The organism is Candidatus Paceibacterota bacterium (genome assembly GCA_041661265.1).
Taxonomy (GTDB): Bacteria; Patescibacteriota; Minisyncoccia; order JAHIHE01; family JAGLIN01; genus JBAZUT01.
In genome coordinates, this window is the sequence record JBAZUT010000005.1 from 57,672 (window position 1) to 115,342 (window position 57,671).

Below are 57,671 nucleotides of genomic sequence, written 5' to 3' on the forward strand. Positions count from 1 at the left end.
CCCGGCAATTTTCAATTTTTCTTTGGACCTTGTCGCGACATTCACCGCCGCATCGACTCCTTTTTCATAGGTATATCTCCCGAGATATGCAAGATATCCTTCGTGATCGCCCCTGAATTTGAATCTGCCAAGATCAAGGCCGTTATAGACCGTTCTAACGTAATTCAGGTCCGGCATGCCCTTTCTCTGATTGTCGCTTATGGAAACATAATATGCCCTGTTCCTCCACGCGCAATAGCCGATCGCATTGTTCCAGGCGGAATCCATCGGATCATGAAGCGTAAAAACCGTCGGAGTCTTTGTCTGATTCACGAACGGAAGAAGCTTCGGCACAAGATGGAAAGCATGGATTATATCATATTTCCCGCTCCCCGCATCTTCATACATCTTCGAGGCAAGGAGCTGTTCATAGACCGAAAGCTGAAGCTGATCATGAAATCCTCCATTCATCGGCTTGTCTTTCAGTTTGTAGAATGAAACCATGTCATTGGATATTTTTTTTGCCTCGATCCCGGAATCCGAAGAACAATAAAAAGTGACGTCGTGTCCGCGTTTTGACAATTCCCTAACCAAAATTTCCGCGAGGTCCATCGGAGCATAGATTATCTCTTTCGGAAGCGGACAGGAAAATTCATTCGTACAATAGATCGCTATCCTAAGTTTTGACATTTATTATTTATTTGACATATTAAACTTTCTCGACCATATCCTGAGGAAATCTTCAGCTCCCGACCATGGAAACCGAATTTATGCATTATTAATATTATTTTCCTTTTAACTTTTTTTGTTCTTGTATTTTTCTAAAACTTAGCCTGCTGATCACTGGTTTCCCCGTTTTCACTTCAATCTGTTTTCTGGCGTTTCCTGCTATACTTCCGCCTTCACGCGCCACCTTTCTATTTTCCGGAAAAGTTTTGGGCTCCCGCTTCTTGGAAATTTCAGTGGTCGCCGTTTCTGCCAGCATGTTCAAGACCAATTCTAAATTCGTCATATTATCCCGCAAATTTTCTTTTTTCAAATCTTTATGCTTTTTATAGTCTTTTGTTTTCAATCCTGCCCAGGCAAAAGAAATATCATCGGTTAAAACAGCGAATTCATCGCTTGTTTTTACGCCCCGCTCATTCCACTCATTAGTCAGATCTTTTCTGATTTCAATGCTTTTCAGACGCAAGTCAACCCAGTTTTTAGAATAACCCATTTTAAGATAGGTTGCCAGTGCGCGGTGAATGGCTTTTTCAGGATCCTCAGTTTCTTCGATTCTTTCATAGCCCACCCGCGCCAGCCAAAGCTTGAACGGCTCCGCCTTCGGCGAAGGAATAGACTGAATTATCCTGAACATTGTTTCTGTATCCGCCGCATCAGTTAGATAAAACTTGCCATCTGCAGCTTGCATTTTCAGTTGGTTACATTTTGTAACCACCTCGCTTCCTTCTTGTTTTAAGCGGTTTTTTAGCACTTTCCAATAATTCCTCGGATCAACGCTCGCATTTAACGCATCGACTATATCCACTACCGAAAAATACCATAGTTCTTTTTCATCATCCCAAATCCGACGGATTTTCTTACCTTCAAAAATCGCTAATTGCTTATCTTTTTTCATTAAATATTTTAATGATTGAATAATTTGTAACTTGTTTTTCCGTATACGCTTCCGCCAAATCCATTGGAGCATAGATTATCTATTTCGGAAGCGGACAAGAAAATTCATTCGTGCAATATATGGCTATTTTAAGTTTTGACATTTGATTTTTAATTTATCCGATCATAAGAATCGGATCTCTATTGAAATACTATATACTGCAGTAATTTTATGCCATCATTAGAAAAATCAGATGACAAATTTCTTCTTGAATTTACATTTAGGATAATTAGAACAACCAAAGAATTTACCAAACCTGCCATTTATCTCTCTTAGTTTGCCGCCGCATGTCGGGCAAATATCGTTTGTCTTATTTTCTACGACTTCATCGTCTTTATTTACCAGTTTTATCAACCTGAGCAATTCATCACCATCGACCAATTCAATCTGTTTATCTTCTGCGTATTTCTCAGCCTCTGTTGTAAAGATGTTTGTTGTTATAAAGATTCCCTTTCCTTGCGAAAGCTTATCCATCAATGTACCAACAAATTCTCTAACATTACTAACCGATACTTTCGAAGTTATATATTTCTTGCACTGAATGTAATGTTTTATTCCGTTTTTCGTTACGACTACATCCACTCCTCCGTCATGAGAACCACCAACTTTTTCCGTTTGATATCCAAGTCGAAAATACATGTCTGCAATATAATTTTCAAAGTCATTAGGTCGCAATTTTCTTAATTTTCCAATTAAATCCTTATCTATGGTCCACTCGTTGACTTGATTGATTTTTTTCTCAATCTTCTTGTTTTTTAAATAACGTGGTATCCATACTTCGACAGCTATTTTCATCAATGCAATAATAATTAGCAAAACCCATACTTGCCACAGAGAAAGAAACATTGTCAACAAACTTTTAAAAAATTCCCATTGATCGAAAGCAAAATGATTTATATTGTTTTTAATTAATAATTATTAATTCCCTATTCGCCTATTCGCGCGAATTAGAGAACCGATAAGATAGCGCAAATCAAGATAATTGATATTAGAGGTATTTACAAATAACTCACCTTCACGCTATTCAATCTCTTTTCAATTTCGCTTCGATCCAAAATCCCATTCTGCGCGCCATATTCGCTGACCACGTTCCCGCTGTTCAAAATTCCGAATTTCAATGCATCTTCCAGTTTACCAGTGATCAGATATCCCCCAAGCATGGCCGCACCAAACGCATCTCCGGCGCCTGTCGCATCCACTCCCCGATTGTCCGTTCCCGGCGCAAAAATAACCTGATCCCCTCCGCCATAAACATATGCGCCATTTTTTCCATCAGTTACGACCACAATTTTCGGACCCCATTTTTTCATGAATTTTGCCAGGACCGAAGGATCGTTCATCTGATTATAATCCAATTTAATGTTCTTATCTCCCTGGACCAGCTCTATTGCTTCATCCTTGTTCACGATTAGCATTTCGGTTATCCTGAAATATTCTTTCAGATTATCAGTTCCGCCGGCCAGCTGAGCTCCGCCCGGATTCCAGGCAAGCTTTATCTTGCCCTCAACCACGGCTTCCTTTATCTCATCCAGGCTATTCTTCCACTGGTTCGCAAGAGAAGTGAGATATATCCATTTGCTTTTTCCGATCAGATTTTCTTTCTTCAGCTCAAGAAAGTCGCTTGCGCCCTTATAAACAAAGATAACCCGGTCGCCGCCTTTTTTATCCAACACGATCAAAGAGAATCCCGTTCTCCTTGCCTCATCGTTCTGGATCAATCCAGTGTCTATCCCAAGTTTTTTCAAATTATTGACTATCGCTTTTCCGTCATCATCGTTTCCCACTTTGCAGTTCACGGCGACTTTGAGCCCGAGCTTTTGGAAAGTGGCCGCTGTGTTGCAGGCTCCTCCTCCGAAATTGAATATCACCTCTTCGCTTTTTATCTTTGCGCCATATTCAAATCCCAGGATCACCTGCTCCGTCAGATTCTCAGGAGTTTCAATGATCTTTCCCTTGTCGGTAATGAACGTTATGTCGCGAGTCGCCCCGCCGATCGTAATTATGTCGAACATAATTTTAGTATTTAGTATTTAGTATTTAGTATTTAGCTGGATGCCAAATACCACATACCACATGCCATATACCTCATGCCAGTTCATTTCGATCATTGATACATTAAAACACTTGGCATACCATAAACAGTTTACTGTATAACAACACTTAGGCTTTGCATCTTATCTTTTTTTCTATCAAGCTTCCAAGAACCATATCCTTGGGCTTTTCCGTGCCCAAAACATCAAGAAGCGTCGGCGCAACATTTCCAAGAACCCCGTTGTCATGCAATTTCAGGCTTTCCCTCTTCAGTCCCTTTTTTGCGATAATGAACGGAACGGGATTTTTGCTGTGCATGGTCATTATCTCTCCCGTTTTCAGATCAACCATTTCATCGGCATTGCCGTGATCCGCAGTCACTATCACCATTCCTCCGCCCTCCACGGCTTTTTCGATCACCATTGCCATGCACTTATCCAGAAATTCAACCGCGGAAATGGTCGCCTTCATGTTTCCCGTATGCCCTACCATATCGGCATTGGCATAATTAACAGCAATAAAATCATATACGCTGTATTCGATATTCGAGACAAGAACTTTCGTGATGTCCATTGCGGACATTTCCGGCTTCTGGTCATAGGAAAAAACGTTCGGAGACATGATCTGCTCCCTATCCTCTCCGCCAACCGGATCCTTATGTCCGCCATTTATAAAATATGTTATATGAGGATATTTCTCGGCTTCAGCTATATAGAGCTGTTTTTTCTCTCTCAAAACATGGGGTATGGTATTCTCCACCGATTGGGAATAATAAGCGACCTGCACAGGAAGGTCCGGACCGAAATCCGTCAGTGTACACGCAAATATATCTTTTAACTTATGAGATCTGTTCTCATAACCGATAACTTTATTCGTCACAAATAATTTCGTGAATTGCCTCGCCCTGTCCCCCCGGATATTGAAATGAATGATCGCATCATTGCTTTTTATTTTCGCAATAGGTTTGTTCTTGCTGTCTACTATTACCGTCGGAATGATAAATTCATCCGTAAGGCCCTGTGAATAGGAATATTTTATGGCCTCTTCGGGAGATTTGCTTTTCCATCCCTCCCCCATGACCATGGCATCATAAGCTTTCTGAAGCCGCTCCCAATGTTTGACGCGGTCCATGCCATAATATCTTCCGCCTATCGTGGCGATCTTTCCTATTCCTATCTCTTCTATTTTTTCGTTCAGATCCTGCAGAAAGATCAGCGCTCTTTTCATAAAAGTATCCCTTCCGTCAGTGAAAAGATGCAGATAAACCTGCTTCACCTTCTTCGTTTTCGCCAGCCTCAAAAGAGCGTAAAGATGGTCCGGATCGCTATGAGGACTGTCTATTTCGGAAAGAAGTCCGATGAAATGAAGATTTGTTTTCTCGACTATTGCATGATTCATAGTTCGAAGTATTCTCGGATTTTTGAAGAATTTACCCGACTCGATGTCTTCCCTGATTATCTGCGAATCCTGTTTGACGATCCTTCCCGCGCCGATGTTTATATGTCCCGCTTCGCTCCCACTCCTTTCATTCTCGGAGAGTCCCACTGCAAGACCGGTGGCATTCAGGGTCGTATAGGGATACTTTCGGACCAAGCTGTCAAAAAAAGGTTTTTTGGCAAGTTCAATCGCATTAGCCCTGCTTTTTGGCGCAACACCCCATCCATCAAGGATTATAAGAATATTTGTCGGTTTTTTTGGCATAAATAGTTTGTGAATTTCTAATTTTTAATTTCTAATTTATATTGAATTTCTAATTTTACAATTTCTCAATGTTTAAAACTTTTAGTCATCTTCCTATAGTCCATGCACTTATTATTTTCAATATTTTATTCAGAATTGATAATTCAGTCATTGAAAATTCAATGAAAATTGTAAATTGATAATTGAAAATTATGCTCCGATCTCTTCTTCTATCTTCATCAGCCTGTTGTATTTTGCAAGCCTCTCTCCCCGGGAAAGCGATCCGGCCTTCAGGAAATCCGCGCCCGTCGCAACTGCCAGGTCGGCGATGAAATGATCGCATGTTTCTCCCGATCTGTGCGAAACGATGACCTTCCAGCCTTCTTTTTTTGCAAACTTGATGCAATCGATCGTTTCCGTGAGAGTTCCTATCTGATTGAATTTTATTATTATCGCGTTTGCGCACTTGTTCTTATCCGCCTTTTTTCCCCTTTTTATATTCGTTACCGTGAGATCATCCCCGACGATCATAATCTTTTTGTTGAATTGGTCTATCCTCTCCTTCATCCGCGCCCAGCCCTCCCAGTCATTCTCATTCAGACCATCTTCGATCGAAATAAGCGGATATTTTTTCAGCCACTCAAGATACAGAGCGGTAAGCCTGTCGCGGTCCAAGGAAATATTCTCAGGCCTGAGCCTGTATTGGTTGTTCCCTGCTTCATAGAAGGAGCTGGATGCCGCGTCTATTCCGATAAAAATCTCTTCGCCCGGCTTGTATTTGGCGTCTTCGATCGCCTTTATGATCAACTCGAATGATTTTGTCGTACTGTCCAACTTTGGAGAAAAACCGCCTTCGTCTCCGACTCCGGTTGATTGTCCAAGTCCTGACAGTATTTTCTTCAGCGCCTGAAAGATCTCGCTTCCGGCCCGGATCCTTTCCGGAGAACCTTTTATCCCCACGGGAAGTATCATGAATTCCTGGATCGAAAGTCCGCTATCGGCATGCTTTCCGCCATTTATTATATTGAACATAGGGACCGGTATCCTGAAATCTTCTTCTTCAAGACCATAGGCGGATGCTATATATCTATACAGACGCTTATTTCTTGCCCTTGCTCCCGCTCTCGCACAAGCAAGAGACACTCCCAAAATGGCATTCGCACCCAGATTCGATTTATTCTCTGTTCCATCCAGATCGATCATCATCTTATCTATCTTCTTCTGGTTGGTTACGACTTGTCCCTTCAGCTTTGCCGCGATCCTGACATTAACATTCTCACAAGCTTTCAAAACACCCTTCCCGCCATATCTGGCGTTGTCCTGGTCCCGCAATTCCAATGCCTCAAATTCGCCCGTAGAAGCGCCGGATGGAACCGCCGCTATTCCCCTGACCTTGCTTTCAAGAACAACCTCAACCTCCACTGTCGGATTTCCCCTCGAATCCAAAATTTCTCTCGCCTGGATCTTTTTGATCTTATTCGACATATTAGTATGCGTTTAATTTGATTAATTGCTTGATACTTTCTGAAAAGCAGATCCCTCCACCTTGAATTCATTTGAATAAAAATCAATGGCGCCGATGCAATTTTCAGGTTCCTGGCATCCATGATACACCTTCACCACGAATCTATAAACACCTTCTCCCTCCTTCTCGGGAAGAGACAAGGCGCATTTTGTAGTTTTCTTGCTGAGATTAAAACCGGATCTGTCATATCCGACATTCTCATGCCTGATCCCAAGATTGACCCACTTGCCATTGATATATTTTTCAAAATTATCGAGGTATTCGCAAGGCTGTGAATATATCGACCGGTCGGTATAGTTTTCTATGGCAAGAATTATCCTGTCTCCCATCTGATAGACGCTCTTGTCGGTCTTCACGAATATCCTGTCAACATTCTCGACAAGATAGGCATTGTCCGTCATTCTATCTATTCTTTCATATTGTACGTAAAAAGCGGCGATAAAAACGGGAAGTATGGCCATGATAAAGAAATAGAACAGTATCTCGGCATCAAACCTTAGCCCTTTCTTGCTGTTTTTTGTTTGTTTTTTTACTTTTCTCATATTTTTTGGCTAATAATTAAATTTTATCGATCAATCCAAAATACTGATATCTATTGCACCGATGCTTTCTTCGATCGGAAATTCTTTGGAATTCCTCATCCTTTTATACCCATAAACCTCGACATTTTTTCCGTCATATTCAACAAGGCTCTGCGGCATTGCTCCGTCTTTTATAAACCCGGAAACAACGGCATAGGCGCCCCCGTCCTGCAGATCAAGCACGACATGATAGAACTCATCCGTCTTTTCAGCTTTTAAAACGCCCTTTATCCTGGTAACCGCCTCCATTGAATATCCCGTTTCGAAAACTATTACGATCTTTTCATTGTTCCATGGATTCTTTGAATACTTGAAAGTTCCCGTTATGTCATTTTTTTCAATATCCACCAGATCCGCAATATCAACGACCGGAATCTTTCTGTTCAATTCGGCAATGATGCTGTTCGTGTCCGGACTTCCGCTCAATACCAAATTATTCTGCGACAGATCTTCGGATGTGACTTCTCCGGCTTTTTTCACCTTTACATTTTCCGGAGGTTGAACCTGCGAGATAATGGCACGCTCTTCGCCTCCAACCATATCGCTCGTGATCATGATAATGTTCTTGTCACTATCAAGAACTTTCAATTTTTCAAAAAATACATCTACCGTTTCTCCGGGCGTGACAACTCTCTGTTTTTCATATTTTCTTTGGCTGATATTCCCGAGAGAATCTATTTTATATATACATATCGATCCTCCGATCATTTCACAGCTTCCATCCTCAATGTTTTCAAGCCTCGCAGAAAGTTCGAAACCGAACCCGCTTGAACCGTAGCCGTAATAATATTCGGGCTGATTCGGATCCGATAAAAATTCTTCTTTCGTATATTTCAGCAAATCCAAATAAACATCTGAATTTTTGTCATTCAGTCTGATCAAACCATTGCTTTCGGGAAATTTCCGGCCATTTTCCGGGGAATATGCCCCTAGCGCCTTCTTGATCTCAGACAGATCATCCTTTCTCTCTCTGTCATTTTCTTTTTGGACTTCGCTACGTATGAAATCATCATAAAAATCATCAGCGATCTCAAATTCAACGGAATATGAGTTTTTCATGCCGGGATCCGTTTCGCTCCTGATATCATTCTTATTTATGATCTCATCGGAATAATAGAACACGATCCTATACTTTCCCGGTCCGGCATAACGGCCCTCGGCACCTTCCGAATACAATTTCTGATCCCACACGCCATTAACACTTTCATTGAAACCCAAGTTCTTTATTTCAATAAAATCATAATCTTCTTTCACGATCTCGCATTTGGGATGTTTATAAACGGCACTCCAAGACCCTTCTTCTTCAAAAAAAAGATCCCACTGAAGATCATTTTTACATTTTCCCGGAGGAACAATATACCAGACAGGCCTCGTTCCCTTGTTCGTTACGATAAATTTCACCTGTTCGCCCCGAACATATACACCTTTCTCAGCTGTAATTTCCACCGCATATGCCGGCTTTTCGTCTTTCGAAAAATAATACTTTTGAAAATAAAAAACTCCCGCTGACGCGAAGACCATGAGGATCAAAAAAATGACAAGTTTTATTTTATTTCCGCCTGCAGAAGGGATTATCATGCTTCGTGAAAATTATTAATGGATCAAAGCAAAAAAGTCGCTAATTAGCGGAAGATTTGCTTATTTTATATATACAGAATCCGTCGTCAGAGATCTTGCATTCAGGGTCCTTGATATTCTCAAGCCTCGCCGTAATTTCATAACTTTTTCCGTCCGATCTGTAGAGATAAAAGAACTCCGGATCTTTCGAATCTTTCAAATTGCTCGAGTTGACATATTTTATAAGGTCCTGATATGCAGCGGAATTTTCATCATTCAGTTTTGTTCCGCCAAGACTGACCGGATAACTGCCATTTTGCAAAAAAAACATTTCGAGCGCATTCCCTATTTGCGCGATATTTGATTTTCTCATCACGTCATCCGCCCTATAGGGCTGATTTAAATATGTGTCCTTTATGAAATTATTCTCTTCCTTTATGGGCGTTTCCGTCTTTCTAGCCGAAAACAGCTTGCTATATTCGGAATAGATTATATCCTTGCCGGCGAACAGTATCACCGCCAAAATTATCAATATTATTGTCATTACCGGCGCTTTTTTGCTTCCACCTACCGGCATATTTCCCCCTACCCCTCCATCCATATCATTTGTAGATTTTATCTCTTCCATGATCCATATCGTTAATATTTAATTAAGAGCTTCAATCCCCGGAAGTTTTTCCCCGGACATGAATTCCAGCATCGCACCTCCTCCGGTTGAAACATAACTTGCCTTTTCGAGATATCCGAATTTATCCAGCGCTGTTATCGTATCCCCTCCTCCTATGATCGAATATCCTTTTGAACTTGTGATGGCCTTTGCGATCTCTTTCGTGCCTTGCGAAAAAGCATCTTTCTCGAAAAGCCCCATCGGGCCGTTCCAGATTATCATTTTGGATTCTGATATTATTTTTGCATAGAGCTCCGCCGTGTCGGGACCGATATCCAATATCCTCTCGTCACCGATCTTTCCGATGGCGGAAAGCGCCGCTGTCTTCACTTCGGAGTTGCAGATAATGACGTCTACCGGAATATGGAGCTTGGTGTTATCGAGATCTATTTTTTTGGCCTCTTCGGGATCCATGTCTCCGAGCAGGGATTTCCCGGTATCGATGCCTTTCGCCTTCAGGATGACATTGGCCACAACCCCTCCGACAAGGATATTATCGAATTTATCCATCAAAAATTTAATTACGGGAAGTTTCGTTTCCGCCTTTGCTCCTCCGATCACGATCGTCGCGGGTTTTTTGGGATTGTTTATCGCATCGGTCAAAATATCCACCTCTTTTTCCATCAGAAGTCCCGCATAAGAAGGCAAATATTTCGTGATCCCGTGAACAGAAGCATGCGCACGATGCGAAGCGGAAAATGCGTCGTTCACATAGACATCTCCAAGGCTCGCCAATTCCTTCGCAAAAGCTTCGCCATTTTCCTCCTCTTCCTTATGGAATCTAAGATTTTCAAGGAGTACGATCTCTCCCATTTTCATTTCAGCTATGGTCTCTTTCACAACATCCCCGATACAATCCGGAGTCTTTGTGATGGAAAGCCCCAAAAGCTCCGAAAGACGGTCCTGAACCGGACCAAGCCTGAACTCCTCGACAACTTTCCCGTCCGGCCTCCCAAGATGCGAAAGAAGGATTATTTTTGCGCCCTTTTTGACAAGATATTCGATCGTGGGAAGGGTCGCCCTAATCCTCCAGTCCTCGCCCTTGTCTACGACCCCGTCTTTTCCGATCGGCACATTGAAATCTACCCGGAGAATCACTTTTTTATCTTTCAGTTTTTTGATTTCTTTTAGGGACTTCATTGTTTTATATTAGGATTTGACAATACATATTTTGTAACTATAATATCTGCATGGGAGGAAAACACTTTGAGTAACACAACCTACGCACTGAAAATAATTGAATATAAGCTGGTTCCGATGATCATCACATGGGCCGCCGCATTGGCACTGCTCGTTTACACGAATTCGATCATCATCCGAGAAAACTTTTGGGATGCGACAACTACAGTAGGAGGATTAATAATAATCATAGTTGCGGCATATATAACAATGAAAATATTGGATCATGTGGTCAAAGAATAATCAACTTTAAGCGATAAAATCGCTTTTTTTTATTTGAAGAAAATTATAATTTCCCACCCATGAATTCCGCCATTTCCACCAACCTGTTCGTATAACCGAACTCATTGTCATACCAGGAAGAAACCTTTACCAGATTCTCATTCACTTTCGTAAGAGGAAGATCAACGATGGATGAAAGCGGATTGCCTTTGTAGTCAATGGATACAAGCGGTTCGTCCGTCACTCCAAGTATGTTTTTCATTCCTTCTTTACTCGCCTTCTTGAACAGCTCATTCACTTCTTCAACTGATGTGTTTCTTTTTACGATCGCGATAAAGTCCGCGATGGAAACCGTCGGGGTCGGGACTCTCATGGCCGATCCGTCGAGCTTTCCCTTGAGCGACGGAATGGCTTCCGCAACGGCAACAGCTGCGCCGGTCGATGTCGGAATGATGGACATGGCCGCAGCTCTCGCTCTTCGAAGGTCCGGATGCGGAAGGTCCAGGATCCTCTGGTCGTTCGTATAGCTGTGCACTGTCACCATGAAACCTTTGTCCACTCCGATATTGTCATTCAGGATCTTCACAACGGGCGCAAGGCAATTTGTCGTACATGAACCGTTGGAAACAATATTATCTTCTTTCGTATCATAGTCATTTTCGTTGACGCCCAATATAAGGGTCTTTATATCCGCACCTTTGCATGGCGCGCTTATGACGACTTTTTTTGCTCCGGCCTCCAGGTGCTTTCCCGCTCCGGCCTTGTCCGTAAAAAATCCGGTGCATTCAAGAACAACATCGACTCCGAGGTCTTTCCATGGGAGAGCCAACGGATCTTTCTGGGCAAAGACTTTGACCTTTTTTCCGTCGACTATGATATGGTCATTGTCATAATCAACTTTTCCTTTGTATATTCCATAGTTCGAATCGTATTTCAGAAGATACGCAAGAGTTTTTGTGTCGGTGAGATCGTTCACGGCCACGACTTCAATATTAGGATTTCCGATCATTAATTTTAGAGCCGGCCTTCCGATCCTTCCAAATCCATTGATCGCGATTTTTATTGACATAGGTTTTGATTGATTAATTAAATTAGTTTAACTTAGTTCTTGATTTTTCTCCCCTGACAAGGGGAGATCAAGAGGGGTTTGCATTTCGAACTGCATCCCTTTTATATACTTTATTTTTTAAATCCATATAAACGCCATCGATATTTTCAATTATTTCTTTATTCGTAAATCTGATTACTGCAATTCCATATTCGGATAATTTTTGTGTTCTGGTTTTATCATAATCCTCTTGTTCGGCATGAGAATCGCCATCTATCTCAATCGCAAGCAATAGTTTCGCGCAATAAAAATCAACTATGTAGTTCAGTAAAGGTTTTTGCCGTAAAAATTTATATTTTTCAAATTGCTTGTTGCAAAGCACCTTGTACCATAGTTTCTTTTCTGCAAATGTCGGATTTTTTCTGTTTTGACGGGCTTTTTCTGTAAGCTTTTTGTCATATGAGATATGTTTTTTTGATTTGAACATACTTGCATTAATACAACCCCCTTAATCCCCCTTATCAGGGGGAAATAATCTTTTTCTACTCCGGTTCTGTGAATTTAAAAGTGGAGAGAATTTTATCGAAATAATCCAAAGCTAAGTCATCTCTCTTTGAGTCACGCGCTATATTATAAGAATAGTCATTATATAATCTTATATTGTATATTTTTTCACCCTCTAGGAATATATTGGGCTCCCCGTAAAATAACCCGTTTAATTCCGTAACTCTTATTCCTTGCAGTCCTTCATATTGATAACTTTCATATTTCTCCACTACAGAAAAATTACTTTTAAGCCAGCTGCTCCAATTAAAATTAATCGGCTTAGAATAGACATCAATCTGTACCCCTATCCAGTCGTTTGTATATTTTGGATTCATCTCTCTGCCATCAGATGAAAAAAAGTCATCCGGCGCTGCTCCGCCAATCACAATCTCTCTATCACTGTTTAATAGTAAAATACCGGCGTTATTATCCGGACTATCTTTTTTACTCCAGTCTTTCGGATATTTTGCCTCAAAACCATATTCTTCATTTCTGTAAGTTTGCCAATCCAATACATCATTCTTTGCAGGCCTTATATCTAAAATCTCCCCCGTCGCAGAATCTATCATTCGGGTTTCCGTCATTCCGGATAATCCCAGGTCTGCTTCATAGGTGATGGTTTTGTCGTCTTGCGACCATACGAAATTTCTGCCGCTGCCGCCAATGAGAAAATAGAAACTCGGCTGACTAATGCAAGCGCGCACGGACGATATTAAACCAAAATTACTCGATTTATCGTTATTTTTACAAAATGTGTCAGAGGGTCCTTTCGACTCAAGTTTATATATTCCGATCCACGCTTGCGGGAGATCCCCCGCCAGGCATCCGCTGGAAAAAACGATTCTGTCTCCACTACTCGATAGATTAGCGCTCAGAAAACAATCTCCTGCATATTTGGCATTCGTATCCTGGAAAGTTTCGGAATCATATGCATAACCCGAATCTTTCATATATTTATTCGAATCGTCTATTGTAAATATTGCCTGTTTTGTATCAGCACTTAAAATCGATCTCGCATCGGAAGAAATTTCGATCCCCCTTATCTCCGCAACGTCAGATGACATATTATCCGTACCGAAACTTCGGGTGAAAACATATAAAGCAACGCTTGAAACAACAATAAAGCCCGCCACCGCAGACAGTCCGAGCACAGTCTTCGCAAACATGACGAACATAGGTTCTTTCTTTGTTTTATTCTTAGCCATAGTTTTGTATTATTTTTTTCATAAACCAAACAAACAAGTCTTTGACTTATATGGCTATATTCTATCATTTTTTTCAATAATTATCAAAAAAAGAAATACCTGATGCGCAATGCACGGGTATTTCAAAGAATATTCCGCAGGATCTATCTGTCGTATCCGGAATATGACAAATTGAAGCTTTTATTTATAAGCGGAAAATCAGGAACAACATTCCCCTTTACCGCATATGGGAATGCCGCCCAGTTCAAGAATGAAGCGTCTCTTGCCTGGACACGACTGATCTCGCCATTCCTGTCCGTTGAGACAAAATATACTATATTACCCCGCCATCCTTCGGTCACAGAAACGGAATATGAGCTATTTTTGAACTTTATTGCATCTTTTGACCTTATTTCACCTGGAGGAAGAACATACAAAGCCTTTTTCAGGATATTCATCGAAACGTATACCTCTCTCACCTTTACCATGAATCTCGCATAAACATCCCTGGTGCTTTCCGTCGGAACGTCCACTTCGAATTTATCATATGCGGCATATGGATAATCAACTCTCACGTCAAGATCAAGCCCCATTGCTCGCGCCGCAACGCCGCATAGATCGTGATCGATAGCGGCTTGAGCGTCCATGAATCCGGTTCCTTTCAACCGATTCATAAGAGAGTTGCTATCGAAACATATTTCCATAACTTGCCTGAAATCCGATTCAATTGCCTCAAGGTTCGTCCGCAGCTTATTTGCGGCTTCCTCTGAAACATCTTTTTCAACTCCGCCTATTGAATTTACGCCCCTGAGGAATCTGCTTCCCGTGAGCTTTTCATTCCATTGCATGATCATCTCGCGAAGCCTTGATCCGTTTGCGCCTCCGAAGTTGAAACCCGTATCCAGCATGATGAATCCTATGTCATTGAAATGATTTGCGAGACGCTCAAGTTCCGCATAAACCACTCTCAGATACTTTGCGCGCTCGGGAACATTGACCCCGCCTAAATTTTCCAATGCCTGACAGAATGCAAGCGAATGGCTGAACGAGCTGTCGCCGGATACCCCCTCTGAAAGCGCAACTTTTTTCGCAAGCGGCAGCACCTCAAACAGCTTTTCGACGCCCTTATGTTTATATCCCAAAAGAGGTTCGAGGGAAATGATCTCTTCTCCCGCGACCGAAAATCTGAAATGCCCGGGCTCTATGATCCCGGCATGGACCGGTCCGACCGGGATCTCATATATTCCCTCTCCTTCAACCTTTCTGAACTGGTGCGGCTCACCTTTGGCGTTCTCGGGCCTGGTATCCCACTTGAAATCTTTTCTGAGCGGATAAACTCCCAAGGGCCAGTTTTCATGCAAAATAACACGCTTTTGATAGTAATGATCCGTCGGAATCAGTCCGAAGAAGGTCATAATCTCCCTTTCGTACCAGCTTGATCCGTGTATTTTCACAACCAATGACGGAAATTCCTCGGTATTCTTCAAAGTTATATAAGGAACCAGGAACATCTTTTCTTTCGGTATCCCAAAAACATAGAATATTTTGAATGCGCCGTTTTCGCTCCGTTCATCCGTCGCTGTTATGGTCATAAGCTGCAACTTCTGTTCATTGTGAAAGCCGACACAGACATTTTCAATGTCCCGAGCCGGGACTTCGAACATCAGAAGGTTATTCTGTTCTTCTGTCCTATAATTTGAAGGTATATATTTTTTTATTATCTCTTCTTTGTTCATGTCTTTATCTCGTTATAAAAATAATTTAGATGCGCTCTCGATCAATCTCACGATAAAAGGCGGAAAGAATAATCCGAAGCCCACAAGAATGACAGCGACAACCGCAAGCGGAGCTGTCGTTAGAAATCCGAATTCGCCTTTCTTTATCCCGGCAGGAACTTCCCCGAATACCATTGATGTCGCATGCCTCAGGAAACCCACAAATACGATGATTATGCCGGCCATTGCAAGCGCGACTATTCCGGGATAACTTGATATTCCCGCGGATAATATATAGAATTCCGTGAAAAAGAGGCCGAATGGAGGGACTCCGGTTATCGCAAAAACCCCAAAAAGGAACAAAATACCTGTAAATGGAAGTGCGGACAAAACCCCTCTGACATTCGATATTTTGGTTGAGCTGTATTTCAGAAAGATGTTTCCGCTGCAAAGAAAGAGCAGTGATTTTGCAAGTGAATGGAAGACCATATGAAGAAGTCCCGCCAAGACTCCCATCCCTCCGAATCCGAAACCCAAAGCTATTATGCCCATATGTTCGATCGATGAATAAGCAAGCAGGCGCTTATAGTTTACCTGGACCAAAATGATAAAAGCTGCGATGATGATCGATACGATTCCGAAAAGAACCAGAAGTCCGCTTGAAAAATCCGAACCTATCATATTGTCAACTACGATCTTGTTCCTCAAAATTGCAAAAAATGAAACGTTCAGTAGCACTCCGGAAAGAAGCGCGGAAAGAGGTACTGGCGCTTTGGAATGAGCATCGGGAAGCCAGGTATGCATCGGAACAAGTCCGGTCTTGGTGCCGAATCCCACCATAATGAAAATGAAAGCTACCTTTATGGCCAGCGGATCCTGGATCGCACCGATACTTATCAGGTCTTTCCAGCTCACTATCAGCTCAGTTCCCTCAAGATGCGACGAAGACACTGCAAGCAATATTAGCGTTCCAAGAAAACCCAGAAGCAATCCGACCGAATTTATGATCAGATATTTCCATGCCGCCTCCATTGCTGATGGTTTGTTGTAAAAACTGATCAGGAACGCCGTGGACAGCGTCGTAGCTTCAATTGCGATCCACATCAGTGCCGGATTAGAAACCATCACGGCAAAAAACATTGTAAAAATAAAAAGATTCAGAAGGATGAAGAACTGCTTGATCCTGCTGAAACCTACTATATCCTTCTTGTTCTCTTCGTGAAGATATCCCATAGAATAGATGCCTGCCGAAAAACTGCCCACCGTGATGATAAAGATCAGCAGCGCGCTGAGCGAATCTACATAATAATATGTCGAGGAATATATTCCGCTGGCGATCGTTTGCGATATAACGCTTGCCGAAAAGAATATTTCCAGGGCCGAAGCCGCGAACATTATATGTTTTATATATATTTTTTGCTCCCTTTTGACGAACGATACGGATATTGCCGCAAGGATGGGAACCAGAAGAAGAAATGTTAATAGCATAGAAGTGTATTATTAATCTTTCAAATGTGTTATTTGCGTGATATTAAGAGAACCGAAATGCTTATACATCATAGAAATGAAAACCGTTGCTATTACGCTCCAAACAAAGATATCGAAAATTATCCCCAGTTCCAGGACCAGAGTCTGTTTCAAGCCTATGATCGAAGCGAAAGAAACAATGCAATTTTCCAGCGTAAGAATGCCTATGATCTGTGATAGCGCTCCTCTTTTGTTTATTGTGAGAAAAAGCGAGGCCAATATGCCGCTGAGCGCGATCGGGATCGCACTTGAATATTCCGTAGGCATGGATGTCAGCGATCGGAACACGGAAGAATTCGCAAGAACGACGATGAGCATGATGACTATGAGCGTCATCGGAACACTGAGATATGACGTAGTTGCAAATTTCAACTTTTGCCTGTCGATCAATTTGAAAAAGAAGATTGGCATGATGACAACTTTGACGGCAAGCATCGCCAGGGCGCTGATGAAAAGTCCCGATGAGTTTTCCTGAAAAGAAAAGATGATCAGCATCAGGCTCACGATAAAAGATTGCGCCGCATAAATCATAACACTTGTCCTGCTTTCATTCATCAGCTGCAAAACTATCACCGTGATAAACAGCAGAGTCTCCAGAAAATATAGCGAATTTACGATCATTTCCTGCATAATTTTATATTATCGTTAAAACGATTGATATCATTCCAAGCACAAGAGAGGTCATCAGAAGATCCGGCAGTCTGAAAAATCGCAGTTTTGCGATAGTTGATTCCAGAACCGCCACGCTCGCGGACAAAACAAAGACCTTCACGGCAAACAGCAGCAGCGAAACGATCACGGGAACAACCTCGGAAGTATTCGCGACCTGCCAGGGAAAGAATATATTCGCTGCAAGTGATATGAAGATGAGAAGCTTATTTGCCGCCGCCCATTCGATCAGAGCCAGCCTTTTTCCGGAATATTCGAGTATCATGGCCTCATGGATCATGGTCAGCTCAAGATGCGTTGCCGGATTGTCAAAAGGATATCTTGCGCATTCAGCGAGAAGCACTATATAGAAAGCGATGAATGCGATGAGGACCGGAGCAATGATATCGGAAACGGGCATCGACGAAAGCGCGCCTATCATATTCGGGAAATCGGACTTGCCGGTCAATAACGAAACTGAAAACAGCGAAAAAATAAATCCGCCTTCTGTAAGCGCCGCCACGGTCATTTCCCTGCTCGATCCCATTCCGCCAAAAGCACTGGAAGTGTCAAGTCCCGAAAGTGCCAGAAAAAAAGCTCCAAAAGCGATCAAATAGACAAATACCAGAAAATCTCCAAGATACGAAAGCGACGCATCGGTGCTTATGGTCGGCACCCCAAACGAGATCGCTACCGTCAATGCAAAAAGAAAATAGGGCGTGTATCTGAATATCCAGGATGCATTTTCCGAGATAACTTCGTCCTTATTGAAAAGCTTCATGAGGTCGCGATATGGCTGGAATACGCTCGCCCCTTGCCTGTTCTGAAACTTCGCCTTGATCTTCCTAATCACACCGACGATCAATGGAGAAAATGCCGGAATGAGAAGCGACTGTATGATTAATAAAGCTATATTCATAATTTTATTTCGTTACCCAAATAAGAAGGATTATGATCGTCATAAAAATATACAAAAGATACAGATTGATATTTCCGCATTGGATCCTCTTTGCTATGTCCGAGATCCCTATGATCATGCGGGATACGGGTCCATAGATATAGCTTTTATATATATTTCCGATCCCAAGCGTGACAGTGCTGGATTTGGTGAAATATCTTATATTCGCATCATGATATTCGATATCGATCTGTTTTGTCGGCTTTAATATTCCGCTGAACATGGAAATTATCGAACGGGAAAAACTGGTAGCCGTAATTTCCATCCGCGGATTTAGATTTGCTCCGCAATCCCATGTTCCATAGATCCTTTCCTTGCAAGATCCGGAGATCTTTTTTACCGCAAAATAGGCAATGGCCGCAAAAAGAACTATTAAAATAAATATCTGCATCATTGCAAGAGAAGCATGGTCGCTCCTGACACTGATGACTCCATTGCCGGCAGGCATAAACGGAATCTCATTTGAGAAAATCAGAAGACTATTCGTAATATTTCCGAGATAAATAACTACCCGATCGGAAAACACACCGAGAGCCAGGCACAGAAATGCAAGAACGGACATTCCGAAAAGCAGAGTCCTGTCGGATTCCTTGGCGTTTTCGCTTTCATGGCTCCGGGATTTTGCAAGAAAAGTCACGCCGAACGCCTTCACAAAACATGCGGCTGCAAGCCCTCCCGTAAATGCGAGAGAAACTATGGCAAAGATGAATACGCTTTTCTCAAATATTCCGAAAGTTCCGACTCCAGCAAAAAGCGCCTGATAGGTCAGCCATTCGCTCGCAAATCCGTTGAAGGGAGGCAGCGCTGATATTGCCACTGATCCTACAAGAAAGAAAAGCGCAGTATATGGCATTTTCTTGATCAATCCTCCATATTCTTCGATGTTGCGCGTGTGAGTTGCAGAAACGACTGATCCGGCTCCCAAAAAGAGAAGGGCTTTGAAAATAGCATGATTCATGGTATGGAAAAGAGCCGCAGCAAATGCGAGCGCAGCCAGCGTCATATTTTGCGCAGATATGAAAATCAGAGAGCTTCCAAGGCCCATCAGGATTATACCGATATTTTCAACGCTATGGTATGCGAGCAATCGCTTGATATCGTGCTCGGTTATGGCATATAAAACGCCCAGGAGCGATGACACTGCACCAAGCACCAAGACCAGCATCCCGAACCACATCGCATTGGAAGGGATAACATCGAAGAATAGCCGTATGATCATGAATATTCCAGTTTTTATCATTACTCCGGACATCAGCGCGGAAACCTGGCTTGGGGCCGCAGGATGCGCCTCCGGAAGCCAGATATGCAACGGTATAATTCCCGCTTTTGTTCCGAATCCCACCAGCATCAGAAGCGATATTATTGCAAAATAGAACGGGGAAATATTCGCCGAAGCAAGTCGGATCGCATCGAAATCAAAAGAACCGGTCGCTGAATATATGAGCATGAACGCCAGGATTATTCCCCCGGTCGCAATATGCGTCATTATGAAATATAAAAACCCTGCCTTAATATTCTCCTTATGGTCATGCTCAAAGATTACGAGAAAATACGAGACCAGAGACATCAGCTCCCAGACAACCAAAAAATATAAAGCGTCATTCGAGGTCACCACCAGCATCATGCTCGCGATGAATATATTATAGAAAAATCCGAACAGCCCTATATTGTACTTTCCATAGAATTGGCGCATATATCCGATCGAATAGACGGAGCTGAGAAGCGCGACCAATGAGATTATAAAAACGAAAAAAGCTGACAGAAGGTCAACTTTCATATTTATCGGAAAAAGGAAAAATGTTTCGGTAGCTTTGAATGAAAAATTTGAATTGGATAGGATGACAGATACAGCATATAAAAGTCCCATGAAGGACCCGAAGATCGCGAAGCTATTGCCCCAAATATTCTCCAAATTATCATCTTTTTTTAGTACGGATATGAGGAGCGCTCCGATTGCGCCAAGAGCGAATATACCGAGTGAAATAAATAAACCTTCCTGAATAAAAAAAGCTGGAAACATAGTTATGATTTACTGTTATTTTTATCAATTATCTTCAAAATTTGAAGCAAAGCGCAAAGGATCCTCTTTGGTGAAGGTGGATCTCCGGGAATCTTGAAATCGACCGGTATCACTTTTTCCACGCCATCCATTACGGCATATGAACCCTTGAAAATTCCGCCGTCGATCGCATCATCCCCCACCGCAACGACTATCTTCGGTTCAGGAGTCGCTTCATAGGTCTTTTTCAGGGCTGCGGCCATATTCCTGGAAACAGGGCCTGTGACCATCAGCATATCGGCATGCCTCGGAGATGCGACAAAATGCACGCCGAACCGCTCCACGTCATAAAAGGAATTGCCCAAAGCAGTCAGTTCCTGCTCGCAGGCATTGGTGGACCCGGCATCAACTTCTCTTATGGCAAGCGAACCTTTGAATATTTTCCTGATCTCTTCACTCAACTTGGTGCCGATAAATTCAACGTCCTTTTCAGAATAGAGTTTTTCGGGCTCTATAATTGTTTTCGGAGTTGAAAATATTTTGGAATACATCCTCAGCATAATTTAATATAACCGAATAAAACACCGCAAATAGGCGGTATTCAGCATTTTCTTTCCTAAAATGTTGATATCTTGGATAAATGTATCAAAAAACTGCTCTCACTGGAAATCTCAACACCTATTTACAATAGCCTTTTTTAATATTTTGTCAACCTCCTCTTTAATTTTTTGATAAGATCCTCATCGCTTTCAAATTCAACGATCTCGCATTTGCTTATCGAATTCAGACCATGGGCAAGCAGCGTGATCTTCTCTTCGGGCCTTTTTATTATGATCACCGGAATGCCGCTCCTGATGGCATAACCGATCTCGATGCAGACTCCTCCGCTTTGAGGATCTCCGATGTATGCAAGAAGAAGGTCCGTTTCGTCCGTTATTTTTTTGTATTGCGCCATGAACAGTTCCCGAAGCGGAGGAAATGTTTTGCCCCAGCCATGATAGTCTCTGTGAGGTATCGTGATCTCATGCCCCATCTCTTCGATCCTATCCGTCGTATTTTCGAGCCATTTATTAAAATCGTCGGGAGTCCAGCCGTATTCCGCTCCTTCTTTTTTGATCGCAAGATTTGTGTATGGCGCCGCAAAATATATGCGCATAAAGGTCAGTTAGTTCATATGATTGCATTTTATCACTTTCAAGGAAGCATATCAATTTTGGCGAATCCCGATTTTTGTGTTATAATTGCTTTATATTAACCAAATCGTTACCGACCATGAATGATAAACAACTGCAGGATTTCGTTTCATATCTTATCGAGAAAAATTACAAGGTTTACAGCCACAAAAATGTCGACAATAATGTCTTCATAGATGAAGTCAAAACCGGTAAAAATTTCAAGCTTTGCCCGCAAAAACCTTTGCATTCTTTCAAAAGTTTCTTTTTGGCTCCGTGCAAAAAAATGATGCAATTCAAGGGAAAGGAAATCCTCTTGCTCAGGGACCCTGACGTAAAGTCCGTTCTTTTGGGACTTCATTTTTATGATATGAAAGCCCTGACGCTTCATGCCCAAGTTTTCAAGAAAGATCCCTATTTCCAGAAAAAACTCCGAAACATGATCATCATCGGCCAAAGCCCTATTCCCGAAGAGGACAGAAGCTATGAAAAATTCGAAAAGGAGATTTTGGAACATCTGAAATTCGATATTTTTCTCGAAGCAAAATCCACAAACGACCAGAAAGAATTCAGGATCTTCACCGGCTCCGAAGACGGGCAGAGGCTTCTTGACGGCTTCGGATATAAGGATTATGAGAACGTGGAATATGAAGGGCCGGTTCCGAAAAAAGGGCTCGATCAATTACACCAGGCCCTTATTGAAAAAGTGAGAAAATCAAGAGGAAGCGCGATCTGGAAGGAACTTGGCAAAAAATGCATCGCCTGCGGCAAATGCACCATCGTCTGCCCTACATGCTTCTGTTTCAAATTCAAGGACGAGATCGAAAAGGACAAGATCACAAGAAGCAGAGAATGGGACAGTTGTTTCTATGAAGATTTTTCCGAGATCGCCGGCGGACATAAATTTTTGGATTCGACCGAAGACCGGATATACAACTATTATGACCACAAATTCGTGAGGATACCGAACGAGTATCGCATGGTGGGTTGCGTCAGCTGCGGAAGATGCACGGAAGTCTGCCCCGCAGGGATAAGCTTGCCCGAAAATATAAAAAGGATCATGGAAGAGATTAAATAATAAGAAAATCAAAATAGCATGAAAAATCCATACTATCCGTACGATGCTGAAATAATCAAGGTTGAAGAATTGACTCCCATCAATCGCCTTTTCACTTTCCAGATAAAAGACAAAGCTTTCAAAAGCAAATTCAAATTCCGCCACGGACAGTTTTTCATCCTTTCGGTTCCGGGCTTCGGAGAAGCGCCTTTCGGCTTTTGCTCAAGCCCGACGATCAAAGACAGCTTCCAGGCTTCAATAGACAAGCGCGGAGGCCTGACAAACAAGCTTTTCGAGCTTAAAAAGGGCATGGCAGTGGGGATCCGCGGACCTTATGGGAACGGCTTCGATGACGTGAAAATAAAGACCAGGAATCTTGTGCTTGTCGCGGGAGGGTGCGGACTGTCCCCGCTTCGTACCGTCATCCAGGATGCGAGCATGAATCCCGGCAATTTCAAAAAAATACAGATCTTTTATGGCTGCAGAAATCCCGAACTCCTGTCGTTCCAGAAGGACTACAAAGCGTGGAGCAAAAATATCGAAGTCAATCTGACCGTCGACGCGCCTGACAACAAGTGGAAAGATAATGTCGGAGTTGTGACGAACCTCCTGACACAGGAAAAGATCAAAAGTGATTCCGTTGCGATCCTTGTGGGGCCTCCTATCATGTATAAATTCGTCGTGAAAAAACTCCTGGAGCTCGGATTGAAAGAAGAAGATATATATGTTTCTCTGGAAAGAAGAATGCATTGCGGAATCGGCGTTTGCCAGCACTGCGCGCTAATCAATGGCGGCTATGTCTGCACCGACGGCCCGCTCTTCTCCTATGCAGAGATCAAGAATGTGCCGGAAGGAATCTGAAAAATTTAAAATTGAAAGATCAAAATGGAAAATGACAGCTTAAAGTTTAAAAATGAATCCAAGAAACAACCTCGCAAAAATAAAAGATAATTTTAACATTTTTAATTGTCAATTTAATTTTTAATATTTACATTTTACATTTATTTATGCCAAAGCCCAAAACAGCCATAATCAGCCTTACATGTTGCGAAGGGTGCCAGCTTTCCATTCTTGATCTTGGCGAAAAACTTCTTGATATTGCGGAAAAGCTGGATCTCCGGTCGTTCCGCCTCGCTTCGGGAACAAAGAATTTTCCCGGACCATATGACATCGCCATCGTTGAGGGATGCCCCGTCACAAAAGACAATTTTGAGAAACTTCTGGAGATCAGAAAACAGTCCAAAGTCCTGATCGCCCTTGGAGCCTGCGCGCACCTCGGAGGAGTCGCTGAGATCAAAAACTACAGAGGCAACAAAGATGAGCAGATAAAATATGTCTATAAGAATTTTGAAAGGATAGATAATCCGGACATTAAAGCCATAAGCGAAGTTGTTCCGATCGACGCCTTCATCCCCGGATGCCCCATCAACAAAGAAGAATTCTATAGGATAGTGATGGAATTTGCAGAAGGAAAAAAACCGACCATCGCCCAAAGACCGGTCTGCTATGAATGCCAGCTCAGAAGAAACAAATGCCTGCTCCAGGAAGGAAAACCCTGCTTCGGCCCCGTAACGCTCGGAGGATGCGAAGCGATCTGCCCCTCGAATGGGTTTATCTGCGAAGCCTGCCGGGGCCCGCTCAAGGGCGCAAGCATTGAAAAATTGACGGAGATCCTAAAAGACAGGATGACAAATGAAGAACTTATGAAAATTTCAGAGATATACGGCGCAAAGAATGAATTTGAAGATGCGATGTCAAAAACAGAAAATGGAAAGTAGACAATGGAGAGTTGAAGAATGAAGTTGAAAGTTTAATTCACGTATCATTGGAATTAAAATACATAGACAACGAATGCTTTATGAGTGTAAAAAATAAGATCAGCAAAATCGGAAACCTATTGGGTGGTTTTAAAAAATATTTAAACAGCAAAAAGTAGAAAGGCATTCTCCACCCGCCACTTTCTACTATCTACTTTCTAATTTATGAAAATAAAAATCGATCATATCGCGAAAATCGAAGGGCACGCCGGATTTGTAGGGCACATCGTAAAAGGCAATGTGAAAAAGGCTCAAATCGAGGTGCAGGAAGGTGCAAGGCTTATCGAGAGCCTCCTTATTGGAAGAAACTATGAGGACGCGCCCGTAATCACATCCCGAATCTGCGGACTTTGCCCCGTCATTCACAATATCACAAGCATAAAGGCTCTTGAAGAATGCTTTGGCATAAAACCGACGAAGGAAACCGTGATGCTTCGCGAACTCATGCTCGCGGGCCAGATCATCCAGAGCCATGTCCTGCATATATTCTTCCTGAGCTCCACGGACTATTTCAAGAACAGGGACGGACTTGATATTGCGGGAGAAAGACCCGAATTCGTCGTAAAAGTTCTGAGGCTCCGGGATTTCGGCAACAATGTCATAAAGTTCATCGGAGGAAGAGCCATTCATCCCCTGACCCCGAAAGTTGGCGGATGGCACAAGGTCCCGAATAAAAGCATTCTCCAGGAGATCGAAAAAGAAGGAAAAAAAGTTCTCCCCTACAGCAAGCTTCTCGTGGATTTCGTTATGTCGCTCAAGATCCCCGATTTCAAAAGAAAGACTGAATATCTGGCGCATAAGCCCAATGAAGAAAACAAGTATTCTTCATATTACGGAAAAGTGCATTCAAACGAAGGCTGGGTTGCGAATGAGGAAAAATTCAGAGCGGAAATTAAGGAACAGCAGATGGACGGAACTGTGGCAAAACTCGCAAAGCGCGACGGGAAAAGCTATGCGACCGATGCCCTTGCACGGCTTCATATCAACAAAGAGAACCTGAATCCGAATGCAAAGAGAGCCCTGGAAAAGTCGAAGCTCAAGTTCCCGAATTACAATCCTTTCTATAACACCCTTGCGCAGACGATCGAAGTTATGCACTATGTCGAAGAATGCAGGAAGATCGCAGCGGAACTTGAAAAATGCGACCTTGCAAATATAAATACCAATTTTCAGGTGACTGCCGGCCATGGCGCCGCGATACTTGAGGCCCCGCGAGGCATGCTCTATCACGCCTATGAAGTAGACGGGCAAGGAATGATCACGAAAGCGGATGTGATGACGCCTACAGCGCAATTGCTCGTTAATCTGAATGACGACCTCAAGCGATATCTTCCGCACGTGAACAAGTTCAAGAAGGAAAAAAGGGAACATGAGATCCTGAAGCTCGTCCATTCATATGATCCATGCATTTCATGCTCGACGCATTGAAAATGAAAAAAGCAAATATCCCATGCCTGCGGCAGGCAGGAAAAATAAAAATGACAATGTAAAATTAAAAATTAAATTTCATTTTTCATTTTGATTTTTTAATTTTAAACTTGAAACATGCACGATATCCATGCAGCCAACCAGATCCTGAAAACTGCGCTTGAATACGCAAATAAGAACAAGTTCAAGAGAATAAGCTCAATGACGATCGAGCTTGGAAAGATTGTGGAACATAATGAACTCATAACTCCGGATAACTTAAAGTATAATATCGGACTTATCTCCAAGAACACCCCTGCCGAAAATTGCGAAATCATAGTGAATCAATCTGACAGCAACGAATTGAAGCTGGTTGAGATCGACGGAGAATAGATTATTATTTTTATCATATTTTGGCTTTGCTTAATGTCATCCTGAACTTGCCTGCCCGCCTTTGGAGGGGTTCAGGATCTTCGTTTTAATATCTCCATATAAAGAAACACGCTATGCGTGTTTTATTGTATCGCTTTCATCCTATTAATTTGTCACATAAACAGATTCTCCGGATTATTCCTGTCCAGTTCCCATTTTATGGGATTATTTTGAATATATCCACGGATCTCAAGCAATGATCTTTCATTGCGAATAACGTGGTCATAGAAAGAACGTTGCCACTGAAAATTTGTATCCGGATTTATTTCGCTAATACAGCGCGATGAAAATGTCTTGAAGCCGCGTATTATTTCAGATAATGAATATTTTTTGAATTGCTTGTCCGTAGTGACAGGTTTCAAACCTGTCACTACCATCGCAATCGCGGTATTATCAATAGCAATGATTCCATGCATATGATTCGGCATAATAATCCATTCAACCAAAATACAATTTTTATAATGACTTGGCAAATCCAACCAGCATTTTTTAGCGATTTCTCCGCACTTATTCAAAATCATTTTCCCGTCCTCAACTTTGCCAAAATATTCCTTCTTGTTTTTTATACAAATGGTCACAAAATAATACCCATCTTGTGAATAATCATAATCAGGTAATCTGTTCGATTTTCGGGATTTTAACATGTTATCACGAAACAATAGTAGTGACAGGTTTGAAACCTGTCACTACAAAATAAATTAATGTATGTTTATCTATTCCTGAAAAGCTCTATCTTTTCTTCCACCGCTTTCTGTACATTGTCCCTTGCAATGGACATGAATTTTCTCGGATCGGTCGTCTGTTCGCCGCTGGCAAAAAAATTCTTGAGGGCTTCAATGAACGCGACCCTGATCTGTGTGTCGATGTTCACGTTCACTATCCCAAATTCAGATATGGCCCTTTTCACATCTTCGACAGGGACTCCCGAACCGCCATGCAGAACGAATGGCGTGGAAACCTTTTCCCGGATCTTTTTCAGAAGATCGAAATCAAGCCTTGGATTTTCCTTCCCCTTGTATCCTCCGTGGATATTCCCGATTATGACAGCCAGCGTGTCAACTTTGGTCTTTTTGACGAATTCTTCCGCCTCATCCGGTTCGGTTTTTTCCATCTGACTCAGAGCCACACCGACTTCAACGCTGGAATCGAGCTTCGGAATCTTTCCAAGTTCCGCCTGAATGAATACGCCCTTTTTGTGGCCATATTTCACGATCTCTTTTGTGATCTCGACGTTCTTTTCAAAATCATATGCGGAAGCGTCTATCATGACGGATTCGAATCCCGCATCGATGCACTTGATCACATTATCAGAATGCTTTCCATGATCAAGATGCAAAACCAGTTTCGCTTTCGATTCAGAAATAACACCCCTAATCAAAGCTACAAGTGCATCAAATCCGGCATATTCAAGGGCATTTTCCGTGACACCGATCAGCGCTGGAAAATCTTTTGCGACAGCCGCACGCGCGATCCCCTGCGTTATCTCAAGATTATTGGTATCGAACGTCCCGACTGCATATCCCCCCTTTTTCGCATCGTTTATGATTTGTTTGATTAGTGACATGTTTCAAATTAAAAGTGAAAAGTTAAAAATAAAAAATAAAATTTATATACTAGATAAAACACTTGCATTACAATATGATAACTACTTACTCAACACACATTCCACGCTCACAATAAGGCACTAAATGTTTTTCTTCTAGATCATCCCAATTATACAATGAGTCGTTGTAGCATAAAAAGGCATAATAATCAAAATGGGGATGAGTAACTTTTAAACCAAGTGATTTGCAATAAGCTTCTGCTGCCGGAATCTCTTTATTGTTGTTTATCATATAACATGTATAAATACCATCCTCTCTCTTTGAACAATATTTTTCAAATATCTTTTTTGAATTATATGCATCTATGATATTTCCAAATGGCATATAAATATCAAATAATACTACAAACGTGACGACTAAAATGAAAAATAAGCGTTCTTTCTTTTTTTTAATTATTTTTGTGAGAAATAAATAAAGTAAAATTAAAAATAACACACTAATCAAAACTGTTGACGTAGAAGAAAGACTGGGCTCTAAGGTTGTGTAATATGCAACTTCGTTTGAAACATATGTTGATATAACAATTGATGGAATATATATAATATGGCCTAATATAATAGCACATATCAATTCACCGACAATCTTTGCTATTTTTATTATTTTGCTGTCTTGTTTTTGTTTTAGACCCTCTTCCATATTTATTATTATTTTAACTGAACAAATTCACAATCCTCACAAATTCGCTGGCGTTCAGGGATGCTCCTCCGACAAGAAGCCCTTCCATTCCGGCCTTTTCGACAAAATCAGTTGCATTTTTATCATTCACGCTTCCGCCATAGAGGATCGGGAGATGATCTGCAGTCTTGCGATCATATAGCTTCGTTATGACCTTTCTGATGAGAAGCGCCATGCTCATGATGTCATCCGAAGTCGGAGTGTTTCCCGTGCCAATGGCCCAGATCGGCTCATAGGCTATGATAAGATCTTTCACCAAGTATCCGCTCGGAACGCCTGCCAGTCCTTTTTCTATCTCATTTGAAATGATATCCCCTGCCTTGTCCTCATCTCTTTCCTTTTGTGATTCCCCCACACAGAAGATAGGTTTGACGTTATTTTTCAATGCTGAATTTATTTTCAGATTGATATTTTTATCAGTCTCTCCGAGATATATCCTTCTTTCCGAATGCCCTATTATCGCATAACCGACCCCCATGTCTTTTGCCATTTTTGCAGATATTTCTCCCGTATAAGCTCCGCTATCTTCCCAAAATATATTTTGGACCCCGATATCGAAACTTTTTCCACCTTTTATATTCGGAATATAAAAATAGGGTGGACAAATCACAACTTTGACGTTCTCCGAAATCTTTATCCCGTTCTTAACGGTTCTGATAATATTATCGGCCTCCTTGAAACTGACCGGATTCATTTTCCAGTTGGCGACAATTATTTTGGGTTTGATCCCGTTTTCAAACATCTTTGTAATAAATTAAAGATATGAGTTCCAAAATTAAAATATTGAAATGTAAAATTAAAAAATCAAATTGTAAAATGACAGTTAAAAATTTAAAATGGATCAGATAAACGGCTTTTTGATATAATAATGATCATCATTTTGACATTTTAATTTGTCATTTTTATTTTTGATATTTACATTTTAAACTTTTAGAGGTTTCTTCTCAATTTCTCCGCCCTAGCGACCCTTTCTACGGCAACGGCATATGCCGCAAGGCGGGTGCTGATCCCGAGATCTTCTTTCTTGCTCCAGACCGCATCGAACGAGCTTTCCATTATTTTCTTCAATTTGCCGATATTTTCAGCCTCATCCCAATAATAGTTCTGAAGATTCTGAACCCATTCAAAATAACTCACGATGACTCCGCCGGCGTTAGCCAGAATATCCGGAATGACCACGATCCCCCTTTTCTCCAATTTTGTATCCGCTTCGGGAGTGACAGGGCCGTTCGCAAGCTCGATTATGAGCTTCGCTTTTATCTGCGAGGCATTCTGTTCAGTTATCACATTCTCGAGCGCAGATGGCATAAGGACATCCACATCCAGTTTCAAAAGCTGTTCGTTCGTTATAGTCCTCGTCCCGGGGAATCCGACGACGGACCTGGTGTCTTTTTTGAATTTCATGATCTTTTTGATGTCGAGAGCGTCATGCCCGCCAATCCCGTCTTTTCCTTTTTCATTTTTAGTTTTAACTTTTTCATTTGAAACTATTCCGCCTCTTGAGTCTGACACAGCGACGACTTTATAGCCCAGCGCGTTCAGGATCTCCGCGGCAAACGAACCCACATTTCCAAATCCCTGGATGGCGATCGTCAGCTTCTTGGGATCGAGTTTCATTTTTTTGATCGCTTTCTCAAAAACATAAACACCTCCCTGAGAAGTCGAGTATTTTCTTCCTCTCGCTCCGCCAACCTCGAGAGGTTTTCCCGTGACAACGCCGGGAACATTGTATCCCTTGATCCTACTGAATTCATCCATCATCCATGCCATGATCTGCGGGGTCGTATAGACATCGGGAGCAGGTATATCCTTCTCGGGACCGATAAAATCTTTCAGCTCCTGGATATATCCCCTTGAGAGCCTTTCAAGCTCCCCATTCGAAAGCTTCGACGAATCGACAATGATCCCGCCCTTGCCTCCTCCATAAGGAAGTCCGGCAACGGAACATTTCCACGTCATCCATGCGGAAAGCGCTTTAACCTCGGAAAGATTGACCTTTGGATGGAACCTGATGCCTCCCTTGAACGGCCCGAGAGCATCATTATATTGAACGCGATACCCCCTGAAAACCTTCATCTCCCCCGAATCCATCTTGATCGGGATTGAGACTTCAAGGATCCTCTTGGGATTTTTCAGTATCTCCAGAACATTCTTGTCCAATTTCAAAAGCGAAGCTGCATTCTCCAGCTGCTTGGTGGCATTCGCGAAAGGATTCATTGCCATATGTTTCGTTTAGTTTGTTACAATTATCCCTCCTTCAAATATTTATATGCGCTTGTGGCCGAGATCGCTCCTTCCGAAACGGCAGTTACGACTTGTCTCAAGCTGTTTGATGCGTTCGTGATGTCTCCTGCGGCAAAAACCCCCTTCACATTCGTCGAGCCGTCTGCACTGATCCTTATGCAGCTGCTCTCGTCTATTTCGACATTCAGCTCTTTCAGAAGGCTCGTGGAAGGAACCGCTCCGATCTCGATGAATACTCCATCCAGTTTGATGATGTTGCTTCCTTCGTGCACACTGTCTATTTCGATCGACTCAACCTTCGTACTTCCCTCCACTTTAATGACGTTGGTATTGTAAATTATTTCAACGCTGGGGTTTTCTTCAAGCCTTTCTTCCACGATAGGCTCGCATCTGAGGGGCTTTCCCCTATATATCAAAAAAACTTTCTTGGCGTGTTCGGAAAGCATGGTCGCCGACATAGCCGCCGCATTGCTCCCGCCCACGACAGCCACGGTTTTGCCCTTAAAAAAAGCACCGTCGCACACAGCGCAATAGCTGACGCCCTTTCCCAAAAGCTTTTCCTCTCCCGGAATATTCAATTTCTTGTGTTTCGTCCCAAGCGCTATGATAAGAGACTTGGATTCCAGGATCTTATTTGAACTTGTTCTCACAAAAAAAATATCTCTTCCGGTATCAGTTTTTTTGGGACTTTTATTTATCTCGACAGCCTCTTCGGAAATGAATTCGTTGCCCAATTCCTTTGCATGATTATAGAATTTCATGATCAATTCCGAACCGGTTATCGATCTTTCTCCGGGCCAATTCTCGATCATATGCGCTTTTGGGACCGATCCGTCAAAAACATTTCCGACTACAGCATGGTTTATTTTATACCTTGATGCATATATGGACGCCGCAAGCCCCGCAGGACCTGCTCCTAAAATAATTAGATCGTACATGTTAAGTTCTTATTTCCAATTATGTTGAATTTACTCAGCCGATATGATCGTGATTACTTTTCTACAAATTTTATAGCCCCCACCGGACAGCCGTGCATCGCTATCTCACAATCGCATTTGCTGCATCCGTCTTCATTAATAACCGCCGCTTTTCCCTCAGCCTGAAGCTGGAAAACTTCCGGACAGAGATTCTCGCACGCACCGCACCCAATGCACAATTCCTGATCAACTGTTATTTTTTTTGCCATATTATATTTTTATTTATTGATTATTTTTCCTATTGAGCGATTCCCAGCAAATTATTTATCTTTTCAACCAGCATGTCTTTCGGCTTCAGGCCCGTCATTTCATCAACGATCTTGCCTTCCTTGAAGAATTTCAGGGTCGGAATGCTCAATATTTCATAGTCGCTTGCCGTTTTCGGATTCTCGTCGACATTAAGCTTATAAACCTTTATCCTTCCCTCAAACTCCTTGGCCACCTCTTCGATGATAGGTCCCATCATTTGACAAGGACCGCACCATGGCGCCCAAAAATCAACCAGCATTATACCTGCTGACCTTAGCACTTCTTGTTCAAAGTTCTTGTCGGTAATATTTATATCCATAATTTTTTCCTTTCGCATTTTCACCAAACCCTTCCGCTATGAAGATCTATCGCCTTTGAATCTTTGAGCCAATCAAAGCAGATAAACCTTCCGGGGTTTGATCTTTTAATTTGTTATTGATAAAGTTTATTGTTATAATATGAGAAAGTAAGCCTTGAATTGATATATTTAATAATATAACAAAAACATAATAAATGCAAACAAAAATAATCATCATCGGAGCAGGTCCTGCGGGCCTATCCGCTGCAATAGAACTCAAAAACAAAGGAGATTTTGATGTAACGATCCTGGAAAGAAAACCGGGCATCGATTACAAAATATGCGCCGGAGGCATAGAATACGACTTCCTGAAACGATATCTTTCTGAAAGCATCATTGAGAAAAATTTCTACACCCTAAGATTCACAACTCCCGGTGATTCCATTTGCATAAAGAAAGACTTCGTCATGATCTCAACGGTAAATAGAAGAACCTTGCATGAATACTTGGCCCAAAAAGCCATAAATTCCGGCGTAAAGATCATTTTCGATCAAAATCTCAAGGATATAAGCAACAACACCGCAATAACTCATTCAGGAAACGCGTATAAGTTCGATTATTTGATCGGAGCCGATGGCAGCAACTCCGCCGTAAGAAAAAAGCTGAAATTGGATTCAAAAAGAATAATAGCGGCATTCCAATATATCGTAAAATGCGACTATCCGGACATGGAATTCTTTGTTGATCTTGAAAAGTTCGGCTATTCGTATGCATGGATCTTTCCCTATAAAGACACTGTTTCAGTTGGTGCCGGATTCTATCCCGGAGATTCCAAAAATTTTTCCATGAAAGATCTGCAGAATAATCTGAAAAAATGGGCTGAGAATAAATTCGACCTCTCGAATTCGAAATTTGAAGCCTTCTCCATAAACTATGACTATCAGGGATTTGAATTCGGAAACATCTATCTTGCGGGAGATGCGGCAGGTTTTGCATCGGGGCTGACCGGAGAAGGCATCAAGTTTGCCATACTTTCGGGAATTGATGTTGCGCAAAAAATAGCCGATCCCGATTATGAGTGCGTTGAAATAAAAAAAATGCTAAAAACAAAAAAAGCGAGCGAAACATTCAGGGAATATATGAAGATAAATCCGATCATCGGCAAGATCATGCTAAAATCCTTTTCTCTGTCGCTGAAAAATGAACTGGGGCAAAGACTTATCGCGAGAATATCCTGAATATTTCACAAATAAAGATCCTCCTGATCACGCCCGCGAACTTGCATCTCTGAAAATCGATAGAGACGAATAAAAAAACTGCATTAATTTCGTGCAGTTTGTTTTATAGGTCCATAAGCCTTCTATTGCTTATGACCAGGCGTTTTTTGCGATCCATACCGATTATGGATGAAACAGGCAACGCTCCGACGGCATCCATCAGGGTTTCGGGAATGTTTCCCAAGACTCCGATATTGCTGTTTTTTTTTGCATCCCCGCCATCGGGATCGGCCTCGAGCATCTTGGCTATGTTCAAGTTTATCCTCTCTTCATTTTCTCCCATTATTTCCCTTATCGCTCTTTTTACATCCCTAACGATCTCAGCCATTCTATCACTTCCTATCCATTGATCTTGGCTAAGCTGTTTACAATGATCTGTAAACACGTTAACCAAGACAAGGCACAACTGCGCAGGAGAAATAATGATCTTAAAAATTTGATGGACCACGTTTTATCATATAAGATCGCGATCCATCACATTAAATTCTTTTCCGTCATATTTTTGCCAGACATACTTCCTGGCTTTTTCAAAACTGCCGTTTATTTTTATTTTTGCCGTATTTCTGGCTTCTTCATCTCTGATACTTTCAGCGATACGGATCAGATTATCTCTTTTTTCTTCGAGATAACCCTCATACCCCATCGGCAAACTGCCCATGCGGCGATTTTTCTTGTTTATTATATCGCAGCATAATTCCGGCAGATTCCGAAGAAAAACGTCGATGCGTTTTTCCGGTTCCATTAAGACTGCCATAGATCATCACATCCTATCCGTTTTTTTTAGCTTTCTATACTCGACTCAAGTGAGCCGAATTGCACAAAATGAGAATTGCGTGCAATTTATTTCGCTTGAATTTTTCTGACTGTGCTTTTTGTCTTTTTTTTGCATTGCCGAAATTTCATGATCTATCTTTTCTTAATGATCGGGCCCGAGATACTTCCTTTGAACTTAAATAATTTGGAGAGGGTTGTTTTTTACAACCCCTCTCCATTCTTTCCGCTCTTTCTCCGGAACCTGAATCCTCTGTCGAGCTGTTCTTTCAGAACGCCCAGAAGAACTCTTTCATGTTCCATGGGAAGATTCTGCTTCTTTATGGAAGCGGTTATGGCCCTTTCAATCGAGTCAATTCTGTATTTTATATACTTTATTGACCTATCATAGGTTTCATGGCTTACCCTTCTTCTTGCATAGGAATAATTCATTTTCTTCTCCCAGAATATATATTGGAGAATCAATGAATTGATCCCATTGAAGAAGAGAACCCACATCCTGCGAGGACCGATCTCATAAACCGCTTCTATGGTGATTGGATCCCAGATGGTAAGATCCGAAGAATCAACCAGATATGACACTTTCACGATCCTGCTCGGAAGAAATTCAGCAATGCTCATGTTTGCGATTTCCTCCGGAGCAGATTCCGGAAGTATTTCTCTGGGCACTTGCAGAAACAGTTCCTCCCGGGGAGTGATTCCGTGAAAATTTACGTTCAACTCTGCATTCTCTATGTCTTCCATTTTTTTCACTTCCTGACCTATCGTTTAACTTTTCCTATCCTATCCTGCTTCTTCAGCAGGAAACGCGATCTGCAAAGAATTGCAAACCGAATTTCCAGCCGAAAATCGGAGGAGGCAGCGTCCCGAGACGAGCCTCCGAAAATCAGAACTTCCTGACCTCCGCATATCCTCCCATTACGATCATCATTGCAACCTCTTCCGGCAGAGGTTTGCGGTCGTTTTGAAGCCCAAAATCCGTTTTTACGCATAGTCTTACGGCATCAATGGCAGGTCTCTCTGATTTCTTTATTCCTATTGCATATTCTTCCATGTTTTTTCCTCCTTTCGCTTCTGACTCGAACGAGCCGAGTTGCCTGCAAATTATTTACAGCCAACTTAACCCGTTCGAGATCTTTTTTAATGTGCTTTTGCTTCCCCGGTTCCGTTTCATTTAAACAAAAATGACCCTATCCAAGGTCATCTTTTATCTTTATCCTATTTTCTATTATTCCTCTGATAATTTCACATATCCAGTAAAAGATGACCCTTTTGTACCCATGTGCAACCGGCAGAATGTTTGATTCTGCTCACATTGCCATACATTGAATTTAGAGTCATTCTTTTTGTGTTCATAACGTATTATAAACATTTATAGATTAATGATATAATATTCTCTTTTGACTGTCAAGCACGCCCTATGGATGAAATTTATTCGAATAAAGCGGTGCTGAGATATCTTTCGCCGGTATCCGGAAGGATGGTCACGATGATCTTTCCCGCGCCCAGCTCTTTTGCTTTTTTTAATGAGATATACATTGCCGCCCCCGAGCTCATGCCAGCCAGTATGCCTTCTTTCTTCGCCAAATTCCTCGCAACTTCAAAGGTCTCCGGGATCAGTTCTTTTTTAATTTCAATGATCTCGTCAAAATATTTTATATCGAAGAGCTTTGTAGGATTCAGCTCTTTCGGATGCCTGAGACCCTGAATGGCCGATCCAAGTTCAGGAAGCACGCCGACTATTGTGATCTTCGGATCTCGCTCTTTCAGTCTCTTTGAAATTCCAATACCCGTTCCCGCAGTTCCGAGTCCCAGGACTACCATATCAATCTTTCCTTCAATATCTTCAAGGATCTCTTCCGCCGTGGTCTCATAATGCGCCGTTATATTCGCCGGATTGCTGAATTGATCGAGGTTGGCATATTTTCCGGGATTTTCCGAAAGCATTTTGTCTTTCAGCTCAACAGCCCCGCCAGTTCCCTTCTCCGCCGGAGACAGAACCAGTTTTGCGCCATATGCCTTGATCAATTTTCTTCTTTCAATGCTTACCGACTCCGGAATGACTATCTCGATCTCATAGCCCTTAACCCCCGCGATCATGGCCATCGCAATGCCGGTATTTCCGGAACTTGCTTCAAGAAGAACCTTGCCCTTCGTAAGCGATCCCTTTTTCTCTGCATCTTCTATAAGATAGAGAGCCATCCTATCCTTCACAGAACCTCCTATGTTATATTCCTCGAGCTTAGCATAGATCGTTGCATCGCCTTTAGATGCCAGCTTGTTTATTTTTACCATCGGGGTCTTGCCGATCAAAGTCAATATATTTTTATGGATCATGTTTTTATCTGATTTATGATTAATAAAAAAACAACCTCTGCAGGTTGATCTTTGGATAATGCAAAGCGCTTTAGCTACAACACCAAAAACAACCCGTCTTACGACATCTGATGCAACAACAAATTGATCGGTTTAGGCTTATCATGAAAATAATTTAACTTACATTACGAATACTATCATTTAAATGAATATTGTCAAATTCAAAAGGCTCAAAATTTTATCGTTTCACCCTCCTTTATGTCTGCCTTCTCAGAAAGACTTCCGGCCTTCGCCTTTTCTTCAGCTTTCTGCTTCGGAATTTCAGGCGGCCCGGAAAGAACCGCGGTGTTCAATGGAACAACTTTCTTCTTCGGTATTTCGGCCTGCCTGGAAATTGCCGCGGGTGGCGGAACGGTCTTCTTTATCGCCTCTAAGGGAATTTTATCCATTTTTTTCGGCTGAACGATCAGCTTTGAAACCTCCGGCACTTTGACCTCCGCTCTTCGAACACTGACATTATTTTTTATCTCGGGCCTGATCTCCGGTTTTTTCACATCAATACGCGCCTCAACAGCTTCCGGCTTTTTAACGACTTCCGTTTTTACGGGTTCGGCATGCCGATCCTCCTGCTTCGGCTTTGCAACAATGATCTCCTTTTTCTTTTCGATCTCCTTATTGACAGGATTTTCGAAAACCTTCTTCTCCGGTTCGAACTTTACTGCCGGCTGGCTGCTTTTAGGCGCATCAGTCATCTTTTTCCTGACTTCAACAAGACAATTTCTGCAATATGTCGCCCTGTTCGGATCGGGTTTGAACGGCACTTTGATCTTTTCTTTGCACATCGCGCATTCGGCATCCCAAAGCTCGCGGTCGATCTTATCGGATTTGTAAGACCTCGATTCCTCGCCGCCCTCGAACCTTCTCTCTCCTCTCGGTTTTTCTCCCTGGCTTCCTTCTCCAAGATCGATCCCCGACCACCTCGTGATCTTATCCTCAACGACTTCTCTCTTGCTTGCATATCTTTCCCTTGAAACTTTGATTATCTTTTCCGCATTGCTTTTTTCGGTCACGGGATTTGGGGGAAGCGTCGTCGCGCTGAAGGCGTCTCCGGCCACTCCGTCGATCATCAGCTTGAGATAAATATTATATTTTCCGAGATTTACAAGATCGTTCATCATGAAAATAGGTTCATATTCTTTTTCCAGAAATTCCGCATCCGCAGCTCCGACCCTGAAAGTAATAAGGGTTCCGATATTTCCGAAAATAGCATCGCTAACCTCTTCTTCGAGCTGTCCTATGTATTGATGAGCAACGATCAGATTCAGCCTGTATTTCCTGGCCTCGGACAATATTCCCGCAAATGATTCGGTCGCGAAATTCTGGAACTCGTCGACATATAGATAGAAATCCTTTCTTTCGTCCTCCGGAATATCCGTTCTTCCCATGGCGGCAAGCTGTATCTTTGTAATGAGCATCGCGCCCAAGAGAGCGCTATAGTCCTCGCCGATCTTTCCTTTGGCGAGATTCACAACGAATATTTTTTTGTTGTCCATTATTTCCCTCATGTCTATCGAGGACTTCGTCTGCGAAATGATATTTCTCACGAGAGCGCTCGAGAGAAATTGTCCGACCTTGTTCTGGATCGGAGATATCGCATCCACGGTGAATTGGGCTGAATATTTCGTGAATTCAGTGGTCCAGAACGCCTTTACCACGGGATCCGTGATCTTTGCGACCACCTTGGCCCTATATTCTTTGTCCACAAGCATTCTTGGAACTCCGAGCAGAGTGCTTCCGGGATATTCCAAGAGTCCCAATATCACATTTCGGAGCAGATATTCCAATCGGGGACCCCAGGAATCCGCCCATATTTTCTTGAAAACACCGATCAATCCCGAAGATATGAGATGCCTGTATTTCACGTCAACCTGTTCCATGACATTAAATGCGATCGGATAGTCTATATCGGCGGGATTGAAATACACCACATCATTGATCCTGGATGCAGGGACAAAATTCAGGATCTTTTCGGCAAAATCCCCATGCGGATCCACAACGGCAACGCCATTCCCGGCTTTGATATCGGCGATAACCAGGGTCTCGAGGAGATTCGTTTTTCCCATACCGGTCTTTCCGATGATATACATGTGCCTTCTCCTGTCATCTCTTTTTATGCCAAAAATATGCTCCTGTCCGCGAAAATTCGTTTTTGCAAAATATGTTATATCTCTGTCCATCATCATGATATTTTATTAGTCCAAATTTATAAACTCCGCCGAAATCCCTAGATGGGAAGCTCTGCAGGAGGCTTTCCCTTCTTCGCCTCAACCCTTGAAACAGTAGGGGCCTTGACCTCGATCGTCGGAAAGTGGAATACTGTCGCAAGTTCCTCGGTATTGAGAGCATATCCTCGCTTATCAAATTCCCTCCTCTTGTATCTTCTGAGGATCGATCTTTTTCTCAGAGCTTTTCTGAAATCCGTAAAAAAATAATACGCGCTGGTTTTTGTGTTCCCGTCCGGCACAAAACTGTTCCTGTCTTTGCTTCCGAATTGAGAAAAATATGTAAAAACGATCGAGTTCCCTTTTGTTTTGTTGAAAATATCCCGCTTGGAAAGATATATCCATCTTATGCAAGTGTCGAATGCGGGCTTTTTTGTGCTCTCGCCTATCGCTATCACGACATCTTTTTCCGCGGGAGACAAGTGCAACATCATGCTGGGAGGCTCTTTATCCTTTTTCTCATCCTTCTTTTCGGCCGGATTTACGGTCGAAAAGAATCCGCCCGCTATGTATCTTCCGATATCCCAAAGTTCCTCGATCAGAAAATCGAAAGGATTGCTTGATTTCTTCTTCTTTTTCCTGCCGATCAGCTCAAGGATCAATTCATTGGCTTCCTTCTTCCAGTCGTCATTTGTGGGCCTGATCAAAACCTGTATCCATATCTGCTCGCCTTTCTGCAATTTATTCACGCCTTCAATTATATTTGACATCGTATCAACAAATTCGCCCGAACCGGTATCTTCGAATTCCTTGTATGTTCTGAGCGGATAAGCATCTTCCTTTGCCAGGATCATGTCTGTGCCCCAGAGCTCATAATCCTTGTTTGGAATATCATTCGGAACGTTCAACACATAATCCTCCACATCCCTTATTTCAGCTGCAGGATATTGCGCATAGATCTGCGCTTCGATCGTCTTCCTCGACAGAACCGGCGTTCTTATAAAATAGTGTATATCACCGTCAATGCTGACGATCTCAAAGCTGAACCACGCATCGAGCATTCCCTTCAGATATATATCATAAAGCGTATCCACCACCACGTCATAAAAACTGTATATCCCGGAATACAATTCTTCCATATTCTTCGGCCTTTTCTCGATCTCCTTCGGTATTATCACCTCAATGAGGTCCCATTGAATTTCGCGTACATATTTTTCATGGATATAGTTCACCCAGGCGATTTTAAACGTGTGCCAAAGCACGATTGTAGTGAAAAACCACCAATATTTTGAGAATATCGATACGGATTCTTTCAGAGATTCAAATAATACTTCGGGAAATGTGATCATAGACGCTTCTAAATTATTTGTTTTGTTGCATCAGGCGATAAGGCGGACGTCCTGTGTTTATGGCAATACATAAGAATGATTGCAGCAGCAGGATACGCGCCTAGAATACGAGTCCGATTTTGTCTTTGAAAGCAAAGCCAATTATCAGAAAAGACAAGGTGTTTCTCCTGTCTAGTCTGTATTTTCAAATGTGTGCTCGCTTATTGTTTCAGCTTGTATATTTTGTTGGGAAGTTTTTCGAAATAATTCTTGTTTTGCAAGTTCAGAATTATGGTATTTTTCCTGACCTTCCTCTTGTTCAGAACCTCATCGATTATCTCATCCTGTCCCATTTCTCCCTTCGCCTTCAATAGTTCTATTATAACATCTAATACGGTTCCCGGGCTATACCCCCAATCTTTCAACGCATAAATGCCTCTTCCGATCAGAACAAACCTCTTATCTTTGATAAGCTCATTATGCACCGTCTGCTTGTTCGCTTTCTTTTTCCTTTGGATCCATATCTTATTGATCTCGTCGGCGATCTCGGAAAAATGCAGCGCTCTCTCGCCTTTTTTCAAAGCAAGATATGCCTTATCCTTGATACTCTTCGGATTTATATGAGGCCATTTTTCATGTCCCCACTGATTCAATATATTTCTTATTATTATTTTATTGGCACTAAGATAGGACTTGATCGCATTCGGCGGCAGTTTGCTGAATCCTTTTTTAGATGCACAGTCATTTGCCAGCTCTATTATTTTTTCATATTCCAGATTTTCGTTCTTCTCAAGGAGATATTTTTCGATATCATTCATGATATCTCTGAATCTCTTTACATGCTCATCGTTATAGAAATATATCTTCTTGTGAACCTTTATTTCCTTCGTATTCTTTATCTTTTCGTCCAATGACAAGATCAGCAAAGTCAATTGCCTGTTCACGCCGGAATTGGCCGCCGCACCGAATAAATATTCGGCAATACTGTCTTCACTCATTATTCCGCCATGATCCTCTATGGCCTCCTGTATATAATCAAAAACCTGATCGATATTGCCATCCTTGCCAATTGCTTTCAGTTTCGAGATCCCCTCTGCTTCGATCTGCCTGACCCTCTCTCTGGTCACGCCATAATCTTTTCCGATCTGGTCGAGAGTTCTCACTCCCTTTCCATCCAAATTAAACCTCATGATAATGACTTCCTGGGGTCTTTTTGGAAGTTTGTTAACCATTTCTAAAATAAGATTGTTCAAATCTATTTTAATTTGGTATTTCGAGCTGTCGTTTTCATTTGTCATACTTTTTATGTTAAATAAGGCTTAATATTGATTAAATAACTATTGCTTAAATAGTATAGCACATTTAATTGTTAATGTCAATAACTATTCATACTTCACTCTAAAGTTAATAAAATATAAATTTTTGTCAAGTTTTTTTCATCAAATACCGATATGCAAAAAATAATATGCCCGATATATTACAGAATATCCTACCGGGATTTTTTGCGATTTTTTCCTATATAATTTTCTTTAAAAAAATAACTGACAGCGAATCTTGTCAACCATGCGTTGTCCGGATATATGTAATATCATCTATTATTACATCAAATCGCATCTTTATCTTTCAAAAAAAATCAAACACGTCGAGGTGCTTGATCTTCCGGATTTTCCGATGAGAGTTATCTCTTCTTCAGATCCCAATTGTGCCATGTTACAAGAAGCGGACTTGCGATGAAAATAGATGAGTAGGTTCCGAAGAATATTCCCACGAAAAGCGCGACAATGAAATATCTTATGGATTCGCCTCCGAAAAGATACACACAGAACAGGACCAAAAGGGTGGTGTATGTCGTATTGATCGACCTGGTCATGGTTTCATTGACGCTTTTATTCACAATTTCCTCAAAATCGGACATTCCCGATCTGAGAAGATTTTCACGAGTCCTGTCAAAAACGACGATCGTATCATTCACGGAATATCCGAGAACGGCCAATATCGCAGCCACGAAAGGAAGACCGACCTCAACGTTATAAAAGTGCCCCAAAGCCGAGAATATGCCCAAGGTTATGGTAACATCGTGAAAAAGAGCCAGGGTTGCAACGATCCCGTATTTAAAGCTGGATACCGGATAAGAAACTTTCCTGAAAGCCCAGCCGATATAAACAACCATTGCCACAAGCGCGATCGCTATCGCCCAAATGGCGTTCGTTTTCAGTTCGCTTCCGATCGCAGGACCGATAGAATCAAATCGTTTCTCCTCAACGTTCTTCAATGCTCCGCTGGCAACACTTACCGGCTCCACCTTGACATCCCCGTTTCCCTCGGCGGATATGGTTGCCGAACCATCATCGGTCGTAACCGACACATTTCCTCCGGGCACTGCAACGGGATTCGTCTCCACCAAAGCGGGATTAATTTTTTCATTGACCTTCACCCCTTCCTGAGAATTGACATCGATCTGATTTTCCGGCACATCTGAGTTCAAAGCCGGAGTTTCGCCGAATGGAGCGCTTGCCGGATCATTTTTCTCTCCAACTTTATTGTCCACTGCCTGCAATATTTTCTGATGCGTATCTTCATCCACGTCTTTGAATCTCACAAGAACATTCTTTTCTCCGGAAAATTGCACGCTTATATCGCCCAGATTCAAGTCCTTGAGAGAATCTTTGATCTCCTGGCTATTCAAGGTCTTATCCTTGAAAGAAAATTCCAACAAAGTTCCGCCCGTAAAATCGATCCCGAGCTTTACCCCCCAATTCAACAGCGCAACGATGCTGGCGACAAAAAGCAGAGACGACAGCGTAAACCATATTTTCCTTCTCTGAATTATTTTGATCATAATTATTTTACTTATCGTTAATAAAAATTAGATTATGCATTTTCCGGAATATTCTTTTTCTTGCTGACCCCGAAAAGCCATCCGTTCCTTCCCGCCTTGAACATTATGACGATCTTGAGCAAAGTCTTTGTGATGAATATCGCCGAGAACATGCTGACGATAACACCGATGCCCAGCGTTATGGCAAATCCGACTATTATACTTGAACCGAAATATGCAAGGATAAGACAGGTGATAAGCGTTGATACGTTCGAGTCGAATATGGAACTCCAAGCCCTGGAAAATCCGTCTTCTGTGGCAATGGCAACGGTTTTCCCCTTCCTCAGTTCTTCCCTCATCCTTTCAAAAACCAGGACATTCGCATCGACTGCCATTCCTATAGACATGATAAAACCCGCAATTCCGGAAAGTGTCAGCGTGACACCTATAAGCTTGAATAAAGACAGAACAATAAGAGAATAAAGGATGAGCGCTAGCACCGCCAGGAATCCCTGTAATCTATAATATGTTATCATGAATAAGCTCAGCACAATGAATCCGACTGTGCCTGCAATAATGCTTTTGTCTATGGAATCCTTTCCGAGACTTGCATCAACAGTCTGCTGGCTGATGAGCTTGATCGGGACAGGAAGCGCTCCGGCATTCAGCCTCTGCGCCAGAGTTTTGGATTCATCAACCGTGAAATTTCCGGATATAACCGCTTTTCCGTCCGTTATCGGCTCATTCACTCTTGGAATACTGATCGGCATGCCGTCCAGATAAATAGCAACTTTTCTATTCACATTCCTTGTGGTTATTTCGCCAAAAAGCTTCTTCCCTTCATCATTAAAAACCAGTTGAACCTCCGGTTCATAGGTATTCGGATTGAAAGCAACATCGGCGCGCTGAAGCTGATTTCCATTGAGCCCGGTGGATTTATAGTAAAATTGAGAAAGATAATCTTCAGGAATATCCGAATCCTTGAACTGATCTCTCAGCTGAGCCTTTTCTTCTTCATTCATTTCTTCTTTGAATTCCAAAAGCGGTGTCTCGCCGATCATCTTGATGGCCTGATTCACGTCCTTTATGCCCGCAAGCTCCACGACCAGCCGGTCGTTCTTTGAGATCTGGACAAGCGGCTCCGAAACGCCAAACGCATTCACTCTTCTTTCAATAACGTCCCTCACGCCTTCCATGGCTGCTCGCTTATCCAACTCCTTGACCTGGGAAAGGTCAGCCTGATACTCCAGATGCGTTCCCCCCTGCAAATCCAGTCCGAGACGGAATTTGAGGTCATTATAATAATTCATTCCGAATTGCTGGATCTTTATCCCCTGGTTTTTCGGATACACGATATAGCCCGCCACAACAGCCAAGATCAGGATGATCAAAAAATTCACTACCACTTTTTTCTTACTGGACATAGTTGATGATTAAACATGTAAAATTGACTGACACATGCAAATTTTGGCTAAAAAAACAAAAATCAAGCCAAATATTCAGCTCTTATAAATTTATAGCAAATAAAACCAAATGTCAAACGATTTTCACCCGAAAATCCAATATGACCGGTTTTGTGTTGATCTTGTTTTCGAGATCCCATTTACATTAAATATCTCAAATAGATGTACACAGTTCCGATGACCAGGGCTATGAATGTCAAAGGGACAGCAAGCTTCATATATTCAATGAAATCGAATTTATATCCTTCTTTTTCTCCCATGCCATTCACAATGACATTGGCCGAAGCTCCGATGATCGTTGCGTTTCCGCCGATATCGGTTCCGATCAAGAGCGCCCACCACATGGGACCAAGATCAAGCCCGGTCAGGGCGCCAACATCCTTGATAAGAGGTATCATAGTCGCTATGAATGGAATGTTGTTCACGATAGCAGAAAATATTGCGGAACCCCACAAGATAGCGATCGTTGTAAGAACCTGATTGTCGCCGGTTAATCTTATTAGCTCCTCCGCCATGATCCTTATAGCACCTACTTTTTCAATGCCAGTGACAAGAATAAAAAGTCCCGCGAAAAAGAATATCGAGGTCCATTCCACATCATTAAGGCACTTTTCCGGCTCATAGCACGTTATAAGAAGAAGCAATGATGCTCCCGCAAGGGCGATCGTCGCCACCTCCAAATGCGTAACGCTATGCGTGAAAAATCCCAGCATCACAAGACCAAGCACAAATAAAGATTTCAGCAATAAAGTCTGGTTGGTAATAGCTTTTTTCGGTTCGAATTTCATGATAAGAGCCTGCGCTTCAGGGGTTGTTACCAGATCTTTTTTATATATCCGGCACAAGATTGCGATCGTGACAACTGTTATGACAATTACGATCGGCGCAAGATTGATTATAAAATCATTGAATGAGAGCCCCACGGCACTTCCGACTAGAATGTTTGGCGGATCGCCGATCAGTGTCGCAGTCCCTCCGATATTGGACAAAAGTATCGTTTCGAGAAGGAATGGCTTGGGATTGATCTTCAAATTATGAGTGATGACAAAAACGACCGGCACCATCAAAAGAACTGTCGTGACATTATCCAAAAACGCCGAGAATACCGCGACAAGAATACCAAACAGTATAAAAATATTTTTCGGATCTCCCCTGCCCGCTTTTGACGCCCAGATCGCAACATATTGAAACATTCCGCTTTTCTTGGCGATACTCACGATCACCATCATTCCGATCAGAAGCCCGATTGTATTGAAATCAACACCTTCGACAGCCTGTTCCTGATTGATGACACCAAGCAGGATCATTAATGTCGCTCCCGCGAGGGATATTACCGTAAAGTGAACTTTGTCAAAAACTATGATCGCATAGGTTATAACAAATATCGTAATCGCAATCCAAAAACTCGTATCCATAAATGTATATTATTTATCTTATTATTCTTTATTGTTGCTTCTTCTGCCCTGCAAAACGTCATAAATGGCCTGCTTGATATCGGCGCAGTTTATATATCCTATAGGATATCCCTTTTCATCGACAACCGGCATCTGCCTGACATGATATTCCGAGAGTGTCGTCGCAGTTTCCATGATCGAGCTGCCCGCGCTTATCGTATGCACCCTTTTCGTAATAAATTTTCCGATCGGGTCGTTCGCGATCTGCCTGGTCCTGATCTTGAAAGTATCCGAAGATTCGAATGCGGCCAAATGTTTGTCTTCTTCCAGATAATCCGGAACGACATATTCAACAAGATCCCAACTGGATAGTATTCCGATTACCTTGCCGTCCCGGTCGACGATCACAAGACTGTTGATATTTTCTTTTATCATAATTTCAACAGCCTCCCTGAAAGTCGTTGTTATATTCGCCGTTATGGCAGGCGTGCGCATGTAATCTGCCACGGTGCATTTTTTTTTATTCGTCATATTTGTTAATTATTAATTAATTTATTTAAAATTCAATTTTCACAACAAAAATTATTTTATCACAAAAAATACCGTGCGTCAACGGTACAAAAAAATAAATCCCTATTCAGTCTTGACAAAAATAGATATTATGCTACATTGTTTTGTTAAACTGACAAGTTTAACGAGAGGTTTAGACATGATAGTAAAAATATTCTCAATCGAATTGCCCAATCAGACCGGAATCGACAAGGGTACTGCTCTTCTGGAACGGACAAGAAGAATCGATCAAATGAATAATGAAATAAATGCATTCACAAAAGACCACCCCGAAGACTGGGTAAAGATAGAATGGCTGCAAAGCTCGGCCGCAAACGCATACGGCGCGTACACGGAATTAACTGCAATAGCGACTATTACATCTCACGATCCTGGCACATAAGTCAGGATTCTTTTATTTTATTATGGTGCCAGTACCTGGTCCTACCGGCAGGTACTCCGCTGCAAGCAGCGGAGTTGGGTTTATATTTTTGCAGCCACTTATGAAGCATTCTTCCCGTGACAATGCTTGTATTTTATGGAACTACCGTCGGGCTTCTTCGCTCCGCACGGACATGGATCATTCCTGCCGACACTGTTCTTGTTCGTTATGGGAGCGAACACCTTCCCCTCCTCGCCTCCCCCACTGGTCCTGATATTCTTGCTCTCCATTGGAGATGTGATCTTTTTTGCCACCTGGATCTTGAAAATAGTGCTGATGACATTCTCCTCTATGGCCCCGAGAAGAGATTGGAACATCCTATAGCTTTCTTTCTTATATTCGACAAGGGGATCTCTTTGGCCATATCCCCTAAGTCCGATCCCCGCCTTGAGGCTCTCCATTGAATCAAGATGATCCATCCACAGCATGTCCATGCTCCTAAGAAGTACCATTTTTTCGATCTGCCTCATTGTCACATAGCCGATCTCTTCTTCGCGCTTGTTGTAGGCGTCTGACAGGGCATTGAAAACCATATCAGTGGCAAGACTCCTCACCTCCTCATTGGATCTTTCCGACACAATTAATTCCTTCAGATCGCTTTCAATCTTCTTATCCGTCGGAACCATCTTGCCAACAGCTTCAGCGATCCCCGAAACATCCCACCCGCTTCTCTCTTCCGCGCTGTGGATGGAAACGATATCCTCAGAATAATTCTCAAACATTTCCAGGACTTTCTCTTTCATTTCCAAAAGTTCGGGATTATTTTCTTTATTCACCGGCTTTGGCGCATCTTGGGGGGAAGCGTTGCCCTCATCAAGCGCTTTCGAGACTTTCAGGATCTCTCTTCTTTTTTTGTAAATAGCCTCCCTCTGCTTATTCATCACATCATCATAATCCAAAGTGTGCTTTCGATAGTCAAAATTAAATCCTTCGATCTTCTTTTGCGCACCCTCGATCGATTTTGAGATCAGCGGATTTTCGATCGGCATATCTTCTTCCATGCCAAGCTTGTCCATAAGATTTTTCATCTTATCCGAACCGAATACCCGCATGAGATAGTCTTCCATTGAGACAAAGAATCTCGTTTCACCCGACTCCCCCTGGCGTCCGGATCTTCCTCGGAGCTGATTGTCAATTCTTCGCGCCTCATGCCTCTCGGTACCAAGAATACAGAGGCCTCCGAGCTTATCGACTCCTTCTCCGAGCTTTATATCCGTTCCTCGTCCCGCCATATTGGTCGCAATCGTGACTGCGCCTCTCTGGCCCGCCTTTGAGATTATAAGAGCCTCTTTCTCGTGATATTTGGCGTTGAGCACCTCGTGAACAATGCCCTCCCGTTTCAGCATTTCACTCAAGACTTCCGACTTCTCGATCGAGATCGTTCCGACAAGGACCGGCTGCCCTTTTTCATGACGCTCCTTGATCTCGCGTATAAGGGCCGTGAATTTACCATGTTCAGTTTTGTATATGGAATCATTAAGATCTCTTCTTATCAAAGATTTGTTCGTAGGAATGGCTATGACATCGAGCTCGTAAACCTTCGAGAATTCTTCCGCGTTCGTAATGGCGGTTCCGGTCATTCCGGCAAGTTTTTCATAGAGCCTGAAATAATTCTGGAAGGTTATGGTTGCGAGCGTCCTGCTTTCTTTCTGCACCTGGACGTTCTCCTTTGCCTCAATGGCCTGATGAAGCCCTTCGCTGAACCTTCTTCCGGGCATCAGGCGCCCTGTGAATTCGTCCACAATGATAACTTCTCCGTCCTTCACCACATAATCCTTGTCTCTTTTAAAAAGTATCTCGGCCTTAACCGCCTGTTCCAGGTGATGAACGAATGTGATCCCGCCTTCATTGTATATGTTCTGCATACCAAGGATCTTTTCAACTTTCTCAACCCCCTCGTCCGTAAGGCTCACCGCCCTCATTTTTTCATCGACGGTATAGTCGCTTTCTTTCTGCAGCTTCGGGACGATCTTGGAAAAAGTATTGTACATCTCATTGGAATCCGTGTCCGGCGCCGAAATGATAAGCGGAGTCCTGGCCTCGTCGATCAGAATGCTGTCCACTTCGTCAACGATGGCATAATTAAGATCCCTTTGGACCATCTGCCTTTCGCTCACGGCCATATTGTCACGCAAATAATCGAAACCGAATTCATTGTTCGTTCCATAGGTTATATCGCAAGAATACGCTTCTTTTCTCGTTATTTCGCGGAGATTTTCCATCTCGACCGTAACTTCATTCCTGTCCGGCGCGGATTTCGGATCGAAAATATATGAGTGGTCGTGCTGGATCACTCCAACGCTAAGTCCCAAAAAATTATATATGGGCCCCATCCAGTTGGCATCACGCTTGGCAAGATAGTCATTGACGGTGACCAGGTGGACTCCCTTCCCCGAAAGAGCATTAAGATAGATAGGAAGCGTCGAAACAAGGGTCTTTCCTTCTCCGGTTTTCATCTCGGAGATCTTTCCCTGATGGAGGACGATCCCTCCGATAAGCTGAACATCATAATGCCTTTGGCCCAGAGTCCTTTTGGCGGATTCGCGAACCACAGCAAAAGCTTCCGGAAGCAGATCGTCCAAAGTCTCCCCTTTTTGGACCCTTTCCTTGAACTTTGAAGTCTCGCTCTTCAGCTCATCGCCGGAAAGCCCCTGAAATTTTCCTTCCAGCGCATTGATCTTGTCTATGATCGGCCTGATCTTTTTTATCTCTTTCTCGTTCGGATCTCCGAATATCTTCTCGAAAATTGACATAGTCTTATAATTAAAATTCAAAATCTACAGCGTAAACATCGCGTTACCGGCCTAAAACGATATTCTATATTAAAACTGCCAGCATAAAATTATACCGGCAAAAGGCTTATTGAGCTATTGAAACAAAAAATTCAAATATCTATCTTTAATACGTCCCGGAATACCGATAAAAAAATATGTCTTTCGCATCTGGATATTAATACAAAATAAAGGAAATGTTATTTCAAATTTCGACAAGTATCAATTCTTTTTCCTTCTGAATTTGAACTTGCTGAATTCCCCTTTCGCCCATGCAAGAGGAGAAAGCCTTTTCAGTCTTTTGATTATCCTCGCTCCCGCCCTGATCTTCGTGTTTCTTTCGTCTTTATAGCTGTTTATCGCATCTTTCAATTCATCTTTTACGTCATCTATGGATTTGTAGATATCATCGCTCTCAACGACGCTTCTAAACATCTTCTTCGGAAGTTCCAGGTTCACCTCGGCCATATAGACATCGCCTTGCTGATGATGCCTTGTTGTTCTTGCAAGCTCCACTCTTGCAGTGACGCTGCTGGGATCGACATAACCGTTCTCAATGAACTTTTTCAGTCCGCCGATCTTTTCATTGACATAAGCCCTGAGATCATCATGAAGTTCCAGATTCGTGCTTTTTATGATTATGTTCATGTTTGTTTTTGTTACCTGTTTATGCATAAGCTATGATAGCACACTTGATATATTTATCAAGGCTTCCTATTCACACTTTAATAATAGCCCAAAAATACAAATAATAAAAGAGCGGCATGTTTGCCGCAAGTTTATTTTACTATCCTTGTACATTCGGAATACCCGCTCAAAAGATCGCTAATTGCGCAATTCACATTCGCTATAACGCAAATTCCTCCTTTTTCGGCGATCTCCTGGGCAGCCTCGAGCTTGGTTCTCATTCCTCCGGTGCCGGAATCTCCTGCGCCATTGCACAGTTTCTTGTACCTCTCAATATCATCCAGTTTTATGCTTCTTACAAGGCCTTCGGAGTCCATCAGGCCTCCAACATCGTTCGTCAGAATGAAGAGAGCTTCTGCCCGAGCATAGACCGCTATTTTCGAAGACAGCCTGTCGTTGTCCAATGTCACCTCTTTGTGATCGATCTTGTCATTGAAATTAATGACCGGAACTATCCCATTCTCGATATCGTCGCGAAGATTTGCAATTATATTCTGCTGCTCTTCTTCTGATTCGAAATTGCTGTAAGTGAGAAGATACTGGGAAGGAATGATGCCCTCTTTTCCGAGTCCGTCCGACCATGCTTTCAAAAGCTCGACCTGACCGACGCCTGCGCACCTTTGAAGGCCTATTTTTTCTTTCGGCCTTTCCTTGAGATCGAGCATATTTTTTCCAAGCTCGACCGCGCCGGACACAACAAGTATCGCCGAGGCCCCTTTTTCTTTTTTTATCCGCGCTATTTCGCGCGCGATCGAATCAATGTTCTCCTGCTTCACTTTTCCGTTTTCAATGATGCATTTTGTTCCGACTTTCACTACTATCACTTTTTGTTTCATATTTTTTCCTCCGCTGCCGCTCTAAAAACCTTATTAAAAAAACAAACGCCTCTTTTTGAAAGAGGTTGGAATGCGTCTTTAATTTGCAAATTCAACTAGCCTCTTTCGAAAAAGAAGCTTGGCGGGACGATCTCAATTGAATTTAGTCCTGTTTTCATGCTCGCCATTGAATTATTACATGAAAATTATAGCAAAAAGATGATTTGTGTCAAATCGGTCGAACATTCTATGTTTTGCATCATCACTCAAACCTGAAACTGTTGATCATATCCTCATCACTTGCGCGCAAATTCTCGATATCTAAATAGAAATTAGGCTCTTGTCCGAGCTTAACGGACATCACTTTTCCCTTTTCCGGATAATACAGAATCTTTGCAACATAATTCACAAAACATGTTGATTCCCCAAATGCAACCTTGTCCCAATCCTCTCCTTTAATATTAACATCATAAACCCCCTCTTGCTCAGTCCATAAATTCTTTTCGCCCGCGAAACATCCGGCTCCATAATCTTCTTTAATGAATCGGTCCAGATCCATGTCATTCTTTATATCCACAATTTTGATCGCAATGCCTAAAAATGGATTGCTTGGTTTGGAAATATATTTGCCTTCCATGCCAATCCCCTTTACTTCATCATTAATCAGCCGTAGATCGTAAATTTTTGTTTCGCAATTGCTTGTTCCTTGTTTTGGATTTTTAATATCTTCTCCATAATAGTCATCAAAATAATATTCCGGGACAATATAAACAACATTATTCTCATTGTCTTCAATTGTTTTTAAAGAAACTAGAAAATTATCTTTGCTATCACATCTATCAAGACCAGACACCTTCCCGGGCAAGTTTATAGAAAAACCTAGTGTTTTATTCGCATATCTTTTCCATTTTGAATTAGTAATTTCACTGGAATCTAAAGTTATGTCTTCATTGGCCGTATCACTCTCATTTTTTTTATTATCCGAATCTGACACAGGCTGAATTACATTAGAATTTGGCTTGTCCGGTCTTAAATATAACAAACTGCCTATTGCTATCATCACTAACAAAACAATCAGCGATAAAATGTAATTTTTTTTCATATGGTCTAATTATTTAGCATAATAATATTAGCTTATAAAATCATATTAATCAATATAGAAACATAATTTTAAAAAAAGGTAAAAGCTTGCCTGATTGTTTTATGACAGTTTTACCACATAGTAGCTATTTGCATCGTTTACGTCAGACGAAGTTTTTGAAAGTATTCTATGCCTGCCAACCACATTTCCATAGACATAATTCTGATCCCACACATTTATTCCCTTGAGAACATTATTCTCGAAATGATAGGTGTCAAAAACTGCCACATGTCCATAGTATTGACCGCCTGAATTGAATGTTGCAATGATTGTTCCCGGCAAAACCCCGCCATCCATTACTTTATTACCACGTATCCAGTTTGGCGTTGAAATGCTATTTGTATTACTCATTGCCTTAGCAAATGCCACGCATTGTCCATCTCCTATTTTAATGGTTTTTATGGTTCCAACATTGACAGATTGTTTACCGCTGCCATATGTGCTAAGAACAATTCCATAATCGTATTTCAGCAAATAAGAATTGCCGCTGCTACCATAAGAAGCCCAGGCGCTGCTACCATATATATTATTAAATGCCCATAGCCACTTATAATTTTCATTTGTAGCTCTCAATTCATATGCTGCTTGAACTGGCACACTTGCTACTGCCATAGCTACCAAAAGCAGTATCGCAACAAATATTTTTCTCGATCCTTTTCTATTCATCAAATCACATCCCTATTTCTTTTTTGTTTTACATGTCTCTGCGATGTTTTTTTTGCTTGCGTATGCTTGTCGCTTTTTTATATCTTTTCAATTTGCTGCATAACTATTCCTCCTGTTTTTTCTATAGTTCAAATAATAACAAAAAAAAAGGCGTCTTTGTCAAGCGCTTGAAACAGTTTGAAACATTTATTCTATTTCCGCGAAAAACAGAAAAAGGAAATGGAAGCCGAGATGAACACGACCAGTCCCATATACATGAATGTGTTCTGATATCCGACCATCGAGATCATGATCCCGCCCGCAAGTGAACCGATGGCGGGAAAAAAAGTCGAGATGATTGTGTCGATCGTCGACGCCTCCTCGTGATGATCCTTAAGCTTCCGGGAAAGCAGAGAACTCGTTCCGACATCAGCCAAGAGGACGCCGAATGAATCCGCGATCAAAACCGCCAAGATCCCGAAAAAATTAAGTATGGAAGAAAATACCGCCAAAAAGATCGACACCGCCCCCTCGATCATAATGCCTTTATGCACGACCTCATAGGTCTTTAATTTGTTGATAATTTTCACCGTAAAAAAGGAAACCGGAAGATAAATGATCGAGGCGATGGAAATGATCTGAATTATAGTCTCCTTCTCATGAGAAACACTTTCAAGAAAAATCACCAGAAATGCCCGGTACATTCCTACAAGCATCAGGGCGGAGAAAAGAGATGTCGCGAGGATCGATATATATTTTTCATGGCTCAATATCTTCAGCGCACCGGCCAGCCTGCTTCTGTCCATGTTTTGTCCTTTCCGCGGGAGACTTCCTTTCTTCAATAGTCCTGAATCTGCGCTAAGCCTGAAATAAGCATAAAGCGCATTCACAAGATGAACCAGGACGCTCGCCGAAAAAACTCCGACAAAACCGAACTTCCAGATGATCAGGCCGCCTATCGCCGGAGCTATTGCGGCCGCATAATGCGGCATAGAATAGAACCAGCAAAATCCGCTGCCGCACTTTTCCGGCCCGGATTCCATAAGCATAAGCTTCAGGGAGATCATCCAGGCCGCCGCCGAAAATCCGAGAACGATCTGCGCCGCATAAAAAATGAATATGTTCTGGCCGACAAGCATCATGCATGAAAAAATGCCATATCCCGATATTCCGCCAACCGCGATCAGCACCGGATCGAACTTGTGTATATAATGATTTATGACCAATGAGAAAAAAGCGATGGAGGAATAGGTGATAAGATAAACTCCGCCGATATCGACAAGCGATAAGCCGATGGACACCAGAAAAAGCGGATAATAAAGAGAGAACAATTTATATCCGAACATCAGAAGGAAGTGCACCATGGACACATCGAAAGTGACTCTTTCCATTTTCGGAAGCCACGAGCGGAAACTGTGATGGTTTTCCAATATTCCCAGCATAATTGCATTTATATAAACTCGGTAAAAACTCGTAATTGATTCTCTTGATATGATAATTATACAGGTTTAGGAGAATAAAAAAAGAGGCAATTTTCGGATATTTCCATATGTTGCCCCTCGCATTCTTTTACTTGAATGTGCGACACTGTTAATTCTCGTTCCTGATCCTTTCTGCAATTTTTTCTGAGACGAATTTGGCAGAATCTCCGATCCTCATCATTTGATAGGAAGTTGCGCCTTCATGGCTCATCAGGAGCTTGCCTAATATTTTGGCCGCTCCTTCATAGTCTTGCACTTTAAACAACAATCTGTCTATCTCTTCGATCTTTTCTCCATACTTTTCTCCGATAGTTTTCTTTTTGGCCATTTTCATTTCACCTCATCATCCATGCTTTTCTTTCAATATCCGCTCCAGCAATTCCGGATCGTTCTTTTTCAGATCTTCCATAACCTCGTCCATTGTGATCGTCGAGGCTGTTTTTGTATCTTTTTTATCTTTTTTTTCAGGCATTATTTTTCTCCTGCGATGTTTTCAAACCGTCAAACCGAATTCCCACCAAAAGACCAGCTTGACTTTATATTGTAAATATTCGGATCAAAATGTCAAGAAAAAAGCCATCAATCAAATTGATAGCTTACTGCTCCTGGATCGGAGGCGGCCATTCGCTTTCGTCAAATTCCTTCCCGCAATTACCACAGACTATTTTATATGCGACAATGACGCCATTTTTTTCGATCGGGTCGCAAAAAACCGACCCTTTGCATTTCGGACATGCATCCTTCTGGATGCCTACGTTCTTGAATATCATTTTATCCTCCGAATCACAGTTTACTCCGTATTCCGAAAAAATCAATAGCCATGGACCTTTTTATTTCATTCCGGATTTTTTATAAACATAATCATCATAATTCCCGAGATATTTCGTGACGGCGTTGTCTTTCACTTCCCAAATGACATTGCAAACCTTTTCCAGGACTTCGCGGTCATGCGAAACCAGGACTATGGGTCCGCCAAAGTTTTTGAGAACTTCAATGACGCAATTCTTGCTCTCGATGTCGAGATGATTCGTGGGCTCATCCAGAAATAGTATGTTGGATTCGTTTAGGATGAGCTCGGCGATCGCCACTCTTGCCCGCTCCCCGCCTGAAAGATCCGAGACATTCTTGAAAACATCGTCCTTCACGAAAAGAAGGGAACCCAGAATGTTGCGGATGTCCTGATGGCTGGCGCCGGTCTTTTCCGTGACCTCGTCAAAAATGTTCTTCGTGGGGTCCAACTCCTCGTGCGACTGCGCATAGTAGCCGATCTTCACGCTGCCGGAAACTTTGACCTTTCCGTCCAATGGCTCGAGTTTTCCAAGCAGTGTTTTGAGAAGCGTCGACTTTCCTGCGCCATTCGCGCCGATGATCCCGATCTTGTTTTCTTTCCAGATCTCCCAGGTTCCTTCCATGATCGCCAGCGGATATTCTTTTACGCCGAAAAACAGGTTCTCAATAACCATTACCCTCTGCGGAAGGCTTTTTCCGAAATTCAAATTGATCCGGATCTTCTTTTTTTCTTCTTCGGGCTCTTCGATCTTTTCCATTTTGTCGAGCAGCTTGAGACGGCTTTGCACCGCCCTGGCTTTCGTCGCCTTGTAGCGGAAACGCTCGATGAATTCTTCCTGTTCCTTGAGATATTTTTGCTGCCTCTTGAAAGCCTCGGATTCGGCATTCTTGATAGCTTCCTTTTCAATCAGATAGTTCGAATAGTTGCAGAAATATCTTCTCGATTCTTTCTTTCTCAGGTCGAAAATATTCGTGCATATAGAATCCAGGAATCTCTTGTCGTGGGAAACGATAACGATCGCCATTTTCCAATCCATAAGGAATTTTTCCAGCCATTCGATGGTCGCAAGATCGAGATGGTTGGTCGGCTCGTCCATGATGAGCAAGTTGGGCCTTGTTAAAAGTATTTTGGAAAGCGCGAGGCGCGTCCGCTCGCCTCCGGAAAGCGATTTCACTTCCCTCCCCCAATCATCCTCCGGAAAATTGAATTTCTTCAAAGTTTCCTCCGCGATATTTTCATATTCATATCCGCCTAGCTTTTCAAATTCTTCCACGACTTTTCCATATTCCGCTATCTTCTCATCGAGGTCCTTTCTCTTGGTGTCTGACATTATTTTCTCATATTCCGTTTTTTGCGCCATAAGCTCTTTCATTTTGGGATCCGCCGTTTTGATCTCTTCCGCGATCGTGTTCTTGAGGGAATCCCAATGGGTCTCTTGCGGAAGATAGCCCACGCGAAGATCTTTGTCGCGATAGATCTCTCCGGCGTCGATCTCTTCAAGACCCATAATGATCTTGGTAAGAGTGCTTTTCCCTGCCCCATTCGGGCCGATGATCCCCAGGCGGTCGCGCGGACCCACGACCAAATCCACCCCGGAAAATATTTCTTTCGTCCCGAAGTATTTGGCGACTCCCGTGAGGATCACCAGAGGCCCATCCACCTCCGGAGCCTCGCTTTTATAGTTATCTATAAACATAAATTTTTTAAGTATTAAGTATTAAGTATGCATAATGCGTCATTCCGAGCGATCTGTTTCCTTAATGTCATCCTGAGGCGCGACCGGCGCAGAAGGATCCCACAATTTATTTCGCCCGACAATCAATGGGATTCTTCGCCAATGGCTCAGAATGACACGAATGCATCCCGCCCACAAAAAAACCCGCTTACACGTAATTTGTTTCATTGTTGCCCGAAACAGGCCGACAAAAAACAATTTACCTGCAAACGAGTCTTCGAACTTCAAACAAAACCACTCTCTCAGCAATCTGGAGCGTGTAAACATTAGGTTTTATGGTTATGGTTTTCATGAAGATATTGTAGGTGAAAAGGAAGATTTTGTCAATTTATAAAAAAATAAATGTTTTAAAAAAAATAACTGAACCTAAAGTTCTGGATTTTCCAGA

The 57,671-nt window shown here is 42.2% G+C and carries 58 protein-coding genes (1 of these 58 only partly in view); 8 read left to right on the top strand and 50 right to left on the bottom strand.

Features of this window, described 5'->3' with window-relative positions:
* From WC788_04920 to WC788_04965, 10 genes are all read right to left on the bottom strand, one after another.
* Positions 1–669: the 5' portion of a glycosyltransferase family 4 protein gene (locus WC788_04920; protein ID MFA6096939.1), read on the bottom strand. Its footprint begins 411 nt before the window's first position; the window shows 669 of its 1,080 coding nt (coding positions 1–669); its start codon is at positions 667–669; its stop codon lies beyond the left edge, outside the window.
* 94 nt (positions 670–763) lie between these two features.
* On the bottom strand, positions 764–1,600 hold the full coding sequence (locus WC788_04925) for a BRO family protein (protein ID MFA6096940.1): 837 nt from the start codon (positions 1,598–1,600) through the stop codon (positions 764–766).
* Between the two features lie 228 nt (positions 1,601–1,828).
* A complete protein-coding gene (locus tag WC788_04930) occupies positions 1,829–2,434 on the bottom strand; it encodes a restriction endonuclease (protein ID MFA6096941.1) in 606 nt (201 codons plus the stop codon).
* A gap of 203 nt (positions 2,435–2,637) precedes the next feature.
* Positions 2,638–3,651 (bottom strand): carbohydrate kinase family protein, encoded by a 1,014-nt coding sequence (locus tag WC788_04935; protein MFA6096942.1) that lies wholly within the window; start codon positions 3,649–3,651, stop codon positions 2,638–2,640.
* 148 nt (positions 3,652–3,799) lie between these two features.
* Positions 3,800–5,371: a 2,3-bisphosphoglycerate-independent phosphoglycerate mutase gene (gpmI, locus tag WC788_04940; GenBank protein ID MFA6096943.1), complete on the bottom strand. Its 1,572-nt coding sequence runs from the start codon at positions 5,369–5,371 to the stop codon at positions 3,800–3,802.
* A 189-nt stretch (positions 5,372–5,560) separates the two neighbouring features.
* Entirely contained in the window at positions 5,561–6,835 is a 1,275-nt protein-coding gene (gene eno / locus WC788_04945; GenBank protein ID MFA6096944.1) for a phosphopyruvate hydratase, read from the bottom strand.
* A 21-nt stretch (positions 6,836–6,856) separates the two neighbouring features.
* Positions 6,857–7,417 (bottom strand): hypothetical protein, encoded by a 561-nt coding sequence (locus WC788_04950; GenBank protein MFA6096945.1) that lies wholly within the window; start codon positions 7,415–7,417, stop codon positions 6,857–6,859.
* A gap of 30 nt (positions 7,418–7,447) precedes the next feature.
* Positions 7,448–9,034: a hypothetical protein gene (locus WC788_04955; protein ID MFA6096946.1), complete on the bottom strand. Its 1,587-nt coding sequence runs from the start codon at positions 9,032–9,034 to the stop codon at positions 7,448–7,450.
* A gap of 40 nt (positions 9,035–9,074) precedes the next feature.
* Complete coding sequence (locus WC788_04960) at positions 9,075–9,641, bottom strand: type II secretion system protein GspG (GenBank protein ID MFA6096947.1); 567 nt, start codon at positions 9,639–9,641, stop codon at positions 9,075–9,077.
* Between the two features lie 18 nt (positions 9,642–9,659).
* Positions 9,660–10,820 carry a phosphoglycerate kinase gene (locus tag WC788_04965; GenBank protein MFA6096948.1) on the bottom strand — a complete coding sequence of 387 codons (1,161 nt, stop codon included), beginning with the start codon at positions 10,818–10,820 and terminating at the stop codon, positions 9,660–9,662.
* A 66-nt stretch (positions 10,821–10,886) separates the two neighbouring features.
* Between WC788_04965 and WC788_04970 the strand changes: the two genes are divergently transcribed.
* The gene (locus WC788_04970; protein MFA6096949.1) at positions 10,887–11,102 is read left to right on the top strand and encodes a hypothetical protein; all 216 of its coding nucleotides are present in this window, start codon (positions 10,887–10,889) and stop codon (positions 11,100–11,102) included.
* 43 nt (positions 11,103–11,145) lie between these two features.
* Here the strand turns inward: WC788_04970 and gap are convergent, their stop codons facing one another.
* The 10 genes from gap to WC788_05020 all read right to left on the bottom strand — a co-directional run bounded on the left by gap (position 11,146) and on the right by WC788_05020 (position 21,862).
* On the bottom strand, positions 11,146–12,150 hold the full coding sequence (gene gap / locus WC788_04975) for a type I glyceraldehyde-3-phosphate dehydrogenase (GenBank protein MFA6096950.1): 1,005 nt from the start codon (positions 12,148–12,150) through the stop codon (positions 11,146–11,148).
* Positions 12,151–12,217: 67 nt separating this feature from the next.
* Positions 12,218–12,616, bottom strand: coding sequence for an endonuclease domain-containing protein (locus tag WC788_04980; protein MFA6096951.1), 399 nt, complete (start codon positions 12,614–12,616; stop codon positions 12,218–12,220).
* Positions 12,617–12,671: 55 nt separating this feature from the next.
* Positions 12,672–13,880, bottom strand: a complete 1,209-nt coding sequence (locus tag WC788_04985) for a hypothetical protein (protein MFA6096952.1) — start codon at positions 13,878–13,880, stop codon at positions 12,672–12,674.
* Between the two features lie 143 nt (positions 13,881–14,023).
* A complete protein-coding gene (locus tag WC788_04990) occupies positions 14,024–15,595 on the bottom strand; it encodes an NADH-quinone oxidoreductase subunit C (GenBank protein ID MFA6096953.1) in 1,572 nt (523 codons plus the stop codon).
* Positions 15,596–15,607: 12 nt separating this feature from the next.
* A complete protein-coding gene (locus WC788_04995; GenBank protein MFA6096954.1) occupies positions 15,608–17,062 on the bottom strand; it encodes a proton-conducting transporter membrane subunit in 1,455 nt (484 codons plus the stop codon).
* 12 nt (positions 17,063–17,074) lie between these two features.
* Positions 17,075–17,731, bottom strand: coding sequence for a hypothetical protein (locus WC788_05000; GenBank protein MFA6096955.1), 657 nt, complete (start codon positions 17,729–17,731; stop codon positions 17,075–17,077).
* 4 nt (positions 17,732–17,735) lie between these two features.
* A complete protein-coding gene (locus WC788_05005) occupies positions 17,736–18,668 on the bottom strand; it encodes an NADH-quinone oxidoreductase subunit H (GenBank protein MFA6096956.1) in 933 nt (310 codons plus the stop codon).
* Positions 18,669–18,672: 4 nt separating this feature from the next.
* Positions 18,673–20,727, bottom strand: coding sequence for a hydrogenase 4 subunit B (gene hyfB / locus WC788_05010; protein ID MFA6096957.1), 2,055 nt, complete (start codon positions 20,725–20,727; stop codon positions 18,673–18,675).
* A 2-nt stretch (positions 20,728–20,729) separates the two neighbouring features.
* Positions 20,730–21,266, bottom strand: a complete 537-nt coding sequence (locus tag WC788_05015; protein ID MFA6096958.1) for an NADH-quinone oxidoreductase subunit B family protein — start codon at positions 21,264–21,266, stop codon at positions 20,730–20,732.
* Positions 21,267–21,403: 137 nt separating this feature from the next.
* Positions 21,404–21,862, bottom strand: a complete 459-nt coding sequence (locus tag WC788_05020) for a hypothetical protein (protein MFA6096959.1) — start codon at positions 21,860–21,862, stop codon at positions 21,404–21,406.
* Positions 21,863–21,978: 116 nt separating this feature from the next.
* On the opposite strand from WC788_05020, the gene WC788_05025 reads away from it, so the two are divergent.
* From WC788_05025 to WC788_05045, 5 genes are all read left to right on the top strand, one after another.
* Positions 21,979–22,956, top strand: coding sequence for a 4Fe-4S dicluster domain-containing protein (locus WC788_05025; GenBank protein ID MFA6096960.1), 978 nt, complete (start codon positions 21,979–21,981; stop codon positions 22,954–22,956).
* An 18-nt stretch (positions 22,957–22,974) separates the two neighbouring features.
* Positions 22,975–23,796, top strand: coding sequence for an FAD/NAD(P)-binding protein (locus tag WC788_05030; GenBank protein MFA6096961.1), 822 nt, complete (start codon positions 22,975–22,977; stop codon positions 23,794–23,796).
* A gap of 146 nt (positions 23,797–23,942) precedes the next feature.
* Positions 23,943–24,713, top strand: a complete 771-nt coding sequence (locus tag WC788_05035) for a hydrogenase (GenBank protein MFA6096962.1) — start codon at positions 23,943–23,945, stop codon at positions 24,711–24,713.
* A gap of 204 nt (positions 24,714–24,917) precedes the next feature.
* Positions 24,918–26,180 (top strand): nickel-dependent hydrogenase large subunit, encoded by a 1,263-nt coding sequence (locus WC788_05040; GenBank protein MFA6096963.1) that lies wholly within the window; start codon positions 24,918–24,920, stop codon positions 26,178–26,180.
* A gap of 117 nt (positions 26,181–26,297) precedes the next feature.
* The gene (locus WC788_05045) at positions 26,298–26,552 is read left to right on the top strand and encodes a hydrogenase/urease maturation nickel metallochaperone HypA (GenBank protein ID MFA6096964.1); all 255 of its coding nucleotides are present in this window, start codon (positions 26,298–26,300) and stop codon (positions 26,550–26,552) included.
* Positions 26,553–26,704: 152 nt separating this feature from the next.
* Here WC788_05045 and WC788_05050 read toward each other — a convergent pair whose 3' ends face one another.
* From WC788_05050 to trxA, 8 genes are all read right to left on the bottom strand, one after another.
* Positions 26,705–27,235, bottom strand: a complete 531-nt coding sequence (locus WC788_05050; GenBank protein ID MFA6096965.1) for a transposase — start codon at positions 27,233–27,235, stop codon at positions 26,705–26,707.
* Between the two features lie 65 nt (positions 27,236–27,300).
* Positions 27,301–28,155 carry a class II fructose-bisphosphate aldolase gene (locus WC788_05055; protein ID MFA6096966.1) on the bottom strand — a complete coding sequence of 285 codons (855 nt, stop codon included), beginning with the start codon at positions 28,153–28,155 and terminating at the stop codon, positions 27,301–27,303.
* A gap of 85 nt (positions 28,156–28,240) precedes the next feature.
* Positions 28,241–28,831: a hypothetical protein gene (locus tag WC788_05060; protein ID MFA6096967.1), complete on the bottom strand. Its 591-nt coding sequence runs from the start codon at positions 28,829–28,831 to the stop codon at positions 28,241–28,243.
* A 13-nt stretch (positions 28,832–28,844) separates the two neighbouring features.
* On the bottom strand, positions 28,845–29,612 hold the full coding sequence (tpiA, locus tag WC788_05065; GenBank protein ID MFA6096968.1) for a triose-phosphate isomerase: 768 nt from the start codon (positions 29,610–29,612) through the stop codon (positions 28,845–28,847).
* Positions 29,613–29,800: 188 nt separating this feature from the next.
* Positions 29,801–31,093, bottom strand: a complete 1,293-nt coding sequence (locus WC788_05070) for a Glu/Leu/Phe/Val dehydrogenase (GenBank protein ID MFA6096969.1) — start codon at positions 31,091–31,093, stop codon at positions 29,801–29,803.
* 23 nt (positions 31,094–31,116) lie between these two features.
* Positions 31,117–32,052 (bottom strand): FAD-dependent oxidoreductase, encoded by a 936-nt coding sequence (locus WC788_05075; protein ID MFA6096970.1) that lies wholly within the window; start codon positions 32,050–32,052, stop codon positions 31,117–31,119.
* Between the two features lie 53 nt (positions 32,053–32,105).
* Positions 32,106–32,300, bottom strand: coding sequence for a ferredoxin (locus tag WC788_05080; GenBank protein MFA6096971.1), 195 nt, complete (start codon positions 32,298–32,300; stop codon positions 32,106–32,108).
* 29 nt (positions 32,301–32,329) lie between these two features.
* Positions 32,330–32,659, bottom strand: a complete 330-nt coding sequence (gene trxA / locus WC788_05085; GenBank protein ID MFA6096972.1) for a thioredoxin — start codon at positions 32,657–32,659, stop codon at positions 32,330–32,332.
* A gap of 194 nt (positions 32,660–32,853) precedes the next feature.
* On the opposite strand from trxA, the gene WC788_05090 reads away from it, so the two are divergent.
* The gene (locus tag WC788_05090; protein MFA6096973.1) at positions 32,854–33,876 is read left to right on the top strand and encodes an NAD(P)/FAD-dependent oxidoreductase; all 1,023 of its coding nucleotides are present in this window, start codon (positions 32,854–32,856) and stop codon (positions 33,874–33,876) included.
* 103 nt (positions 33,877–33,979) lie between these two features.
* On the opposite strand, the gene WC788_05095 is transcribed toward WC788_05090, so the two are convergent.
* From WC788_05095 to WC788_05150, 12 genes are all read right to left on the bottom strand, one after another.
* A complete protein-coding gene (locus WC788_05095; protein ID MFA6096974.1) occupies positions 33,980–34,243 on the bottom strand; it encodes a hypothetical protein in 264 nt (87 codons plus the stop codon).
* Positions 34,244–34,369: 126 nt separating this feature from the next.
* Positions 34,370–34,669 carry a hypothetical protein gene (locus WC788_05100; GenBank protein ID MFA6096975.1) on the bottom strand — a complete coding sequence of 100 codons (300 nt, stop codon included), beginning with the start codon at positions 34,667–34,669 and terminating at the stop codon, positions 34,370–34,372.
* A gap of 221 nt (positions 34,670–34,890) precedes the next feature.
* The gene (locus WC788_05105) at positions 34,891–35,430 is read right to left on the bottom strand and encodes a hypothetical protein (GenBank protein ID MFA6096976.1); all 540 of its coding nucleotides are present in this window, start codon (positions 35,428–35,430) and stop codon (positions 34,891–34,893) included.
* A gap of 142 nt (positions 35,431–35,572) precedes the next feature.
* Positions 35,573–35,740, bottom strand: a complete 168-nt coding sequence (locus tag WC788_05110) for a hypothetical protein (GenBank protein ID MFA6096977.1) — start codon at positions 35,738–35,740, stop codon at positions 35,573–35,575.
* A 377-nt stretch (positions 35,741–36,117) separates the two neighbouring features.
* Positions 36,118–37,023, bottom strand: coding sequence for a cysteine synthase family protein (locus WC788_05115; protein MFA6096978.1), 906 nt, complete (start codon positions 37,021–37,023; stop codon positions 36,118–36,120).
* 209 nt (positions 37,024–37,232) lie between these two features.
* Entirely contained in the window at positions 37,233–39,245 is a 2,013-nt protein-coding gene (locus WC788_05120; GenBank protein ID MFA6096979.1) for a type IV secretion system DNA-binding domain-containing protein, read from the bottom strand.
* Between the two features lie 41 nt (positions 39,246–39,286).
* Positions 39,287–40,573 (bottom strand): hypothetical protein, encoded by a 1,287-nt coding sequence (locus tag WC788_05125; protein MFA6096980.1) that lies wholly within the window; start codon positions 40,571–40,573, stop codon positions 39,287–39,289.
* Positions 40,574–40,773: 200 nt separating this feature from the next.
* A complete protein-coding gene (locus WC788_05130) occupies positions 40,774–41,850 on the bottom strand; it encodes a sigma factor-like helix-turn-helix DNA-binding protein (GenBank protein ID MFA6096981.1) in 1,077 nt (358 codons plus the stop codon).
* 380 nt (positions 41,851–42,230) lie between these two features.
* Positions 42,231–43,391: a protein translocase subunit SecF gene (secF, locus tag WC788_05135; GenBank protein MFA6096982.1), complete on the bottom strand. Its 1,161-nt coding sequence runs from the start codon at positions 43,389–43,391 to the stop codon at positions 42,231–42,233.
* 32 nt (positions 43,392–43,423) lie between these two features.
* Complete coding sequence (gene secD / locus WC788_05140) at positions 43,424–44,794, bottom strand: protein translocase subunit SecD (GenBank protein ID MFA6096983.1); 1,371 nt, start codon at positions 44,792–44,794, stop codon at positions 43,424–43,426.
* 179 nt (positions 44,795–44,973) lie between these two features.
* The gene (locus tag WC788_05145) at positions 44,974–46,248 is read right to left on the bottom strand and encodes an ArsB/NhaD family transporter (GenBank protein ID MFA6096984.1); all 1,275 of its coding nucleotides are present in this window, start codon (positions 46,246–46,248) and stop codon (positions 44,974–44,976) included.
* A 21-nt stretch (positions 46,249–46,269) separates the two neighbouring features.
* The gene (locus WC788_05150; protein MFA6096985.1) at positions 46,270–46,758 is read right to left on the bottom strand and encodes a CBS domain-containing protein; all 489 of its coding nucleotides are present in this window, start codon (positions 46,756–46,758) and stop codon (positions 46,270–46,272) included.
* A gap of 178 nt (positions 46,759–46,936) precedes the next feature.
* On the opposite strand from WC788_05150, the gene WC788_05155 reads away from it, so the two are divergent.
* Positions 46,937–47,179 carry a hypothetical protein gene (locus WC788_05155; GenBank protein MFA6096986.1) on the top strand — a complete coding sequence of 81 codons (243 nt, stop codon included), beginning with the start codon at positions 46,937–46,939 and terminating at the stop codon, positions 47,177–47,179.
* A 98-nt stretch (positions 47,180–47,277) separates the two neighbouring features.
* Here WC788_05155 and secA read toward each other — a convergent pair whose 3' ends face one another.
* The 10 genes from secA to WC788_05205 all read right to left on the bottom strand — a co-directional run bounded on the left by secA (position 47,278) and on the right by WC788_05205 (position 57,244).
* Positions 47,278–49,971: a preprotein translocase subunit SecA gene (secA, locus tag WC788_05160; protein ID MFA6096987.1), complete on the bottom strand. Its 2,694-nt coding sequence runs from the start codon at positions 49,969–49,971 to the stop codon at positions 47,278–47,280.
* Positions 49,972–50,211: 240 nt separating this feature from the next.
* Positions 50,212–50,637: a ribosome-associated translation inhibitor RaiA gene (raiA, locus tag WC788_05165; GenBank protein ID MFA6096988.1), complete on the bottom strand. Its 426-nt coding sequence runs from the start codon at positions 50,635–50,637 to the stop codon at positions 50,212–50,214.
* Positions 50,638–50,768: 131 nt separating this feature from the next.
* The gene (locus tag WC788_05170) at positions 50,769–51,512 is read right to left on the bottom strand and encodes a hypothetical protein (GenBank protein ID MFA6096989.1); all 744 of its coding nucleotides are present in this window, start codon (positions 51,510–51,512) and stop codon (positions 50,769–50,771) included.
* 241 nt (positions 51,513–51,753) lie between these two features.
* Entirely contained in the window at positions 51,754–52,593 is an 840-nt protein-coding gene (locus WC788_05175) for a hypothetical protein (GenBank protein MFA6096990.1), read from the bottom strand.
* Positions 52,594–52,692: 99 nt separating this feature from the next.
* Positions 52,693–53,298 carry a BPSL0067 family protein gene (locus tag WC788_05180; GenBank protein MFA6096991.1) on the bottom strand — a complete coding sequence of 202 codons (606 nt, stop codon included), beginning with the start codon at positions 53,296–53,298 and terminating at the stop codon, positions 52,693–52,695.
* A 191-nt stretch (positions 53,299–53,489) separates the two neighbouring features.
* Positions 53,490–54,719 carry an MFS transporter gene (locus WC788_05185; protein MFA6096992.1) on the bottom strand — a complete coding sequence of 410 codons (1,230 nt, stop codon included), beginning with the start codon at positions 54,717–54,719 and terminating at the stop codon, positions 53,490–53,492.
* A 148-nt stretch (positions 54,720–54,867) separates the two neighbouring features.
* Complete coding sequence (locus tag WC788_05190; protein ID MFA6096993.1) at positions 54,868–55,086, bottom strand: hypothetical protein; 219 nt, start codon at positions 55,084–55,086, stop codon at positions 54,868–54,870.
* A 15-nt stretch (positions 55,087–55,101) separates the two neighbouring features.
* Positions 55,102–55,230 carry a hypothetical protein gene (locus WC788_05195; protein MFA6096994.1) on the bottom strand — a complete coding sequence of 43 codons (129 nt, stop codon included), beginning with the start codon at positions 55,228–55,230 and terminating at the stop codon, positions 55,102–55,104.
* A gap of 124 nt (positions 55,231–55,354) precedes the next feature.
* Positions 55,355–55,528, bottom strand: coding sequence for a hypothetical protein (locus WC788_05200; GenBank protein MFA6096995.1), 174 nt, complete (start codon positions 55,526–55,528; stop codon positions 55,355–55,357).
* Between the two features lie 60 nt (positions 55,529–55,588).
* Positions 55,589–57,244, bottom strand: coding sequence for an ABC-F family ATP-binding cassette domain-containing protein (locus WC788_05205; protein ID MFA6096996.1), 1,656 nt, complete (start codon positions 57,242–57,244; stop codon positions 55,589–55,591).
* Positions 57,245–57,671: the final 427 nt, after the last annotated feature.

Bases quoted from the DNA above. Each gene is read 5' to 3' on its own strand.
- WC788_04935 (MFA6096942.1), bottom strand. From the start codon at position 3,651: ATGTTCGACATAATTACGATCGGCGGGGCGACTCGCGACATAACGTTC.
- WC788_05070 (MFA6096969.1), bottom strand. From the start codon at position 31,093: ATGGCAATGAATCCTTTCGCGAATGCCACCAAGCAGCTGGAGAATGCA.
- tpiA (MFA6096968.1), bottom strand. From the start codon at position 29,612: ATGTTTGAAAACGGGATCAAACCCAAAATAATTGTCGCCAACTGGAAA.
- hyfB (MFA6096957.1), bottom strand. From the start codon at position 20,727: ATGTTTCCAGCTTTTTTTATTCAGGAAGGTTTATTTATTTCACTCGGT.
- WC788_04950 (MFA6096945.1), bottom strand. From the start codon at position 7,417: ATGAGAAAAGTAAAAAAACAAACAAAAAACAGCAAGAAAGGGCTAAGG.
- WC788_04960 (MFA6096947.1), bottom strand. From the start codon at position 9,641: ATGGAAGAGATAAAATCTACAAATGATATGGATGGAGGGGTAGGGGGA.
- WC788_05040 (MFA6096963.1), top strand. From the start codon at position 24,918: ATGAAAATAAAAATCGATCATATCGCGAAAATCGAAGGGCACGCCGGA.
- WC788_04985 (MFA6096952.1), bottom strand. From the start codon at position 13,880: ATGGCTAAGAATAAAACAAAGAAAGAACCTATGTTCGTCATGTTTGCG.
- gap (MFA6096950.1), bottom strand. From the start codon at position 12,150: ATGTCAATAAAAATCGCGATCAATGGATTTGGAAGGATCGGAAGGCCG.
- WC788_05185 (MFA6096992.1), bottom strand. From the start codon at position 54,719: ATGCTGGGAATATTGGAAAACCATCACAGTTTCCGCTCGTGGCTTCCG.
- WC788_05180 (MFA6096991.1), bottom strand. From the start codon at position 53,298: ATGAATAGAAAAGGATCGAGAAAAATATTTGTTGCGATACTGCTTTTG.
- WC788_05120 (MFA6096979.1), bottom strand. From the start codon at position 39,245: ATGATGATGGACAGAGATATAACATATTTTGCAAAAACGAATTTTCGC.
- WC788_04955 (MFA6096946.1), bottom strand. From the start codon at position 9,034: ATGATAATCCCTTCTGCAGGCGGAAATAAAATAAAACTTGTCATTTTT.
- WC788_05020 (MFA6096959.1), bottom strand. From the start codon at position 21,862: ATGCGCATATATTTTGCGGCGCCATACACAAATCTTGCGATCAAAAAA.
- WC788_05075 (MFA6096970.1), bottom strand. From the start codon at position 32,052: ATGTACGATCTAATTATTTTAGGAGCAGGTCCTGCGGGGCTTGCGGCG.
- WC788_05095 (MFA6096974.1), bottom strand. From the start codon at position 34,243: ATGGCTGAGATCGTTAGGGATGTAAAAAGAGCGATAAGGGAAATAATG.
- WC788_05060 (MFA6096967.1), bottom strand. From the start codon at position 28,831: ATGGAAGAGGGTCTAAAACAAAAACAAGACAGCAAAATAATAAAAATA.
- WC788_05130 (MFA6096981.1), bottom strand. From the start codon at position 41,850: ATGACAAATGAAAACGACAGCTCGAAATACCAAATTAAAATAGATTTG.
- WC788_04995 (MFA6096954.1), bottom strand. From the start codon at position 17,062: ATGCTATTAACATTTCTTCTTCTGGTTCCCATCCTTGCGGCAATATCC.
- WC788_05005 (MFA6096956.1), bottom strand. From the start codon at position 18,668: ATGAATATAGCTTTATTAATCATACAGTCGCTTCTCATTCCGGCATTT.
- raiA (MFA6096988.1), bottom strand. From the start codon at position 50,637: ATGAACATAATCATAAAAAGCACGAATCTGGAACTTCATGATGATCTC.
- WC788_04965 (MFA6096948.1), bottom strand. From the start codon at position 10,820: ATGAAGTCCCTAAAAGAAATCAAAAAACTGAAAGATAAAAAAGTGATT.
- WC788_05125 (MFA6096980.1), bottom strand. From the start codon at position 40,573: ATGATCACATTTCCCGAAGTATTATTTGAATCTCTGAAAGAATCCGTA.
- WC788_05055 (MFA6096966.1), bottom strand. From the start codon at position 28,155: ATGTCACTAATCAAACAAATCATAAACGATGCGAAAAAGGGGGGATAT.
- WC788_05100 (MFA6096975.1), bottom strand. From the start codon at position 34,669: ATGGCAGTCTTAATGGAACCGGAAAAACGCATCGACGTTTTTCTTCGG.
- gpmI (MFA6096943.1), bottom strand. From the start codon at position 5,371: ATGCCAAAAAAACCGACAAATATTCTTATAATCCTTGATGGATGGGGT.
- WC788_05175 (MFA6096990.1), bottom strand. From the start codon at position 52,593: ATGAAAAAAAATTACATTTTATCGCTGATTGTTTTGTTAGTGATGATA.
- trxA (MFA6096972.1), bottom strand. From the start codon at position 32,659: ATGGATATAAATATTACCGACAAGAACTTTGAACAAGAAGTGCTAAGG.
- WC788_05105 (MFA6096976.1), bottom strand. From the start codon at position 35,430: ATGGAAGACATAGAGAATGCAGAGTTGAACGTAAATTTTCACGGAATC.
- WC788_05000 (MFA6096955.1), bottom strand. From the start codon at position 17,731: ATGCAGGAAATGATCGTAAATTCGCTATATTTTCTGGAGACTCTGCTG.
- WC788_05050 (MFA6096965.1), bottom strand. From the start codon at position 27,235: ATGTTAAAATCCCGAAAATCGAACAGATTACCTGATTATGATTATTCA.
- WC788_05080 (MFA6096971.1), bottom strand. From the start codon at position 32,300: ATGGCAAAAAAAATAACAGTTGATCAGGAATTGTGCATTGGGTGCGGT.
- WC788_04990 (MFA6096953.1), bottom strand. From the start codon at position 15,595: ATGAACAAAGAAGAGATAATAAAAAAATATATACCTTCAAATTATAGG.
- WC788_05195 (MFA6096994.1), bottom strand. From the start codon at position 55,230: ATGCCTGAAAAAAAAGATAAAAAAGATACAAAAACAGCCTCGACGATC.
- secF (MFA6096982.1), bottom strand. From the start codon at position 43,391: ATGATCAAAATAATTCAGAGAAGGAAAATATGGTTTACGCTGTCGTCT.
- WC788_05155 (MFA6096986.1), top strand. From the start codon at position 46,937: ATGATAGTAAAAATATTCTCAATCGAATTGCCCAATCAGACCGGAATC.
- WC788_04980 (MFA6096951.1), bottom strand. From the start codon at position 12,616: ATGTTCAAATCAAAAAAACATATCTCATATGACAAAAAGCTTACAGAA.
- WC788_05025 (MFA6096960.1), top strand. From the start codon at position 21,979: ATGAATGATAAACAACTGCAGGATTTCGTTTCATATCTTATCGAGAAA.
- WC788_05115 (MFA6096978.1), bottom strand. From the start codon at position 37,023: ATGATCCATAAAAATATATTGACTTTGATCGGCAAGACCCCGATGGTA.
- WC788_05090 (MFA6096973.1), top strand. From the start codon at position 32,854: ATGCAAACAAAAATAATCATCATCGGAGCAGGTCCTGCGGGCCTATCC.
- eno (MFA6096944.1), bottom strand. From the start codon at position 6,835: ATGTCGAATAAGATCAAAAAGATCCAGGCGAGAGAAATTTTGGATTCG.
- WC788_04925 (MFA6096940.1), bottom strand. From the start codon at position 1,600: ATGAAAAAAGATAAGCAATTAGCGATTTTTGAAGGTAAGAAAATCCGT.
- WC788_05145 (MFA6096984.1), bottom strand. From the start codon at position 46,248: ATGGATACGAGTTTTTGGATTGCGATTACGATATTTGTTATAACCTAT.
- WC788_05030 (MFA6096961.1), top strand. From the start codon at position 22,975: ATGAAAAATCCATACTATCCGTACGATGCTGAAATAATCAAGGTTGAA.
- WC788_04930 (MFA6096941.1), bottom strand. From the start codon at position 2,434: ATGAAAATAGCTGTCGAAGTATGGATACCACGTTATTTAAAAAACAAG.
- WC788_05150 (MFA6096985.1), bottom strand. From the start codon at position 46,758: ATGACGAATAAAAAAAAATGCACCGTGGCAGATTACATGCGCACGCCT.
- WC788_05190 (MFA6096993.1), bottom strand. From the start codon at position 55,086: ATGGCCAAAAAGAAAACTATCGGAGAAAAGTATGGAGAAAAGATCGAA.
- WC788_05035 (MFA6096962.1), top strand. From the start codon at position 23,943: ATGCCAAAGCCCAAAACAGCCATAATCAGCCTTACATGTTGCGAAGGG.
- WC788_05200 (MFA6096995.1), bottom strand. From the start codon at position 55,528: ATGATATTCAAGAACGTAGGCATCCAGAAGGATGCATGTCCGAAATGC.
- WC788_05170 (MFA6096989.1), bottom strand. From the start codon at position 51,512: ATGAAACAAAAAGTGATAGTAGTGAAAGTCGGAACAAAATGCATCATT.
- WC788_05110 (MFA6096977.1), bottom strand. From the start codon at position 35,740: ATGGAAGAATATGCAATAGGAATAAAGAAATCAGAGAGACCTGCCATT.
- WC788_05015 (MFA6096958.1), bottom strand. From the start codon at position 21,266: ATGCTGAGGATGTATTCCAAAATATTTTCAACTCCGAAAACAATTATA.
- WC788_05045 (MFA6096964.1), top strand. From the start codon at position 26,298: ATGCACGATATCCATGCAGCCAACCAGATCCTGAAAACTGCGCTTGAA.
- secA (MFA6096987.1), bottom strand. From the start codon at position 49,971: ATGTCAATTTTCGAGAAGATATTCGGAGATCCGAACGAGAAAGAGATA.
- WC788_05205 (MFA6096996.1), bottom strand. From the start codon at position 57,244: ATGTTTATAGATAACTATAAAAGCGAGGCTCCGGAGGTGGATGGGCCT.
- secD (MFA6096983.1), bottom strand. From the start codon at position 44,794: ATGTCCAGTAAGAAAAAAGTGGTAGTGAATTTTTTGATCATCCTGATC.